Annotated in this window: 55 protein-coding genes and 1 tRNA gene (1 of these 56 running past the window's edge); 22 read left to right on the forward strand and 34 right to left on the reverse strand. The window is 40.5% G+C overall.

What is annotated here, in order from left to right:
* The first annotated feature begins 167 nt into the window (after positions 1 to 167).
* The 5 genes from CJD30_RS06445 to CJD30_RS06465 all read left to right on the forward strand — a co-directional run bounded on the left by CJD30_RS06445 (position 168) and on the right by CJD30_RS06465 (position 5,023).
* Positions 168 to 695 carry a transglycosylase SLT domain-containing protein gene (locus tag CJD30_RS06445; RefSeq protein WP_294917552.1) on the forward strand — a complete coding sequence of 176 codons (528 nt, stop codon included), beginning with the start codon at positions 168 to 170 and terminating at the stop codon, positions 693 to 695.
* Positions 696 to 736: 41 nt separating this feature from the next.
* Positions 737 to 958, forward strand: coding sequence for a hypothetical protein (locus tag CJD30_RS06450; protein ID WP_294917554.1), 222 nt, complete (start codon positions 737 to 739; stop codon positions 956 to 958).
* A 3-nt stretch (positions 959 to 961) separates the two neighbouring features.
* Positions 962 to 1,909, forward strand: a complete 948-nt coding sequence (locus CJD30_RS06455; RefSeq protein WP_294917556.1) for a DUF523 and DUF1722 domain-containing protein — start codon at positions 962 to 964, stop codon at positions 1,907 to 1,909.
* A 2-nt stretch (positions 1,910 to 1,911) separates the two neighbouring features.
* Entirely contained in the window at positions 1,912 to 3,279 is a 1,368-nt protein-coding gene (locus tag CJD30_RS06460) for a deoxyribodipyrimidine photo-lyase (RefSeq protein ID WP_294917558.1), read from the forward strand.
* A 139-nt stretch (positions 3,280 to 3,418) separates the two neighbouring features.
* Positions 3,419 to 5,023 (forward strand): methyl-accepting chemotaxis protein, encoded by a 1,605-nt coding sequence (locus CJD30_RS06465; protein WP_294917560.1) that lies wholly within the window; start codon positions 3,419 to 3,421, stop codon positions 5,021 to 5,023.
* Between the two features lie 25 nt (positions 5,024 to 5,048).
* Here the strand turns inward: CJD30_RS06465 and CJD30_RS06470 are convergent, their stop codons facing one another.
* The 6 genes from CJD30_RS06470 to CJD30_RS06495 form a co-directional block, all read right to left on the reverse strand.
* On the reverse strand, positions 5,049 to 7,280 hold the full coding sequence (locus CJD30_RS06470) for an HD domain-containing phosphohydrolase (protein WP_294917563.1): 2,232 nt from the start codon (positions 7,278 to 7,280) through the stop codon (positions 5,049 to 5,051).
* A gap of 19 nt (positions 7,281 to 7,299) precedes the next feature.
* Positions 7,300 to 9,567, reverse strand: a complete 2,268-nt coding sequence (locus CJD30_RS06475; RefSeq protein WP_294917565.1) for a diguanylate cyclase — start codon at positions 9,565 to 9,567, stop codon at positions 7,300 to 7,302.
* Between the two features lie 77 nt (positions 9,568 to 9,644).
* Positions 9,645 to 10,919 carry a DEAD/DEAH box helicase gene (locus tag CJD30_RS06480; protein ID WP_294917566.1) on the reverse strand — a complete coding sequence of 425 codons (1,275 nt, stop codon included), beginning with the start codon at positions 10,917 to 10,919 and terminating at the stop codon, positions 9,645 to 9,647.
* Positions 10,920 to 11,073: 154 nt separating this feature from the next.
* Positions 11,074 to 12,369: a diguanylate cyclase gene (locus CJD30_RS06485; protein ID WP_294917570.1), complete on the reverse strand. Its 1,296-nt coding sequence runs from the start codon at positions 12,367 to 12,369 to the stop codon at positions 11,074 to 11,076.
* Positions 12,366 to 15,287 carry an ATP-binding protein gene (locus CJD30_RS06490; RefSeq protein WP_294917572.1) on the reverse strand — a complete coding sequence of 974 codons (2,922 nt, stop codon included), beginning with the start codon at positions 15,285 to 15,287 and terminating at the stop codon, positions 12,366 to 12,368. Before CJD30_RS06490 ends, CJD30_RS06485 begins: the two co-directional genes overlap by 4 nt.
* Before the next feature lie 9 nt (positions 15,288 to 15,296).
* Positions 15,297 to 16,106, reverse strand: coding sequence for a phosphate/phosphite/phosphonate ABC transporter substrate-binding protein (locus CJD30_RS06495; RefSeq protein ID WP_294917574.1), 810 nt, complete (start codon positions 16,104 to 16,106; stop codon positions 15,297 to 15,299).
* A gap of 92 nt (positions 16,107 to 16,198) precedes the next feature.
* On the opposite strand from CJD30_RS06495, the gene CJD30_RS06500 reads away from it, so the two are divergent.
* Together CJD30_RS06500 and CJD30_RS06505 are read left to right on the forward strand one after the other, a co-directional pair.
* Positions 16,199 to 17,662, forward strand: coding sequence for a flagellar hook-length control protein FliK (locus CJD30_RS06500; protein ID WP_294917577.1), 1,464 nt, complete (start codon positions 16,199 to 16,201; stop codon positions 17,660 to 17,662).
* Positions 17,659 to 17,907, forward strand: a complete 249-nt coding sequence (locus tag CJD30_RS06505; protein WP_294917580.1) for an EscU/YscU/HrcU family type III secretion system export apparatus switch protein — start codon at positions 17,659 to 17,661, stop codon at positions 17,905 to 17,907. Before CJD30_RS06500 ends, CJD30_RS06505 begins: the two co-directional genes overlap by 4 nt.
* A gap of 4 nt (positions 17,908 to 17,911) precedes the next feature.
* On the opposite strand, the gene CJD30_RS06510 is transcribed toward CJD30_RS06505, so the two are convergent.
* The 8 genes from CJD30_RS06510 to CJD30_RS06545 are packed head-to-tail and all read right to left on the reverse strand — an operon-like array spanning position 17,912 to position 25,362.
* Entirely contained in the window at positions 17,912 to 19,363 is a 1,452-nt protein-coding gene (locus CJD30_RS06510; RefSeq protein ID WP_294917583.1) for a radical SAM protein, read from the reverse strand.
* Positions 19,308 to 19,940, reverse strand: coding sequence for a hypothetical protein (locus CJD30_RS06515; protein WP_294917585.1), 633 nt, complete (start codon positions 19,938 to 19,940; stop codon positions 19,308 to 19,310). The genes CJD30_RS06510 and CJD30_RS06515 overlap by 56 nt, the downstream gene beginning before the upstream one ends.
* Positions 19,937 to 20,626 (reverse strand): prolipoprotein diacylglyceryl transferase family protein, encoded by a 690-nt coding sequence (locus tag CJD30_RS06520; protein WP_294917586.1) that lies wholly within the window; start codon positions 20,624 to 20,626, stop codon positions 19,937 to 19,939. Before CJD30_RS06520 ends, CJD30_RS06515 begins: the two co-directional genes overlap by 4 nt.
* A 6-nt stretch (positions 20,627 to 20,632) precedes the next feature.
* On the reverse strand, positions 20,633 to 20,920 hold the full coding sequence (locus tag CJD30_RS06525) for a hypothetical protein (RefSeq protein WP_294917588.1): 288 nt from the start codon (positions 20,918 to 20,920) through the stop codon (positions 20,633 to 20,635).
* Positions 20,921 to 20,940: 20 nt separating this feature from the next.
* Positions 20,941 to 21,246, reverse strand: a complete 306-nt coding sequence (locus CJD30_RS06530; protein WP_294917591.1) for a monooxygenase — start codon at positions 21,244 to 21,246, stop codon at positions 20,941 to 20,943.
* A gap of 23 nt (positions 21,247 to 21,269) precedes the next feature.
* Complete coding sequence (locus CJD30_RS06535) at positions 21,270 to 22,658, reverse strand: HD domain-containing phosphohydrolase (protein ID WP_294917593.1); 1,389 nt, start codon at positions 22,656 to 22,658, stop codon at positions 21,270 to 21,272.
* Complete coding sequence (locus CJD30_RS06540) at positions 22,643 to 24,808, reverse strand: ATP-binding protein (RefSeq protein ID WP_294917595.1); 2,166 nt, start codon at positions 24,806 to 24,808, stop codon at positions 22,643 to 22,645. Before CJD30_RS06540 ends, CJD30_RS06535 begins: the two co-directional genes overlap by 16 nt.
* Positions 24,808 to 25,362, reverse strand: a complete 555-nt coding sequence (locus CJD30_RS06545) for an SCO family protein (RefSeq protein WP_294917597.1) — start codon at positions 25,360 to 25,362, stop codon at positions 24,808 to 24,810. The genes CJD30_RS06540 and CJD30_RS06545 overlap by 1 nt, the downstream gene beginning before the upstream one ends.
* Before the next feature lie 130 nt (positions 25,363 to 25,492).
* Here CJD30_RS06545 and CJD30_RS06550 point away from each other — a divergent pair, with 130 nt between their 5' ends.
* The gene (locus tag CJD30_RS06550; protein ID WP_294917599.1) at positions 25,493 to 26,914 is read left to right on the forward strand and encodes an SDR family oxidoreductase; all 1,422 of its coding nucleotides are present in this window, start codon (positions 25,493 to 25,495) and stop codon (positions 26,912 to 26,914) included.
* A gap of 4 nt (positions 26,915 to 26,918) precedes the next feature.
* Here the strand turns inward: CJD30_RS06550 and CJD30_RS06555 are convergent, their stop codons facing one another.
* Positions 26,919 to 28,565 carry a methyl-accepting chemotaxis protein gene (locus CJD30_RS06555; RefSeq protein WP_294917600.1) on the reverse strand — a complete coding sequence of 549 codons (1,647 nt, stop codon included), beginning with the start codon at positions 28,563 to 28,565 and terminating at the stop codon, positions 26,919 to 26,921.
* Positions 28,566 to 28,648: 83 nt separating this feature from the next.
* Entirely contained in the window at positions 28,649 to 29,095 is a 447-nt protein-coding gene (locus CJD30_RS06560) for a YcgN family cysteine cluster protein (RefSeq protein WP_294917601.1), read from the reverse strand.
* Positions 29,096 to 29,180: 85 nt separating this feature from the next.
* Between CJD30_RS06560 and CJD30_RS06565 the strand changes: the two genes are divergently transcribed.
* A complete protein-coding gene (locus CJD30_RS06565) occupies positions 29,181 to 29,639 on the forward strand; it encodes a hypothetical protein (RefSeq protein WP_294917602.1) in 459 nt (152 codons plus the stop codon).
* Positions 29,640 to 29,669: 30 nt separating this feature from the next.
* Here the strand turns inward: CJD30_RS06565 and CJD30_RS06570 are convergent.
* Positions 29,670 to 29,746, reverse strand: a tRNA-Gly gene (locus CJD30_RS06570).
* 45 nt (positions 29,747 to 29,791) lie between these two features.
* Positions 29,792 to 30,250: a DsrE family protein gene (locus CJD30_RS06575; RefSeq protein ID WP_294917604.1), complete on the reverse strand. Its 459-nt coding sequence runs from the start codon at positions 30,248 to 30,250 to the stop codon at positions 29,792 to 29,794.
* Positions 30,251 to 30,402: 152 nt separating this feature from the next.
* Here CJD30_RS06575 and CJD30_RS06580 point away from each other — a divergent pair, with 152 nt between their 5' ends.
* On the forward strand, positions 30,403 to 30,975 hold the full coding sequence (locus CJD30_RS06580; protein WP_294917606.1) for an NUDIX hydrolase: 573 nt from the start codon (positions 30,403 to 30,405) through the stop codon (positions 30,973 to 30,975).
* Here the strand turns inward: CJD30_RS06580 and CJD30_RS06585 are convergent.
* On the reverse strand, positions 30,972 to 31,685 hold the full coding sequence (locus CJD30_RS06585) for a DUF3108 domain-containing protein (protein ID WP_294917609.1): 714 nt from the start codon (positions 31,683 to 31,685) through the stop codon (positions 30,972 to 30,974). The two genes, CJD30_RS06580 and CJD30_RS06585, sit on opposite strands and share 4 nt — an antisense overlap.
* 52 nt (positions 31,686 to 31,737) lie before the next feature.
* Positions 31,738 to 32,139 (reverse strand): hypothetical protein, encoded by a 402-nt coding sequence (locus CJD30_RS06590; protein ID WP_294917611.1) that lies wholly within the window; start codon positions 32,137 to 32,139, stop codon positions 31,738 to 31,740.
* 114 nt (positions 32,140 to 32,253) lie between these two features.
* On the opposite strand from CJD30_RS06590, the gene CJD30_RS06595 reads away from it, so the two are divergent.
* Together CJD30_RS06595 and CJD30_RS06600 are read left to right on the forward strand one after the other, a co-directional pair.
* Complete coding sequence (locus CJD30_RS06595) at positions 32,254 to 33,012, forward strand: DnaJ domain-containing protein (protein WP_294917614.1); 759 nt, start codon at positions 32,254 to 32,256, stop codon at positions 33,010 to 33,012.
* Between the two features lie 11 nt (positions 33,013 to 33,023).
* Positions 33,024 to 33,434 carry a rhodanese-like domain-containing protein gene (locus CJD30_RS06600; protein WP_294917616.1) on the forward strand — a complete coding sequence of 137 codons (411 nt, stop codon included), beginning with the start codon at positions 33,024 to 33,026 and terminating at the stop codon, positions 33,432 to 33,434.
* Positions 33,435 to 33,437: 3 nt separating this feature from the next.
* Here CJD30_RS06600 and CJD30_RS06605 read toward each other — a convergent pair whose 3' ends face one another.
* A complete protein-coding gene (locus tag CJD30_RS06605) occupies positions 33,438 to 34,676 on the reverse strand; it encodes a diguanylate cyclase (protein ID WP_294917619.1) in 1,239 nt (412 codons plus the stop codon).
* Positions 34,677 to 34,902: 226 nt separating this feature from the next.
* Here CJD30_RS06605 and CJD30_RS06610 point away from each other — a divergent pair, with 226 nt between their 5' ends.
* The 4 genes from CJD30_RS06610 (at position 34,903) to CJD30_RS06625 (ending at position 39,292) form a co-directional block, all read left to right on the forward strand.
* Complete coding sequence (locus CJD30_RS06610; RefSeq protein ID WP_294917621.1) at positions 34,903 to 37,026, forward strand: WD40 repeat domain-containing protein; 2,124 nt, start codon at positions 34,903 to 34,905, stop codon at positions 37,024 to 37,026.
* Entirely contained in the window at positions 37,016 to 38,035 is a 1,020-nt protein-coding gene (locus tag CJD30_RS06615; RefSeq protein WP_294917622.1) for a response regulator transcription factor, read from the forward strand. Before CJD30_RS06610 ends, CJD30_RS06615 begins: the two co-directional genes overlap by 11 nt.
* Position 38,036: 1 nt before the next feature.
* The gene (locus CJD30_RS06620; RefSeq protein WP_294917625.1) at positions 38,037 to 38,594 is read left to right on the forward strand and encodes a hypothetical protein; all 558 of its coding nucleotides are present in this window, start codon (positions 38,037 to 38,039) and stop codon (positions 38,592 to 38,594) included.
* Positions 38,595 to 38,674: 80 nt separating this feature from the next.
* Positions 38,675 to 39,292 carry a POTRA domain-containing protein gene (locus tag CJD30_RS06625; RefSeq protein WP_294917627.1) on the forward strand — a complete coding sequence of 206 codons (618 nt, stop codon included), beginning with the start codon at positions 38,675 to 38,677 and terminating at the stop codon, positions 39,290 to 39,292.
* A 48-nt stretch (positions 39,293 to 39,340) separates the two neighbouring features.
* Here the strand turns inward: CJD30_RS06625 and cheB are convergent, their stop codons facing one another.
* The 13 genes from cheB to CJD30_RS06690 form a co-directional block, all read right to left on the reverse strand.
* A complete protein-coding gene (cheB, locus tag CJD30_RS06630) occupies positions 39,341 to 40,408 on the reverse strand; it encodes a chemotaxis-specific protein-glutamate methyltransferase CheB (protein ID WP_294917629.1) in 1,068 nt (355 codons plus the stop codon).
* An 11-nt stretch (positions 40,409 to 40,419) separates the two neighbouring features.
* The gene (locus CJD30_RS06635; protein WP_294917631.1) at positions 40,420 to 41,046 is read right to left on the reverse strand and encodes a chemotaxis protein CheD; all 627 of its coding nucleotides are present in this window, start codon (positions 41,044 to 41,046) and stop codon (positions 40,420 to 40,422) included.
* Positions 41,043 to 41,879: a protein-glutamate O-methyltransferase CheR gene (locus CJD30_RS06640; protein WP_294917633.1), complete on the reverse strand. Its 837-nt coding sequence runs from the start codon at positions 41,877 to 41,879 to the stop codon at positions 41,043 to 41,045. Before CJD30_RS06640 ends, CJD30_RS06635 begins: the two co-directional genes overlap by 4 nt.
* Positions 41,857 to 42,357 (reverse strand): chemotaxis protein CheW, encoded by a 501-nt coding sequence (locus CJD30_RS06645; protein WP_294917636.1) that lies wholly within the window; start codon positions 42,355 to 42,357, stop codon positions 41,857 to 41,859. Before CJD30_RS06645 ends, CJD30_RS06640 begins: the two co-directional genes overlap by 23 nt.
* Before the next feature lie 9 nt (positions 42,358 to 42,366).
* Positions 42,367 to 44,442: a chemotaxis protein CheA gene (locus CJD30_RS06650; RefSeq protein WP_294917638.1), complete on the reverse strand. Its 2,076-nt coding sequence runs from the start codon at positions 44,440 to 44,442 to the stop codon at positions 42,367 to 42,369.
* A gap of 8 nt (positions 44,443 to 44,450) precedes the next feature.
* On the reverse strand, positions 44,451 to 44,819 hold the full coding sequence (locus CJD30_RS06655; protein WP_294917641.1) for a response regulator: 369 nt from the start codon (positions 44,817 to 44,819) through the stop codon (positions 44,451 to 44,453).
* A 19-nt stretch (positions 44,820 to 44,838) separates the two neighbouring features.
* A complete protein-coding gene (locus CJD30_RS06660; RefSeq protein ID WP_294917643.1) occupies positions 44,839 to 45,696 on the reverse strand; it encodes a hypothetical protein in 858 nt (285 codons plus the stop codon).
* A gap of 142 nt (positions 45,697 to 45,838) precedes the next feature.
* Positions 45,839 to 48,166: a methyl-accepting chemotaxis protein gene (locus CJD30_RS06665; RefSeq protein WP_294917644.1), complete on the reverse strand. Its 2,328-nt coding sequence runs from the start codon at positions 48,164 to 48,166 to the stop codon at positions 45,839 to 45,841.
* A 139-nt stretch (positions 48,167 to 48,305) separates the two neighbouring features.
* Entirely contained in the window at positions 48,306 to 49,559 is a 1,254-nt protein-coding gene (locus CJD30_RS06670) for a methyl-accepting chemotaxis protein (RefSeq protein WP_294917646.1), read from the reverse strand.
* A 9-nt stretch (positions 49,560 to 49,568) separates the two neighbouring features.
* A complete protein-coding gene (locus CJD30_RS06675) occupies positions 49,569 to 49,970 on the reverse strand; it encodes a PAS domain-containing protein (RefSeq protein WP_294917649.1) in 402 nt (133 codons plus the stop codon).
* A 116-nt stretch (positions 49,971 to 50,086) separates the two neighbouring features.
* The gene (locus CJD30_RS06680) at positions 50,087 to 50,935 is read right to left on the reverse strand and encodes a methyl-accepting chemotaxis protein (RefSeq protein ID WP_294917652.1); all 849 of its coding nucleotides are present in this window, start codon (positions 50,933 to 50,935) and stop codon (positions 50,087 to 50,089) included.
* Positions 50,901 to 51,356: a hypothetical protein gene (locus tag CJD30_RS06685; RefSeq protein ID WP_294917655.1), complete on the reverse strand. Its 456-nt coding sequence runs from the start codon at positions 51,354 to 51,356 to the stop codon at positions 50,901 to 50,903. The genes CJD30_RS06680 and CJD30_RS06685 overlap by 35 nt, the downstream gene beginning before the upstream one ends.
* 8 nt (positions 51,357 to 51,364) lie before the next feature.
* Complete coding sequence (locus tag CJD30_RS06690) at positions 51,365 to 51,745, reverse strand: PAS domain-containing protein (protein ID WP_294917656.1); 381 nt, start codon at positions 51,743 to 51,745, stop codon at positions 51,365 to 51,367.
* Between the two features lie 249 nt (positions 51,746 to 51,994).
* On the opposite strand from CJD30_RS06690, the gene CJD30_RS06695 reads away from it, so the two are divergent.
* The 6 genes in view from CJD30_RS06695 to CJD30_RS06720 are tightly spaced (at most 44 nt apart) and all read left to right on the forward strand, a layout consistent with a single transcriptional unit that may run on beyond the window.
* Positions 51,995 to 53,437 carry a response regulator gene (locus tag CJD30_RS06695; RefSeq protein ID WP_294917659.1) on the forward strand — a complete coding sequence of 481 codons (1,443 nt, stop codon included), beginning with the start codon at positions 51,995 to 51,997 and terminating at the stop codon, positions 53,435 to 53,437.
* Between the two features lie 44 nt (positions 53,438 to 53,481).
* On the forward strand, positions 53,482 to 53,913 hold the full coding sequence (locus CJD30_RS06700) for a hypothetical protein (RefSeq protein WP_294917661.1): 432 nt from the start codon (positions 53,482 to 53,484) through the stop codon (positions 53,911 to 53,913).
* Entirely contained in the window at positions 53,858 to 54,664 is an 807-nt protein-coding gene (locus CJD30_RS06705) for a HAMP domain-containing sensor histidine kinase (protein ID WP_294917663.1), read from the forward strand. Before CJD30_RS06700 ends, CJD30_RS06705 begins: the two co-directional genes overlap by 56 nt.
* Complete coding sequence (locus tag CJD30_RS06710) at positions 54,654 to 56,378, forward strand: EAL domain-containing protein (protein ID WP_294917665.1); 1,725 nt, start codon at positions 54,654 to 54,656, stop codon at positions 56,376 to 56,378. The genes CJD30_RS06705 and CJD30_RS06710 overlap by 11 nt, the downstream gene beginning before the upstream one ends.
* 42 nt (positions 56,379 to 56,420) lie before the next feature.
* On the forward strand, positions 56,421 to 57,608 hold the full coding sequence (locus tag CJD30_RS06715) for a hybrid sensor histidine kinase/response regulator (protein ID WP_294917667.1): 1,188 nt from the start codon (positions 56,421 to 56,423) through the stop codon (positions 57,606 to 57,608).
* Positions 57,605 to 57,671, forward strand: partial view of a response regulator transcription factor gene (locus CJD30_RS06720; protein ID WP_294917670.1) — the beginning only. It continues 614 nt past the right edge of the window; only the first 67 of its 681 coding nucleotides appear in the window; it begins with the start codon at positions 57,605 to 57,607; the stop codon falls past the right edge of the window. Before CJD30_RS06715 ends, CJD30_RS06720 begins: the two co-directional genes overlap by 4 nt.

Raw genomic sequence — 57,671 nt, forward strand, 5'->3', positions numbered from 1 at the left:
AAACAACCATATTTTAAGCCAATCTTAATCGTTACTTTCCCCCACTGCGGTGGCATTCTCCCTTTTTTTATTACTTTTTCTTAACTGATTCATTTAAAAAGTTCACACCATTGTTATATCTTCCGCAGTACCCTAAAATTTCACATTCTAATTCCGAGGTGTAAATTTTGAAAATTATTTCTCTAATATTACTATTCGCTTTGTCTCTTTTTGCTGATCCAATGACTAAAAAACAGCTTCATGTTTTACAAACAGTACGTGATGTAGCGAAGTCTATTCCGGATAAAAACGGTAAAACGTATGAAAATACTCTCAGTGCTATCTGTTTGACAGAAAGTGATGCCGGACAATATACAATCGGCGATTATAAAAATAAAAAATCATTCACCAAAGCTTCATTGGGTGCAATGCAAATTCAAGTTGCTACCGCACGCCATGTTTCACAGCATGTCAAAAAGCTTTCATGGCTCAATACGCTTAATGACACCCAACTCGCCGGGCGATTATTAGGTGATGTTAAACTATCAGCGCAAGTAGCTGCACATTACATCGTTTTGCTTCACAACCAACGTCTGGATCATTTTTATGCTGTCAGCGGATATAACGGTGGTACAACCAACTATACCTATTATAATCGTGTTATGAAAAATATGGACGTCGTCAATCACTTGATCTCAACAGGCAAGCTGTCATAATTTTTAAGCTATAATACTCTCAAATAAAAAGGGGGTTATATATGGATGATGAAAAATTAAAAGTCATTTTAGCGCTTTTAAGCGGAGTCATTTTTAGCTTGATATTTATCCTATTAGCCTTTATTCTTCCCCTTAATCCGCCGAAAATACCGCCAAAAACGATGGATTCAGAGCTAAAAAAACTTTCCAAAATGTATCAAGACAGCCAACTGAAACCGCCACCGGAACAACAACCTAAAACCGAAAAACCAAAAGAAGAATAAATCTTGAAAATAGCTGTTTCTGCCTGTTTATTGGGTGAAAAAATACGTTTTGACGGGGGTCATAAACATGATCGCTTTATTACCGATGAGCTCGGACAATATGCTGAATTCATCCCGTTTTGTCCCGAACATTTAGCATTCGGAACACCTCGCCCGTCAATACGTCTAATCCATAAAAACGATTCAATCCACGTTCAATCCAACAAAAACAATACCCGATTGACCGATCAACTCATTGCAGCAAGTCAAAATGAGCTTTCCAAAATTTCTAACGAAACCTTATGCGGTATTATTTTTAAATCAAAGTCTCCCAGCTGCGGACTAAAAAGTGCCAAATTCTATCTTGAAAACGGTTTTTGCGAAGGGAAAGAAGACGGTATTTTCGCTTCCATGTGCCGTGAACGCTATCCTCTGCTTCCAATGGAAGAGGAAGGTCGGCTCCAGGACCCGTGGCTCAAAGAAAATTTTATTATGCAGATCTTTGCTTATAGCGTATATGAGCAATTCAAACAATCCAATCCCTCAATCGGTGATCTGGTGCGATTTCATACGATCCATAAGTTTATGCTCCAAGCCAAAGACGAAAAACTCTACCGCGAGCTTGGAAACATCGTTGCCAATCGGGATAATATCTCTCTAGAGACTCGACTGGCGATGTATGAACTTGGATTTAAAACGGCCATTTCTCACAAAAGCACGATCAAAAAGACAAGAAACGTTTTAGAACACTTAGCCGGCTTTTTCAAAAATGAGCTTAGCAAAAGCGAAAAAACGATTTTACATACTCAAATCAGCGATTTTGCCGATAAAATCATCCCCTTGATTGTTCCCCTTTCTACGATTTCCCTCTATGCCCAAAAGTATGAAAATCACTATTTATTGGAACAAACGTTTCTCAATCCCTACCCTAAATCATTGGCTCTACGCTCACATTTAGACGCAGGAAAATAATCATGAGACGAATCTTATGGTTTCGTCGCGATCTTCGTACTGAGGATAATCCTCTCCTTTCATTGCAAGGAGAGGTTCTCCCCATTTTTATTTTCGATACGACAATCCTTTCGTCTCTAAAACCCGATGATAGACGTGTAACATTTATCTTTCAAACCCTCATCGCCATAAAAAAATCGTTACAGGACAAAGGGCTTAATCTGGCCCTTTTTTATGGAAAACCGGTGGATATATTTGATTATCTGCTGCGTGTCGAAAAGTTTGATGAAGTATGCGCCTCAAGAGATTACGATGCCTATGCCATCGAACGCGATCGAACCGTCTCTCATCGCATAATGTTTCATTATCTCCATGACAACTATATTTTTAGACATGATGAAGTACTTAAAGATAATGGAACGCCTTATCTGGTATTTACCCCGTTTTATAACCGTGCAAAAAGCCTTTTTCGTCCTGAACATATGCGAGAGTACAAACCATCTCATCAACAGCTTATTAGCTTTAATTTTGATATTATCCATGCTATAGACGGTACAACTCATAAAACGCTTCCTATTTCTCTCTCCTCGATCGAATTCGAGCAACAAGATCTCCCCGACATACTTTGTCAAAGTCCAATCGATAAGCTCAACCGATTCACCGATAAAATTTCGGACTACCATCATAATAGAGATTTTATGGCATTATCGGCTACCTCACACATCAGCAGCGATCTTCGATTCGGAAGACTTTCTGTGCGTGCATTATTACGGTGGCTCAGTGAACAGAAAAAACAGGGAATCGATACCGAGCCCTTTTTTAGAGAGTTGATCTTTAGAGAATTTTATGCGATGCTCTTGGCCCATTTTCCTCATCTAAGCACCACCAATTTTCGCTATCCCTTCAAAGGAATTGAAAATGAGAGCTACTTCAATGCTTTTTGTAATGCACAAACAGGTGTGCCGATTGTCGATGCCGGCATTCGAGAACTTTTACATACCGGAGAAATGCACAATCGCGTCCGCATGATCGTAGCCTCTTTTTTCACCAAAAATCTCCTTTTACCGTGGCAATGGGGAGAAGCATTTTTTGCAAAACACCTTAACGATTACGATGCGAGCTCCAATATCCTCTCATGGCAATGGAGTGCCGGAACCGGTGTCGATCCGCAACCCTATTTTCGGATTTTCAACCCCTATACCCAAGCCTCGAAATTTGATTCCAACGGAGATTATATTCGACGATGGATCCCGGAACTGAACTCTGTTCCAACAAAAACTTTGTATACCGAATCACTATTGTTTAGTTTAAACCTGTCTAGCTATCCATCACCTATTGTAAATCATAGAGAAAGTTCGCAAAAAGCACTCAATTACTACAAATCACTCTAAATCCTATTCTCGCATTTCACAAGTCGTTACTACATTGCCCATATACTTAAAATAGCCAATACTGAATGATCATTCATTTATTTTTTAACATAGAAAGAGGTAAAATTGCAACATACTCGTAATAATAAGGAATATAACCGTGTTCAATCTGGCTACTATCAGGGGAAAATTGATTGCCTTTATGGCATTTAGCTTCATTTCATTCGTAAGCTTTGGATTTTTGACATCCTTCAATAATAATGATGCAATTAAAACCGCCGAACGAATGGTTTTGTTAGGTGATATCCGTGCTCATACTAATGGAATGCTGATGGAAGTACGCGGATACCAACTTTTCTTTCAACAAAAAAACCTTGATGCCTATACGGATCGGGTAAACAAACTGGCTGAAGCACTTGATAAACTTGCCTCTATGACCCGTTCACAGGAGAATAAAGATCGTCTGCAAAAATTAAAATCGGATGTTTTGGCTTGGGAAGAGCTCAATAAACCCCGTATAGATATTGTCGGAAGATATAAAGAAGAGACAAAAACAGAAAGTTTCCAAACGACAAAAGAGGGACAAGAACTTGCTGAGATTAATAAAAAAGCGGGTGAGTTACATGAGCAATTAGTCAAAGATCAACGTGCCTTAGTCAAATCGATGGAAGAGAAAAATATTGCTACCCTCAACACCAATTCTGATATCCTTCTTGGGCTTATTGCTCTTAGTACCATCTTTTATATGGGAGTTTTTTATTTTATCATTCGCACTATTTCTAGTTCTATCCACCGTTTGGAAGAAACCATTAAAGTTGTAGCAGAAAACCGAGATTTTACCCAAAGCGCTAAAATAGATGGTAATGATGAACTTGCACAAATGAGCCGCAGTGTCAATGGACTTGTCAATACACTCCGTCAAGCGTTTCAAGGGATTCGTTCCGCCTCGGCAGAAAATCTCTCCGTATCTGCAGAACTCTCAGCAACCACCCTATCTATCGGGAAAGCGGCGGAAGAAGAAGCAAAAATTGTTACCCAAACAACGGTTGAATCGGATAAGATGAAAGAAGCCATGAAAGAATCTGCCGCTGAAGCACAATTAGTGCGTGAAAAAGCACTCACGGCTCATGGAAACTTGCAAGAAGCTCAATCAGCCCTTCACAATACGATTGAACAGCTCTCTATTACCGTTCAAATGGAAGGGGAGATAAATGATCGCCTTAACTCTCTTTCCCAAGAAGCATCTCAAGTGAAACAGGTTCTCACTGTCATAGCGGATATTGCTGATCAAACCAATCTTCTTGCTCTGAATGCCGCTATTGAAGCAGCACGTGCGGGAGAACACGGACGCGGTTTTGCCGTCGTTGCGGATGAAGTTCGCAAACTCGCAGAACGTACCCAAAAAAGTCTTGTTGAAACCAATGCTACGGTTAATGTTATTGTTCAATCCATCAATGATATTACGGATCAAATGAACCATAATACCCAACGCATCGAAACATTGGTTCAAGCCTCCGCTGAAGTCGATGAGCATACAGAAACAGCCGTTCATGCGTTAGCACAAACCGTTACAGCAATTGAAAAGCTCTCCAATGAAACACAAAACAATGCAGCGACAACCGAATCGATTATCCATAAAATCGGGAAAATCAACGAACTTTCTACCAGCAATGTACGTAGTGTTGAAGAGATCGCTGCAGCTGCAGAACATTTACATCAAATGACAGAACAGCTCACCGCTCAAATCGCTGTTTTCAGAACATAATCTCTCTTTTTCCCGCGAGGGAAAATCACCCTTTCATGAATAAATCAAATTTATGAAGATCACCGTTTCCTGCAAAACTCATACTTTCTGATTTTAGAACAATAATCTCTTCCGGATCCAAATCACGGAGGTGAATCATTTCTGTATCCACATCAATCTGATTATGGGACAAGATAACAAAATCATCCCCCTCAAAACGGAAAACCTTGGCATCTTTATAGTGTTCTTTGAGCTGATTGGCAACCCGTATAAGTATCTCATTACCCTTGTTCCACGACATTGTTTTATTGTATGTCGTAAAGTTATGAAGACGCAGAACTGTCAAAATCATTTTTGACGTAATTTGGTGCAGCATCAATTCCAAATACGATTCATTATACAATCCGGTAAGATTGTCGTTAAAGAAATAAGAAAATCTCTGTCTTTCCAGATCACTTTGCGGCATTTGGGTTGTTTGCGAAATCACTATATCGATCAAAGCATGATTTGCCGCTTCAACAATTGCAGGATGAAATTGCTTGCCGCTTTGTGCGTTCAGCTCTTTTATGGCATCTTGAACGCTCAAACGCCCTTTATAAATACGATTTGTCGTCATCGCATCAAAAGCATCCGCAACAATCAAAATATGCGATTCGATAGGAATTGCATCTCCTATGAACCCATAGGGGTACCCTCTTCCGTCGTAATGTTCATGATGAAATTTCATGATCTCGGCCAATTCAGCATACATTTTGACTTTGGAGAGCATTTTATACCCTGCAGTGACATGATTTTTAATCAATTCGTACTCAAGAGCATTCAAGCGTCCCGGTTTAAGCAAAATCGTATCCGGAGTGGCAATTTTCCCAATATCGTGCAAAATAGCCGCTTTTTCGATTTTATGAATCAATGCTTCATCGATTTGCATGTACTTAGCCAATAAGCGTGAATATTTGGCAACGCGAAGCGTATGTCCCGCGGTATAAGCATCCCGTTGCTCAATCATATCAACAAACGCAAGAATGGTCTCCTCGTAATTGGTAATCTGCTCTTTTTGGAGTCTTTCATTCATTTTGCGCTGTTTATATGCACTAAGTGCCATTGCTATGTCGTGAACTACAGTATCTAGAATATTGATCTCTTCCCCATCAAATCCCTCTTCACGATCGGTCCAAAAAGCGAGGATATCAAAACCTTTCTGCTCTTCATGCTCAATCATCGGAAAAGCAATAGCAGCACTCAAATCATAATCTTCCTGACGGTGATGCTCTCGAAATGGCAATACTACCGAACATGGTGTTTCCAAAGACCAATGACGATTAATGATTGTGTTATATATTGCAGTGTAATTACTGTTCTTTTCTAACTCTGCAAGCGAACAGTGTTCTTGGGTAAAAATTTCATAAATATCCCCAGAAATATAGCGCTGATGAAAAACTTCTCCATCATAATGTCCAAATAAAATAAGTTTGTAGTTCGGATGATGTTTGAGAGTTTCTAAGCTTGTTTCAATGATGGAACCCAAAGAATAGGTACTGATCAACGACTCATTTAACTCGGTAATCGTTTCCAAAAGTCGTTTGAGGTAATGTTCTCGGCTATACAATACATGTACTTCGTGTGTTCGCTGAATTACTTTTTGTTCTAAAGAACTGTTCAATTCCTCAATATGTTCTTTGTTTTTAAAAATCTTATGTATAAAATAAAGGAGCAATCCAAGCCCCAATACATAACCACCTATCACCATGATATAAGATATACGAAACTGATTTTGAATCGTTTCCAAACTCGCTTGATAATGTTTCAGAGGAAGTGTGATTTCGATACCTCCACGCATTTCCCCAACAGTAAAATTCGTATGGCACTCCACACATCGAGGCTTGGTGTAGAGGACTCCGACAAAATCAAATCGCTTGTTATCCTCTGAAAAACGGTGATACAATGTCTCTTTAGGATGATCTTTCAAATACATTAAGGCATCTTTAGCAAACCCTTGCGCACGGTTATGTTCATTTTTCGGCTTTAAACTGTAAATATTAAAATGGTAATCGTCATTATCGACCCCCTCTTTAAACACTCCTCCGAATTTATTATGCCAAATCTGTAACTCTTTGATGGTTCTGTAATGCGCGGTAGCTTCTTGCACTAAAAGTTCTTGTGTCTGAGCAATTTGCACTTTTTTAGCATTTTTCAGAATTCCAAGTATCATGATCAGACCAATCATACTGATAAAAATGGTAAAAAATATGACTATTTTTCGCTCTTTCGTTTTAAACATTTTCTACCTCTTTATACTTTTATTCCGCATGACAAATCCGATTTCTACCGCTATTTTTAGCTTCATAGAGGGCACTATCGATATATTTTATCGTCTCATGGATACCTTGATCTCTGAAAAGCTTCCCAATACCGATACTAATGGTGATCGACTGATCCAATCCGAAGGGATAATGTTCAACACTATAACGCAAATGTTCGGCAACGCTATCAGCTTTTCCCATCGGTGTATGCGGAAGAATAATGATAAATTCTTCACCTCCCCATCGCCCGATTACATCAGTTTGACGTAAATTTTCTTGTAAAATTTGTGCTATCTGCCGTAAAACATGATCCCCGCTTTGATGGCCATATTGATCATTGATCGATTTAAAATAATCGACATCAATAAGTATCACACTGCATTCATACGTTGGATACCGATCCACTTTACGCTGCTCTTCCAAAAGTTTTTCATCGGTTTTTTGGCGATTGTAGAGTCCTGTCAATTTATCGGTAATTGAAAGTTCCAAAAGTTTTATATTGTATCGTCTGAGGATAAAATAACGCCATGTAAACGCAACAATCCCCACCATAATTAGTGCAAAAACTTTCCAAACCAAGGTATTGTCTATCCATGCCACCTGCTCAATTGCAGAAACCCATTCATTATAGATTTTCTGCTTAGTAGCTTCATCCAGCTGTACGATAAGCTTTTGAAAGATATTGAATAAGTGCGGCTCATCATTGCGTACAGCCACTCTCAACTCATCTTTTTCTTCGAGGCGCGATGAGACTTTTAAACTTCCGGTATACCCTTTTTGTATATACGAAGTCGTAACGACAAGGTTATCAATGTATCCATAGAGATGGTTGTTTTCAACTTGTTTCAAGCCATCGCTAATCGAATCGACTTCAACAATCGTAATATTTGGATAACGTTTTTTGAGCCGACTAATAATCTCATATCCTCTGACAACCCCTATCTTTTTCCCATGCAACTGATCAATACTCTCGATAAATGGTTTGTCCATTGAGGTGACCAAAACATAGGGTAACTCCAAATACGCTGTCGTAAAATCCATATATTTTAGGCGCTCAGGTGTTTTTGAAGCCATCGATAAAATATCGCATGTTCTGTTTTTGGCCAGAATCAAAGAGTCATTCCATGATGATGTCGGAATCAGCTCAATCGGGGTTGCCAGTTTGCTTTCAAAGTTTTGCATAATGTCCGAAGCGATACCGATATGTTTTCCATCACGGATCGCTTCGAGCGGATACCACTCAGGATCGACACACATCGTTATTTTTTTCTTAGCGGAGAGGAAATCTTTTTCGGCTTCGCTCAATTGAAATTTATTTTTTGAGCTTTCAATCACATCGCGAAATAAAAATTGCCCCAACTTTTGGTCTTCTCGTATTGCACCTGTACGAAGTAATTGTTTATACAAACGGGTTGTTGTCTCACTATTTGTTTCACCGATGGCATAAAAATCGGTCATCATGAGTTTTTTGATAACCTTTGACTCATACGCAAGTGCTTCATACGATTTTTTGACATGATATTTTTGAATCAGAATATCGATGATTTCTCCTGAATGCTCTTTTGCATATTTCCATCCAAGGTTTGTCGCTTCAATGAATTTTTGAGTACGTTCAGGATGCTTTATTGCCTCTTGTTGCGATGTAAAAAGATTTCCGGCATTCATGACAAAACCATACTCAACCGGATCAATAATTTCATACGGAAATCGCATTTGATCGAGTAAATATAATTGATTCGAACGGTATGCGCTCATCGCATCGACTTTGCCGTTCACCAATGGATCAATACTGAATGTTTGATCTACAAAACGGGAATTTTGAGAAGAAATGTCAAAATGAGAGAGCAAGAGAGAAAGGGTACTGTGTTTAAGCTCGTTTTTTGTCCCCATAATGGTTTTCCCTACCAAATCAGCGGGGCTATCGATCCCTTTTCGGGTAACGAGTACTAAAGGAGAGTGCTGCAAATAGGTTGCCATCACCACAATCGGTTTGATTTTTCCATTATCCACTACAATACTGCTGTTATAAACACCATAATTGGCTTTAGCGTTTAAAACTTCGGATACAACATCAGAGTTTTGTGTATATTCTCTTAATTCTACATCCAAACCTGCATTGCGGTAGAAGCCCTTTTCTTTAGCAGCTATATATCCAGCATATTCGAATTGATATTTCCAATCCAATTGAACGGAAACTTTTTCTAATGCAGCTGCGCCAAGAAAAGAGGTTATTAGGGTTAAAAACAAAAAAAACTTTAAAAACATACATCACTAACTTTATAAGATTGTGATATATTCTACAGCGTATAAGATAAAATATTTCCTTATTTTAAAAAAAATAATTAATGTTGTCGATTATTATTTTTACGATGCGATTCGGATCGAGGTCGGCTGCTTTTCTGAACCGGTTTGTTTCCCCCGTTTCCTCCACTACGATTGGCTCCACCACGACCTCTTTGAATCGGTTCCGGTTTGATCGACAGGTCCGGTTCATACCCTTCGATAATACGGCTATCGAGCTTTTTGTTGATCAATTTTTCAATCCCTTTTAGGTATTCGGCCTCATCAACACATACCAAAGAGAGAGCTTCTCCCTCACATCCGGCACGCCCAGTACGACCGATACGGTGTACGTAATCTTCAGCAATATTGGGAAGCTCAAAATTCACGACATGCGGCAATGCGTCGATATCGATACCGCGCGCCGCAATATCGGTTGCGACCAAAACACGTACAGAACTTTTTTTAAAATCATCAAGCGCTTTCATTCGGGCACTTTGGCTTTTATTTCCGTGAATCGCTGCCGCTGTGATTCCGATTTTTTGAAAATACTCGCTCAGTTTATTCGCTCCATGTTTGGTGCGGGTAAAAACAAGAACCTGTTCCCACTTATTTTTGTTGATCAATTCACCCAACAAAGCACTTTTCCGCTTGCAATCAACCAAAATGACACTTTGTTTCACCAATTCACTGGAAGTATTTCGGCGTGCTACTTCAACTTCGGCAGGATTTCGAAGCAAGGTATTTGCGAGGGTTTTGATATCGTCCGAATAGGTAGCCGAAAACATCAAGTTTTGACGTACTTTCGGCAAAATATTGATCACCCGACGAATATCGCGTATAAATCCCATATCAAGCATCCGATCGGCTTCATCCAAAACAAATATTTCAACACTGCTAAGATCAATCGTCCCCTGCCCCACATGGTCCAATAATCGTCCCGGAGTAGCAACCAAAATATCAACACCGGCTTTTAATGTCGTAATTTGAGGATTTATACCAACACCCCCGAAAATTACGGCACTTTTTAGAGGAAGATGTTTTCCGTAAATTTTTACACTCTCCCCCACTTGTGCCGCTAACTCACGCGTTGGAGTCAAAATAAGCGCTCTGATTTTACGGTGTGTTTTTGCATTTTTTTTGTGACTCAAAATATGCAATAAAGGGAGAGTAAAACCGGCTGTTTTACCGGTTCCGGTTTGTGCACCGGCGAGCATGTCACGTCCTTCCAAAATAAAAGGGATCGCTTGGGCTTGAACCGGTGTTGGGCTTGTATAGCCTTGATCTTTGATTGCTTTTAGCAATAACTCATTGAGGTTTAAATCGGAAAATGTCATAAAAGGAGATCCTTTGGTGGTTTAGCCCAACCAAAGTCTCAACTGTGGACGGTTTTAGGCAAGAGGAAACATAAAATAGAAAGTGCAGTTAAAGGCAAGTTCACGCTCACACCAACCGTAGGCATGAATCAATCTCACCATTGTAGCGTACTAACTAAAAATTTGATTGATGATAATTGATTACACAATTACGCCCGTTTTTCTTGGCACGGTATAACGCTTCATCAGAACGTTTCATAACCTCTTTGTAATCATCCTCTTGTAAATCAAACATTGCGATCCCGAAACTGCAGGTCTTTCGATCGACAATATGAAATGAATGAGCTTCGATGGTATCTCTTATTTTCTCTGCCACAATAGCGGCTTCCGCATCCGTTGTATGAGGACAAATGATTAAAAATTCTTCACCACCCCATCGTCCCAATATATCGGTTTCTCGAATATTAGCCGATAACGTCTTAGCAATCTCGATCAAAACACTATCTCCGATGTCATGTCCAAAGGTATCGTTGACCTCTTTGAAATGGTCAATATCCAACATAATGACCGTAAACGTATATCCGTAACGTTTGGAGCGTTTTATCTCTGCTCTAAAACTATTTTCCATAAACATACGATTATGCAATTGCGTCAACTGATCCGTTACGGAGAGCTCTTCAACCCGTTTTTTATTCGTTATGTTATGGCTAATAGCCGTATACCCTGTGCGATTTCCAAAATCATCCACGATCGGATAGATCATCGTATCAAGCCAATAGTACAACCCGTGTTTGCTTCTATTTTTTAGCTCTCCATGCCATGTATCGCCATGAGTGATGGTATCCCAGAGTTTTACGAACAAAGGAGGTTTCATATCGGGATGGCGAACGATACGGTGATTTTTCCCAATCAAATACTCTTTTTTATACCCTGAAATTTTGCAAAAGGCTTCTGAGACTTCGGTGATTTTTCCCTCTAAATCTGTACTGGACATAATAATATTTTTATCGATCAATGCCATTTGATTTTCAACCGTTTTTGCGTACTGCTGACTTTTTTCGAGGGCACGATTCAGTGCATTTTTTAAATTATAGATTTGCAGCGTATTTTTAATACGGGCAATCAACTCCTCTTTTTGAAAAGGTTTCGTAACAAAATCGACCGCTCCGAGTCCAAATCCCTGAACGATACTCTCATTATCATGTTTTGCCGTCAAAAATATAATCGGTATTTGGAGAGTTTCAGGAGCCTCTTTAAGCTGTTTGGCAACTTCAAAGCCATTCATACCAGGCATAACGATATCAAGTAAAATCAGATCAGGTTTGGGGTCCAATGAGACGATTTGCAAAACTTTTTCACCATTGGTAGCTACCAGAAGATCATATTCCGGACTTAAAATCTCAGCAACGATAGAGATATTTAAACGCTCGTCATCGACGATTAATATTTTGGGTCTGCTATTGTATTTCATGGTAAACCTATCATATTTTTTAGAAGTGGCAAGGCTTCATCGTATTCATACGCATACAAATACTCGATTGTCCGTTCGCGTACGTCATCATCCACACAATATTTCAACATTTTGTTGAGTAATTCTACTCTTGCGGGAGCTATTATTTTTGATTGAACCAAATCGTCGATAAGCTCTCTTATATACGTTTCTAACGCTTCTCTCGTATAGACTTCACTTTGAATTATTTCATCGTCTTCGCTGTAAAAATTCCGAATATTCTGAACCATTTCAACCGATGCTATAACGAGTTTATGGGTAATATCTTTGATCTGATCCGGATCATTGGATACTTCAAGCGCACTTGCCAATGGATAAATTTCTTTCATCGAGAGATTACCGCTGATTCCTTTAAGCGTATGAACCAGATTTTTAAATGTTTCATCCCCAATTTTTAAAGAGTCTATTTTGGATTCTATATTTTCATATTCACTGCAAAAATAGAGCATATAGCGCTTTATCTTTTCGGTGTCATTTCCGATACGGTCTATCAATTCTGCCATATCGATCCCCTCGATCTCACCTTCAAATTGACTCTTGGTAATTGGGTTTTCTACCGTTTTTGTTGGTAAACTATCCGTTTTAGGAGAAATCCATTGCACCAGCGCTTTGAACAACTCATTTTTATTGATCGGTTTGCTCAAATGGGCATTCATACCCACTTCTGAGGTAAGTTCTCTGTCTTTTTGCATCACAGCGGCACTCAAGGCTATAATCGGAGTATCAATATTATTGGCAAGCTTTCGTATCACTCGTGTCGCTTCAAATCCATCCAATAGAGGCATTTGTATATCCATCAAAATCAAACTGTAATCCTTTGATGAAGCATATTCAACAGCTTTTTGCCCATTCTCAGCGATCTCTACAACCATCCCCAATTCCTCTAATAACTCAACAACGACAAGCTGATTAATTTTATTATCTTCCGCCAATAAAATTCGGGAACCTTTGATAGCATTGAGCTTCTGAGGATCAACCGCAATTTCTTCGCTTTGCATTGCAGGTGTAAATGATTTCATTTTTCCAAATTCAGTAGTAAAGAAAAATCGGCTCCCTCGGTTCGGCTCACTTTCAACCCATATATCGCCGCCCATCATAGTGACCAACTGTTTGGATATCGCCAAACCTAACCCCGTTCCCCCAAATTGTCGTGTAATGGAGGTATCAGCTTGTGAAAATTCCTGAAATATTTTCATTTTGGCTTTTTCATTCATCCCTATGCCGGTATCTTCTATACAAAATTGCAAATAGACATTATTCTCATCTTCACTGGTCATCATGACATGGATAAAAATTGATCCTGTTTCTGTAAATTTGATTGCATTCCCCACAAGATTTGTCAATATTTGGGTCAATCGCAACGCATCCCCGATCATAATACTCTCTAATAAACTAACATCGAGCCGCAGTGTCAACCCTTTTTGTACGGCTTGAAATTCAAAAAGACTCATGATATTGTTCAAAACACTTTTGACGTCAAAAGGTTTGTTTTCCAAAACAAATTTGCCGGCTTCAATTTTCGAATAATCCAAAATATCGTTGATCACATCAAGTAATGCATGGGAGGATATATTCGATTTTTCGAGAAAATCCCGCTGTTTCGCTTCTAACTCTGTTTTCAATACCAATTCAGTGAGACCGATAATCCCATTGAGCGGTGTTCGTATTTCATGAGACATATTGGCCAAAAAGTCCGACTTGGCTTTTGCGGCGGCTTCTGCTTCCTCTTTTGCTTTTTCAAGGGCCAATTGATGCTCTTTTTGCTCGGTTATGTCGATCCCTATCGTAGTGACATACTGCATTTGCCCATTTTCATCGTTCACCAAGGCATTGGACCATTCAAACATCCTCTCAACACCCTCTTTGGAGATCCAGGCATTTTGAAAGCTTTCCGTGATATTTCCATCACGTGCATTGCTAATAATGCCCGTAACTTTGTCTTGCATATGCGGTTGCAAAAAACGTGACCAAAAATAGGGTTCTGAAGCAATCTTTTCTTGGGTATAGCCGCAAAAACGCTCTCCATAGGGATTGATATTAATCATCACCCCATCACGATCAATGACGGCAATAATCGCATTGGCACTTTCAATAAACGTCCGATTGATATTTTTTGCAAATCTCAATTTGTCTTCCAGTTCTTTGCGTTGCAAAATATCTTCTTGTAGCGTCTCAACCATCTCATGTAACTTTGCATTACGCTCTTCGATCTTCTGCTGCATGAGCGCGAACGTATCGGAGAGTATCGAAATCTCATCACCGCGAATAATGTTATCTTCAACCGTTGAATCATCCCCATTGGCAATCTGTTTTGCGTACTGCGTCAATTGATTCAGGGTATTGGTCAAGCGCTGACCGATAAAATACGCAAAAAAGGAACTAATCGTGATTTCAATCATGATCAACAAAAAAGTGAGTTTTCTATTATCCTCAACGATTTTTAAACTCTCTGTCAATTCAAATAAAATCTTTGCATACCCGATCTCTTCACCTTTGATGACAATCGGAACATTTTTTAGTCTAAACGTCCTCTCATCTTTCATCACATCATGAGAAAAGATCGTAAAATCATCAATATCCAATGTCGGATCTATACTGGCACGACTGACAAGACGTCCATCTTTGTCAAATACTTTGACTGCGGCAATATTTTTGAGCTGAACAAAACTTTTAGATTGATCGTCCAAAGTCGCTAAATCAAATACGATAAGGGGAGTTTTTACCATCTCGGTGAACAGTGTCGTTCCGGTCTCGATTTTCTCTTCGATAAGAGAATGGGATAATTTAGAAAGTGATGTAAAATTAAAAAAGACGATCAGTGAGATAAAAATAACTTCAATCGTTAAAAAAGAGAGAATAAAACGATAACGAAACGACAAACGGATTCCTTACTCTTTTATTGAAGGAAAAGCCGCTGCAATATCACGGACTCCATCATACTCGCTATCTTCGGTTGCTATAAGGTGCTTCATGCTCAAAGCTACCAGCAACGATTCCGGAGCAGCCAAAATCGCATTGGTCATTTTCTCTTTCAATGCTGATGAAAGTGCCGGATTGGCTGCAAAGGGATGACTTGGATACCCTTTGGTTTTATAAATGATCGAGAGAGCTTCTTTGGTTTCAATATCATCCAGACTTTTAAACGTTCGCTCGATGCCGCCGCCGACATCTCCGACACCTCGAGCGACCCCTTTATAAACCGAATCATGTGAATTGACATAACGGTAATTTTTGTCTTTATTAATATCAATCCCGTATTTTTTTAGCAACTCATATTTCGTCAGCAACGTCGCCGCAAAAGCATCAGGTGCAGGAAACAAAAATATTTTCCCTTTGAGCATAGAAGGGTCGGTAAGACCACTGTTTTTGGGGGTGACTAAAATACCGACCGTATTTTTTTCATCACGAACGATTGCACTATACCCTTGACGCTTATGTGCTACAACATAATGGTAGGGATTCATATAAGCGAAATCATACCCGCCGCTATAAAGCACTTTTTCAAATTCGGGAATAGAACGCTCAACTCTAAGGACGATTTTTTCACCCGTTGCTTTCTCAAGATACGAAATGATCGGTTGCCAATCTTTGATCAACTCCATAGGAGATTGTTGAGGAACGATCCCGAAGGTCAAAACCTTTGCATTCAGTGATCCGATAAAAAAAATAGTAATAAATAAAATCATAAAAAAACGCATTATGTTTCCTTATAAATAACCTTAATAATCATTATAGCACGACATATGCGTATGTCAACTAATAAAAATGAATTTGTGTTATGATTTTCACTATGATACAGTTATCTCCCGAAGCACGGCTCACTATTATTCTCCCGAACACCAATAAAGCCCTCTCGGAGGTGATCAAAAATGCTACCCCAGAGCAACTCGAAACGCTCAAAGAGGGAAAAGATATCAAATCGCTTCTCACCTCGGCATTTCAAGATAAAACGACCGCTTCCAAATCCGATCAAACGTTGCTTGACCTGCTCAAAAATTCTTCTTCTTTTAAAAATATAGGAAATTTCAGCGATTCACTTCAATCGCTTCTCAAAGAGATGAAAACTTCTCCGGAGATGGCTCCAAAAGTACCCGTTTTAGAGAATTTTTTGAAAAACATGATCTCTCTCGACCCTCAAAATCTCAAAAAGCAGATCGCTTCGAGCGGTGTGTTTATGGAATCTAAATTTGCCACTGCACTCAACAAAGTACCCGATCTGATTCAAAATCTCGAAACGCTCAAATCACTCCTCACGAAAATACCGACGAATGATGCCAAAGCTCTGCAAAACACTATCACCTCGTTGCTCACAAGCTCCATACTGCCATCCGCAAGCACGAATCCGCAAAGCGCACTCCAACTCACCGAGGGGGTCAAAAAAATTACCGAAATCCTCCAATCATTGATCACAAAAACTGATTCTCTGTATTCTAAAGAAGTGGCAGCACTAGCCATAAAACTCGATCAATCTTCTACTCTTTCGGAGATCAAAAACACGTTATCGGAACTGTATGGAACGCTTCTCTCAAGCAAAGCACCCGATGCGAATTCGCTTCTTGATTCGATCGAAAAACTGCTTAAAACGCTAACTTCTACATCAACAAATGAACTTTCTACTTTTAGCGATGAACTCAAAAGTGCGATTGAGAGCAACAGCACCAAAGAGATAATAACAATCAAAACAAAATTAAGTGAATTCACAAATCCCAAAGAACTGCACACAGAGACTTTTATCAAAGAGGCAATGGAGAGTGATCTCAAATCCCATCTCCTCTCTTTGCACGAAGAGTTAAGTCAATCAACTGATCCAAGTGGACCCAAACTTCTGGAACAGGCTGATAAACTCCTCACTCAAATTGACTATCATCAACTTCTTTCCCATTTAAGTTCATCCAACTCGATCTATTTTCCGTTTGTATGGGATCAGCTAGAGGGAGGATCTTTAGCGTTCAAAAAGGGCAAAGAGAAAAAATTTTATTGTGAAATCAATCTCAAACTCAAAGAGTACGGAGAACTCGATCTCATGATGGGATTGTATGATGAAACACAATTGGAGATCCAAGCCCATACTGAGAAAAGTGCTCTAAAAGCTCTGATTCAAGACAACATTGCCAATCTTCGATCTTTGCTTATTCAAGCGGGACTAACTCCACGATCTATTCGTGTTTTTGAGAGAAGCGAAGCCCATACACCGCTTCAAGAAAGCTATCACCCATCGGAAGGCTCAGATATGGGATTTGAGGTAAAAGTATGAAAAAAGCGGTCGCACTCGGATTTGATATTGAAAAAGACCGTGCTCCGCGTGTTGTAGCCAAAGGAAAAGGTGCAAGTGCGGAAAATATCATCAAAATCGCCCAACTCCACAATCTCCCTATCAAAGAAGATGAAGATCTGGTAGAGCTCCTCAGCAAAGTAGAGCTAGATCGGGAAGTGCCCGAAAAACTCTACGTTGCGGTCGCCGAAGTGTTTAGTTTCATTTACAAAATTACGAAGAAATAAATCTCTATTGTGAAAACTTGATCCCCATGTTGTAGGTTGAAAACGGTATCGCACGATCAGGCTCAATCATAAAATTACACTCGCGTTTAATATTCGTCGCATCAAAGTTATAGATATCCGAAAACTCCATGATAACAATGCGATAGACATTTTCATACCCCATGTCCGAGGGGGCTAAAAATGATGGCCAACAGCAAAAGAGCTTTTGTTTGATCTTGTCTTTGAGTATCCCCTCTCCCATCGCCGTATCGAGGCTCACCGTCTCGATAATCGTTTTGACAAATGCTCTATCTTGCTCAAACGCTACTGTTCCGACATGCGATGTGACGATCTCTTTGGGTATTTTTCCCGTGACGGGAAACAACTCGGCATATCCATCTTTCATCTGTTTCGCCGCATAGCCAACCCCTATTTTATGCGGATCGCACGGTAGAGGGATCATATCCTCTCCGGTGAACGGATTGCGCGCATCGTCGATGATACGGGAACGTATCTCCGAGAGGGTAATACGAAAATCATCGGCTGCATCAATCCGTCCCGCTTCCTGAACGGGTTGAAAGACCACACCGCGTACACATCGATAGCGACGTGAAAAATCAATAATATCAGGGATTTCGTGATCGTTGACCCCTTTTTTGATGACACACACCAATGTTGTCGAAATACTATATTTTTCAAGCAACTCCAACGCTTTGAGACGGATGGAGCGCATATCTCTGGCCCGAATATCGCGAAGTGCTGCCTCTTGCAACGAATCAAACTGCAAATAGACTTCAAACCCGCCGCCGAGCGATTTGAGTTCTTTGACAAACGCTTCCTCTTCGGAAATACGAATACCATTGGTGTTGAGCATCAAATGGCGAACGGGAGATTTCTTGAGAGTACGTAAAATCTCCATAATCTGCGGATGAGTTGTCGGCTCTCCCCCCGTCACCTGTATCAAATCAGGCTGGCTCTCGACTCTCAGCAGTGTGGCGAGCATCTGCTCGATCTGCTCCATAGAACGATGATTTCCCGCCCCAGGATAAGAGGAGAAATAGCAGATATTGCATTTCATATTGCACTCATCGGTGATGTTGAAAAGAGCGAGACACGGATGATTCTGATGCTGAGGACACACACCGCAATCGAACGGACAGCCGCGTAGTACCTGAGTATTCGATGTTTCGGGAAGATCGGGCGCTTTGAGGTAGCTATCACACGTTTTGAAATACTCATAGTCATCCGAGATTTTCACCATCGATTCACCGCATTTCGGACAAAATTTGCGTAAAAACACCTCATTGTCTTTCGCAACGATATGGGTATCGATAAGTTTGGTCAAATTGCTGCATTGATGGCAAAAACTCTGCGTAGCATTGAGATATAAATCGTAGGTTTTAGAGTAGTGAGCCATAAAATCAATGCCCGCTTGTTGCAATGACAACAGGGATAAAAATAGCCATTCCAACGACAAACATCACGCCATCTGCCGCTACTGCGATCGGTGTTCCCAAAATTTTTACCACTACCGGAGATCCCTCTTTTTTAACCTCATTTACGGTTATGTAAATCTCTTTTGAAAGCTGTTGAGCCTTCTCATTGACATAACGGTCTGAAAAATAGCGTTTGCCCTTGAGCGAGATAGGGATGGTATACACTTTTGTTTTTGGGTTCAACGATACATGATTATCATTAATCCACTCTTGCAGTTCTTGATCGATAGTTTTCGAATCAATTGTTACACTAAAGCGTGCATTGAGCGTATCATTTTCAGCTTGGAAACGGGCACCTTGCGATACGTTGAATGTTATAGAAGCGTTTTCTCTATGCTTTAAGAGATAACCGAATTGAGGATTGGCATCAAAAATGTAGTGATATTTTTTTCCTAAAAAAATGGTCTCATCATTTTTTGCATTTAATAAAAAAGCATCAATCGTTTCACTATAAGGCGTATACGTTACCTTATCTTCCCACAACTGACTTGTCATGCACCCCATTGACATAAAACTCACCATCGCAATCACCAATGTGACCCAAAATGTTTTTTTCATTCCCGTGTACTTTCTGATTTGAGATAGATAAGCGCATACATCATCAGTATGAGGCACAGTATTTGAAACAAAGTAAGACCGAAGAGGACTTTTTCATACGGTTTTAAAAACTCCCATACAAAGCGCTGTAGAGAATAATACCCTATAAATTGATAAAAAATAGTGTGTTCGAATGTTTTTTTACGGTAATAAAACATCCATACGGAATAGAGAAAAAACAACCCCAGTGCGACACTCTCATAGAGCTGTACGGGGTGTCTAAAAATGCCGTCTCCAAAATCGTGTCCGAGAATACTCGACGTCTCTATCCCATATGTATAATCGTCAATCCCTGATAGATAACATCCGATGCGACCGATAGCGATCCCAATAGCCAATGAAGGTACAAAATAGGCTCCCGTTGAGCCTTTGATATTTGCAGCTTTTTTGAAGAGTTCTGCGGCAATCACTCCCCCGAATAGAGAACCTAAGACCGATTTTCCGATCACTAGTGCACCGGTGGAGAGATAGGCATTCCATGTCCCGAAAGTAAATCCACCGAATACAAATCCAAAAAGCAATGAGGTGTAATAGCCGTATCGAAGAGTCTCATTTTCGATGTGCTGTGACTCAGAACGAATCCATTTCCATGAGATTAACAGTGCAACTGCATACGAGAGAAGATCAAAAAAAAGATGAATTTTCATCAAAAATTAATGAGTTGAAAAAGTGGTATTGGCACATTGCGCAAAAAGGATAAACGTCGAAAGCCATACGACAGCGTTGAGGATCATATAGGCTTTTAGCTTTTCATTTTTTTGCAATAATCCTTGTATTTTTCTGAGCGTATAGACGTATATTCCACCGGAAATTGCCACAGGTATGAATAACAAAGAATCGCCCATCATCCCCATCAGGAGCATCCCTCCCCCTGTACCGAATAAAGCCAATGATCCGATAATATAGGAGAGAACTAAAACCCCTTCTATTATTTTTTGCATGGATCCCCCTTTGGAGAGTTTTATACGATTGGCGCCCGATCTATCAGAGAAAGCGGTTCGTTAATATCAAATATTTTGGCATTGATCGGCGAAATACCAAAACTGTTCAAACGCTCCGTATGCATTTGCAAGTAGGCCATTGCTGATGCTTCATCCTCAAAAAGATAAATCCCTCCAGCTTCTTTGGTGGCAGCATTTTCAGTCCATATTTTCCAGATCAACCCTTTTTCTTGTGCAATGCTCTCCGCTAGCGGAGCAAATGCTTCACTCATCGCTTCACCAAAAGGACCGTCCATTATAAAATCGATTTGTAACAGTTTTTTCATTTTATTCCTTTATTATTCATCGTTTAATTATCACTGAACCGACGACGAATATCAAAAAATTCATCAGCATTGTCAATCATGATATCGACCAATGAAGGGTCAAATTGTACCCCTTTTTGCTCATGGAAATACTCTAATATTTGTTCCCTATTCCATGCTTTTTTATAGACACGTTCCGTTCCCAATGCATCAAATACATCGGCAATCGATGTAATGCGGCCGTAAATATGGATCTCTTCTCCCGCCAATGATCGTGGATACCCCGTTCCATCCCATTTTTCATGATGTTCATGCGCAACGATAGCAGCCGCTTGGATCAAAGGACGTTTTGAATTTTTCAAAATTTCCCATCCGATATGCGCATGATTTTTCATGATTTCATACTCTTCTTCAGTCAGTTTTCCGGCTTTATGCAAAATAGCATCCGGTATACCTACTTTGCCCACATCGTGCAACGGTGCGATGCTCCATATCTCTTCTTGTTCTGTGGCACTCAACCCTTTATATTTAGCCAGCAACTTCGCATATTCGGCTACACGGCGAACGTGCATTGCCGTCTCTTTGGAACGGCTTTCAACCGCAAAGCCCAAAATCAACAGCAATTCTTGTTGTGTCTCTTGTACCTCTTGCGTCAATGATACAATCGGGGTAATGTCTTGTCGAATACTGATATATTCAATGACGTTTCCATGTGCATCATAAATTGGAGAGATAAAGGAGCTAACAACGTACATATCCCCATTTTTTTTACGATTTTTTACAATCCCATTCCACATTTTATGATGGGTGATCGTCCCCCAAAGATCTTTGAAAACATCGCTTTGTACATCAGGATGACGTACAATATTATGAGGTTGCCCGATCAGCTCTTCGCGTGTATATCCGCTAATTTCACAGAATTTGTCATTTACATAGGTTATTTTTCCGAATAGATTTGTCTTGGAAACGATAGAACTGGCATCAACAATATCTTTATATTGCCGAAGAAGTTCTTTGTTTTCACTCAAATCCGCTTGAAGCGCTTTTTGACTCATTGCTAGTTTTAATTGCGTTTTGACGCGAGACTGAAGTTCCCGTCCTAAAAACGGTTTGGTAATATAATCGCTGGCACCGGCATCAAATGCTTCAATGATCGTGTTTTCATCCGTTTTTGCCGTTAGAAAAATAATCGGTATCTCATGGAGACGAGCGTCCGTTTTCATTTCTTGACACACTTCCAAACCGCTCATATCAGGCATCATCATATCCAGAAGTACCAAACTCACATCATTGTCTCGCAACCTCTCCAGTGCTTGAATCCCACCTGTAGCATACAAGATATGGATATTCTCTAACTCTTTTAGGACATTAGAAGCAACCTGAATATTGCGGGGTTCATCATCGGCAATCAAAACTATCATTTTGTTTTCCATAGATTCCTCCATGCTTCAATGAGTGTTGCAAAATTTCTTAACTGTGTCTCAACCTGATCGATTTCAAATCCCTCTGCTCCTATCCGCAATCGCTCACCCCACTCGATCAGCGGTGCGAATTGATAATTTTTTCCATTATCTATTACTGCCACGGCGAACGATCCGATCGCCATCATATCCCCTTGTTTTAAAAGCTCTTGGGACTCGCTCAAAAGTTCATCGAACAATTTTCCTAAAACCTCTACCGTTGCATCGTCGATGATTGTTTCGGTAGATATTTTCGGGGCAGGTGTTACTGAGCTAAAAGGCAAATGTTTTTTCAATGTTGCAATGAGGATAGAGCGGTTTAACGGTTTTTCTAACACACCGTTAAACTGTTGTTCAAGCTTATGCAAATCATGTTTCATAACCGAAGCAGTCACAGCAATGAGAGGAAGATCAGACATATTCAAATCGTTTCGGATAGCATGAAGTGCTTCGAAGCCATTCATAACAGGCATACGAATATCCATCAAAACCAAATCAATTCCTCCTTTGGCAACTTCATCCACAGCAATTTTTCCATTCTCTGCTTCGATAAAGGTAAATGGGTATCCTTTGAGGGTTTCAATCATTAAGAAGCGGTTTTCTTTGATATCATCAACAACCAATATCGTGGCAGGTTCAAAAAGGGTATTCTCTTCTACCAACAGATCTTCAGAGACAAAAATAGGCTGACTGACCTCAATATTGTCGATCATCAGAGTAAATGTAGAGCCTTTTTCAGGGATACTCTCAACGCTCAATTCTCCACCCATTAAATGGGCTAATTTACGACATATTGCCAGACCCAGACCCGTTCCTCCGTATTGACGGGTATCTTGTCCCTCTTGTTGAATAAACGACTCAAAAATTTTAGCTTGATCTTTGAGCGGAATGCCTATCCCTGTATCTTTTACAATACACACAAGAGTGATATCCCCGCTATCATGAATAGATCCTTGTTCAATCTTTATGCTTACTTGCCCGTTTTGAGTGAATTTTAATGCGTTTGAAATCAAATTAAATAAAATTTGACGGATGTGTATTTCATCTATTATCACATAATTCGGAACGTCTTTGGCTATTTCTGAAACCAAAACAATCCCTTTTTTGTTGGCTATTTGGGTAAACATCGATGTGATGTCTCGGATAAATACATCAAGAGATACAGGATGATATTCCAGTTTCATATGCCCTGCTTCAATTTTTGAGAGATCCAAAATATCATTGATCAGCAGCAGCAAATTTTTTCCGCCATTTTTTATCGCTTCCAAATAGCCTCGATGTTTAGGATTCTCCACCTCATTTTCCAAGAGATCCGAAAACCCGATTACGGCATTAAGCGGTGTACGGATTTCATGAGACATATTGGCCAAAAATTCCGATTTTAGCCGATTTGCCGACTCTGCTTCAATTTTTGCATGTTCGAGTTGAGACGTCAATACTTTTTGTTCATCCAACGCACTAACTATCTGTGCGGTACGCTGTTGTACCATATCATCGAGACGTTCATTAATAGTGATCAATTCTTCATTGGAACTGCTCGTCTCTTTTTGCAAATTGATCATTGTCACAAATTGACGGCGGAGATTTCGTATGATGAAGTAGAGCACTATCGTCTCTGCCGCGACCATAACCCCATGCAAAATAACATACTCAATTCCACACCCATAACTAAAAATCATAATCGGATCACCAAAAAATATATAGTGAGAAAACTGAAGGTAGTTAAACAAAAAATGGTGTGCTACAACGGCGAATGCTGCTGTAAGCAAGGGAAGGATATCTTTATACACCGTCAATATGGCCAAACCGATAAATACATGAAAATGCATCTCGATACGCCCGAGATGCTGCTGAATGTACAATGCACTGAAAATAACAATCGCCAATGCGGCAATCATTCGAAAGTAAATGGTCCCCTTCAAATATCGATAGCCGATGAATACATTCAGCATGACTGCACTACCAATAAAAAGCCCCAGTCCAAACGTCCCGTAATACAATGACGTAATGAAAATCCCTATCAGTGCATGTCCGATCAATATCCAAAGCATATAACGATCAGCGTTTAAAAAATCCTCATTTAATGCGGCATTCATATCGTTTATTTTCGCAAGTTGTTTCATTACTGAACCTTTTGTAAATCAATCATAATTTGCTTGATAGGATAAGGGTGTGTGGCATAAATATTTTTTAAAACATATCCCGAAGGTCTCTTTACGAACATAAACAAACTTGAGGTATGCCCCATTTCATTCTCTCTGCCCGTAATCGCGAGATTGTAGGCTCGAGAGAGCTCCTCAATCTGTTGTTGTGTTGCATAAACTCCCTGAAATTCCTCATTAAAAGCTTTTGCGAAGATATCAGGCCCATCGCTGGACTGGGTGGGATCCAAATTGACAAAATACAATTTTAATCTTGGTTCAACATCCTTCAAATTTCGATATGCACTCGAAATTTCTTCCAATGATGGGGTACAAATTTTTGCACACCCGACGTATCCGAAATAGACAAAAACGATATGAGAATTTTCATTTTGCAAAAAGAAAGGGGAAATCGTATTATTTTCAAACGCCGTTCCTCGGGAGTTTCCTGAGAAAAACGTCCCTAAAAAAGGAAACACAAAGAGAAGTGAAAGCATAAAAGTAATCAAAGAAATACCAACGATCTGCTTTTTCACCATACATTCCTCTTCAAATCAAAAAATTCACACATATTCAAATCTTTCTATTTTATACCATAAAACATATAGGGTTATGCTAAGATGATATTTCAGTCATTTTGACACTCCATTCACTCAGGGAAAAAGGATGAAACGTATTTTACTCACCGGAGCTAATGGGTACATCGGTCGACGGCTCAAGCATGTTTTGATGCAACAAGAAGATATCGAGCTTCGTCTTATGGTTCGGAACATTGGAAGTTTATCTCCGCAAGCCATTGAAAATACTCATGTGGTCAGCGGTGATGTACTTCGTCCAGAGACACTTGATAATGCACTCAAAGATATCGATGTAGCCTATTATTTGATTCATGGCCTTACCCATGGAAATTTTCGAGAGCTCGATCGCCAAAGTGCACAGAATTTTGTCGATGCATGTGCACGTCAAAATGTCAAAACGATAATTTATTTGGGTGGGTTAGGAGATAAAAAAACCGGTAGCGAACATCTGCTCAGTCGGATTGAAACAGGTGAAATCCTCAGTTCCAATCCCAATGTCCAATGCATCTGGTTTAGAGCGGGAATTATTATCGGGTCAGGAAGTGCCAGTTTTGAAATCATCCGTAACTTGGTGCAAAAGCTGCCTATCATGATCACCCCAAAATGTGTCTCTACACCAGTTACTGTCATAGGGGTAGATGACATTATCACCTATCTCACTTCGGCTCTCCACATTACGAACCACTCAAATCTCATGATTGATTTAGGTGAAGAGACCATGAGTTACGGAGACCTGATACTTCGCGTTGCAAAAACAATGGGATTGAATCGGCATATCATTCCGATCAATGTCCTAACTCCCCATTTTTCGTCTTATTGGCTCACACTCTTTACCCCTGTACCCTATAATGTTGCCCGTTCATTGATCGAAGGGCTTCATAGCGAAGTAACCGTTACCAATAATCTACGTCATGAGTATTTCACGATTAAACCCAAATCATTGGAAGAGACTGTCAAACGCTCTATCAGCGAAATTGAATCCAACCAGGTTCTCAGCAGGTGGAGCGACAGCGGCTCTGGAGCCTGGGAAATCGATCATACTCACGATATTGCCGATGCACTTTTTATCGATCGGAGGATGATTGATTTAAAAGATATCCCTCCTCAAAATGTTTATCGAAGCTTTTGTTCTATCGGAGGAGATAACGGCTGGTTTGGATACGACTGGCTTTGGAATATACGGGGATTTATCGATAAATTGTTCAAAGGAGCAGGGATCAACCGCGGACGGAGAGATCCTTCGAATCTTCGGATCGGAGATAGCGTTGATTTCTGGAAAGTAGTCGATTTAGTCGAAAATGAGCGGCTTTTACTGTTCGCACAAATGAAATTACCGGGGAAAGCGTGGCTAGAGTTTAAAATCCACGAAGGAAAATTGATCCAAAGTGCCTATTTCTATCCTTATGGGATTATGGGACGTCTTTACTGGTACAGTCTCGTCCCTTTGCATTATCTCATTTTTACGAAGATGGCAAATGCCATCCTCAAACGCTCAATGCCGCTAGAATAAAGACTTAGGCGTGAAAACGCCCAAGATTTTGATTCAATCCCTCTGCAATGTTGTAGAGATTTTCTGCGGTAGCAGCGATATCTTTCACTCCTCGTGCATTCTCTCGGGCAAGATTGTTCATAGCTGCTATACGCTGGGATATCTCTTCAACCTCTTTTGTATTGCTATCAGCATCTTGAACCAATTTTTTAATCGCTTCACTCGTATGCTGAACCACATCAGCAGTATGCGCGATTTTATCTCCGACAAGCTTGGATTTTTCTCCCAACGATTCGATACTCTTCGCATTACGTTCCATTTGTTCTGAAGCTTCTTCGATCGATGATACGATAACCGAAATGGTAGCGTCGGTTTGGGTCAAACTCCCCTGTGTACGTTCGGCAAGTTTTCGAACCTCATCCGCAACAACGGCAAACCCTCTTCCATGTTCACCCGCGCGCGCTGCTTCGATAGCGGCGTTTAGTGCCAAGAGATTGGTTTGATCGGCTATTTCACCGATAACAGAGAGTACTTCACGTATTTGTCGGGCATTATTGGTCAATTCACGAATTCTTACGGCAAATTCTGCTTCTACCTCTACACTGTGATGAATCATATCGATCATGGTGTTCAACTCATTCTGAGATAGTTTTAATGTTTGGGTTGCAGAAACAACCTCTTTGCAGGTTGCTTCATTTTCTATTTTCGAAAGACTCAAATCGCGTATGATCTGTTCTGTTGTATGATGGATAGCATCCATTTGCACCGATTCATCTTCCATTCGACGACCGATTGCTAGGGAAGTTTTTGAGAGTTCCGTCGCAACGGATGTATTTTCATCCGAAGAACGCTTCGCATGTTGTACCATCGTTTGAATTACACTGATAAATGCATTGATGGAGTTTGCCGTACGGGCAGGTTCATCCGATCCCAAAACTTTCAATCGCTTGGTCAGATCACCATTCCCACTTGCAAGTTCTTCAGCGACACTTTGCATCATAGCGAGTTTATTAGCGATCGAACGTTCAATGAAAAATAATAACCCGGCAACAAATATCACCAAAATGACGATGCCGATAATTTTCATTATCACCATATCCATAAATTCACTGTCAACATCATCGATATACACACCCGTTCCGACAATCCATCCCCATGCAGGAAAAGATCGTACAAACGTCAATTTTGGAAGCGGTGTTTCCGTATTAGGTTTTGGCCACATATAGGAGACGAATCCCTCTTTTTGCTCTTTGGCTACCTTGGCGAATTCGACAAATAAAAACTTCCCATTCGGATCTTTAACACTGGTGAGATCGGTATTGTCCAATGCCGGTTTGATCGGATGCATCACTCCGCGTACCTGATCGTCCAAAATAAAAAAATACTCTTTCTCTTTGTATCGAAGCGTTTTGATATGTTCTTTAGCCGCTTCCTGAGCGCTTTCCAGACTCATACGCCCCTCTTTGACCTCATTTTCATAATGAGACAACAAAGATGTTACCGTATCTATTTGCGATGTCAACATGGTCTTTTTTGAATCCATCAATCCATGTTTTGCAGAAATAAGAGACTCAATAGCTATAACAATAAGAGACAGGGAAACCAAAACGGAAACCAATGCCAATTTTGCTTTTATCGTCAATCGATCCATATCATCACCTCTTTGTTCCATTTAAAATAGAACATTATAATCACAAAATGTTGCAAGAGTATAGCAACAATGGTTAAAATAAATAAAAATTCGTCATTGCGTCGTTATTTTAATGCTTCCAAAATGACATGATCTTCCAAATCGATCTCATCGTTTTCCAAAATCGGATCTAACGCATGCATCCCATACGGATAAGAAGATCTTGGATCACCTGTAATCAAAGGATGCCACGATGGCAACGGCTCACCTCGATAACGGAGGCGATAAGCACACGTTTGCGGAAGCCATTCAAACTCTTTTACCCTCTCCAATGTGAGTTTCATACACCCTTCAACCTTCTGGTGACGATTGGCATAATCACTGCATAAACGACCTTCAATGTTATAACAGCGACATGCAACACGAGTAAGATAGATTTCATCATCCTCTTCGTCCTGCAGTCGATGCAAACAACATAATCCGCATCCATCACATAATAATTCCCATTCCTGAGTTGTTAATTCTTCGAGTTTTTTTGTTTCCCAAAACGGGGCAGTAGTAGTATTTTCCATAACCGAAAAATAGCATATTTAGGGTTAAAACCGAGTATTTAGCCTATTATTTGGGTATGATGAGGATACTAAAAAAGGATATCGCATGACAACTGAACAACCATTGGATGAACTTCTGCGCGAATGTGCAAACTCGGTAGGAGGAAAAAACTTTTTCCTCACCCTCGCCGAAACGATCCGATCTACCCGCGAGGGGATTCTCGTCGGTGAGAAAAAACAGATTAACTACTCCAGCGGAACAATGACATGGAACAAAACGCTTCATGCCGACAACTGGAGATTATTGATCGAATCAGCCAAAGTGCGCACTAAAGACGGCAATATTTTGCTCCCGGTAGAAGACAAACGACACAAAAACATCCTCAACATGATCCGAACCCTTAAACCGCTAACCTTTACCGTAAAACCAAACAACAGCGAGGATGGAGAGGGATTTAGTTTTGCCGCGCTTGAAGTGATCGATGAGAAAACAACACGGGTTTCTCCGCTGTTCAAAGCGATGTTTACGATGCCGATCGAGGTATTAAAAAAGAATATGGGATAAAAAAAGGGATTGTTTTTAAGACGAAAGAGGTGGAGCGGGAAACGAGACTCGAACTCGCGACATTCAGCTTGGAAGGCTGACGCTCTAGCCAACTGAGCTACTCCCGCATCACAAGTCGAATTTTATCACTCATACCCTTAAAAGTTCATTTATTAGTGTAGTGGAACATACGCATACCCCTCGTTTTGCCACTTGACCAATCCGACCATTGCCGATTTAATCGGTGTGACAAAAGGGTATAAATCTTGACTCAATATCCCCCTTTTATGCATCCCCGACATACACACTTCCAAATGAATTCGATATTTTTTTACCATCTCTTCGAGACGTTGTTGAATCACTTCTTGATGTTTGACGAGTGATTCATCGAGTCCGTACGATGTATTATTCAAATTTTGAACAAAAAACTTGTATGCATCGCCATGTATCACAACAGCTACATCAACCATGTCTCCTTGGGAACTGAAATAATCAATCGTTCCGGGAAGACCGTTCAAAAATGCTTTATCGAAAGATTCAAAATCACCGGTTTTTAAATCTATCATCATTTTTTTCGTCTCTGCAAAAGAGAAACTCACCATACATAAAAACAAAACAATTAAAATACGCATCTACAATTTATCCTTATCTGAATATCTACCTATCTATTTTATCGTGACGCATTATTGTAAAAATAGTGTAAATTATTCGTCACTTACCAAGCTTTATCTGTATAATTCGGAAATTATTTGAAACTATTTTGATACACATCGGATACCCTTTTATGAGAACTCAACGCTTACCCTTCGGCAAACAAAATCCTGATAAGAAAAATGCCGTTTTTTTAGCCATCTATGTGGATGCAATTTCCCCATGGCGCTACTTTAAAGATGATATGCAGCACATCAAATGCCCTGCTTTAATAATGATTGATAGATGGGATGGACGCATGGGATTTCCGGGAGGAACAGTCAATGACGGGGAAAATCTCACAGAAGCACTGATACGGGAGATCAAAGAAGAAATAGGTATCACGATCAAACCTGAAAAAGTCCATCCGATCGTAACACACGAGACTCGTATTGTTACTCACCTCTATGGATTAAAGGTCTTAGAAGTCGAATTTTTGCACATCTATTACCATATACTCAACAACTTCTCCCGCTCAATCCTTTTGCACGCGTATGAAGAAGGGGACGATTCTCATTTTATGTCGGAGATTACAGGGATCAAAATCGTCCCACTGTTACAGCACGACAACAAAGGGATCAACCGTTTTCTCGAAAACTCTTTTGCCGGTTCATCACGAGATGATTTAGACGTATTGCTCAAAGAAGTTTTTAACCTCAAAGTTTAATGGATTCGTTTACCGACAATATCACCAAAAAACAATACATCTTCTAAAATGGCTCTCTCAGATAGGCCATCTCTGCCGAGATTAATCAACAGTTCTCCTTGAGCACTGGAGAAAATACGGTCATTCAAAACAACTTTCAAAAATTCCCCATCATCCGTCTCAAGCTTTTGTTTCATCTCGGAAAGAGCCTCGCTTTGGGGAAATGAGACATTGATCCGACCATCTTTGCGGTTTCCGCCAATAACATAAAAATCCCGATCATGCCGCTCTTTGAGATAGTGTTTAAAATTAAAAAAGAGTGTTAGAATGTCTTCGGAAGCGTAAAAATCATTTTTGACTTTATCCCATTCATCGCTTTGAATATTTTCACACCATACCGTTTTATTGGGATGGTCAAACGTATAAATTTTGGTCGTTTTTTTCGAATCGGTACGACGGATTTTGATGTATTTTTGAGGAAGCAATATCCCATTAACGATCCGTCCATGACTCTCATACGTTTCAACGCGATTATTCGTCAATACTTTTGCGATACCTGTCGTTCTCGCTTCGATACGGATCGAATAGGTATCGTCATCACGGGTTTCAAAACGGGCATCTGCCACCCCGAGGGCTTGAAAAATTCCATACGATACTTCATACGTTGCAGTCACTACTTTGGCATACGAGATCTGAATCAGTACTATCACCAAAAAAACGATCTTTTTCATTCTCTCATCCTTTGGTGATAGAATAGTCTCTTATTGTGAATCTTTTGCGAAATTACAACTTCAGCAATAATGAGCCCGCCCCTTTGGAGACTATCCCCAAAGGTACTTTGATCCCCTCTTGCATATGATCAGCAAAGATTCGATTGAGCCATACGCGATTGGTCTGTACTTTTTGGAGAATCAAATATTCCTCTTTATCTTCTGTAAGGGTAGTGTATGAACCGATATCCACATTCAAAGGCTGTTTTTCCCCTTCCGGAAACAAATTGAAGCGGAGCGTTTTTTTGCTTGTATCGACGATCACATTCTCCACTTTTCCGTATCCACGAGTATTGAAATACATCGAAACGGCAGATGTAAGAATTTTGGAGCGAATCGAATCGATTGTAGAAAGATCGGCAGAGTACAAAGGAGCCAAGCCTAAAAAGAGTATTACTATCAAACGTGTCAGCATAATTACCTCGTTATATAAAAGTGCAATTATAGCTCCAAGGGGTTAAAAGAGTACTTCCCATCATTACTTTTTAAAGGTACACTGTCACTTATTTTTACTCTACAGGATAGATAAATGACTCAAATTCTTGTTTTTGCCGTTGTGGCACTCCTTTTTTACTGGCTCTCCCGAAGCTTTTCTCAAAATCAGCATACCTATACCCGCAACCAGTTTGCCGGATTCAAACTCACCAAAGAGAACCTCGCGTACAGTGAGTTGGGCCTCTTTGTCGCTTTGAGTGCAAAAATCGCCAAAGCCGACGGTCGGGTTGATGAACTCGAAGCCGAGCTTATCGGAAATATGTTCAATGACATCAGTGCCCTCTTCCCAGATCCCGAAGCGACCAAAAAACTTCTCAAAGAGATTTTTGATGAAGAAAAAAATGCGCCTCACAATATCGATCCCGTAGCACAGGCTTTGTATCAAGCGCTCCAAAACGATGCGCATAAGCGTCAAAAGATGATGGAGTTTTTAGTCCATCTCACCTACATCGACGGAACTCTCAGCCATGCGGAAGAAGAGATGCTGCGTGTTATAGCCAATCATATGCAATTTCATGCAGATGAACTTGCCGCAATGTTGGAGCGCTTTGGATCGTACCATCGCAACAGTGTCAAAGAGAGTTCGATTGATCAGGCCTATTCCATGTTGAATCTCACCTCCAGTGCGACCAATGATGAGATCAAAAAAGCATACCGTGCACTGGTACGGGAATACCATCCCGATATCATTAAGTCACAAGGTGCATCCGATGAGTATCTTAAAGAGGCAACTGAAAAAGTCCAAGAGATCAATGCAGCCTATGAAATGATCAAAAAAACACGCGGGATGTAAAAGGAGAGACTATGGATAAAAAACGTCTGTTAAATGGTGCGTTTTGGATTATCTTTATTGGATTATTGGGGGTATTTGCCTATACGAAAGGGTGGATTTTAACCAATTTTGAATCCATATCCTCGACACAAGCGTATAATTTACTACAATCAAATGAAAACGTAGCCATACTGGACGTCCGTACTCCGCAGGAGTATTCAGAAGGGCATATTGAAGGTGCAATTTTAGCCCCCGTACAAACATTACAAAATGATCTTGCTCAAATTGCCAAAGTGAAAAATCAAAAAATTATTGTTTATTGCCATAGCGGCAATCGCAGCGTTGCCGCCTCTCGAATACTGGTGCAAAACGGTTTTACACCGTTCAATCTCAAAGGGGGTATTACCGACTGGAAAGCGAACGGGTTTGCTACGGTTCAATAATCTTTACTGAACGTAAAGGTTATTCCCCCCTGCAGCTTTTGCCTGCGCCAATGCACTGTCCGCTTCATCGATTGTATCGTTTAGGGTATCTTCGGGATGAAATACGGCTCCGATTGAAATACTCAAAAGAATCTCTTCTTCAGCGAGATGAAGAGGGACAAAAGCAACTTTTTGCCGTATCAGATCTAAAAGTTCCATTGCACTATCACGCGTATGGTTTTTCAAAACAAGACAAAATTCATCTCCCTCAAAACGGGCTAAAATATCCTGATAATCAATGCTCGATCGGATAATGTCCGCTATCTGTATGACGATTTTATCCCCTGTTTCCTCTCCATGAAGGGCGTAGAGATGCCGATAATTATCAATACTAATCATTGCCGTTACAAACTCTTCCTCTTCAGAAAAACAAGATTCCATCATCGTATAAAAGTGGCGGCGATTATAAAGTCCCGTCAAAAAATCACGTTTGCTGTAGTGGGTAATCATATCAATGTTTTCTAATGCTTCAATCGCATTATTGAGCCGGCAGGAAAATTCCTCTTTGCTAAAAGGTTTATTGATAAAATCGTTCGCTCCGTGTTTAAGCAACATGGCTGATACGTCCGAATCCTCGGTTGAGGAGAGTACAAAAACACAAAGCTGATCTTTTGTGTATTTTTTACGTACTGCTTTTGTAAGTTCCAATCCGTCCATTACCGGCATATTATAATCGGTAATAATCATTTTGATATCCGGATTTTCTTCCAAAATGAGCATAGCTTCTTCTCCGTGAGCCAATGCGTACACTTGGAAAAAGAGGTTCTCTACCATCTTTTTCATCTGATTTCGGAAAATCGACGAATCATCGACAACCATCACTTTATGGGCACGGTTTTTGAGGAGCCTTCTGATCGTATCGATCACATAATCGATATCATCGATCCCCCCTTTGTGAACATAATCGATAATATCTTTTTTCAGTATCGCTTTTCGAAACTCTTTGTCCACGCTCCCGGTCAAAACGATGGAAGGGATACGTTTTTTGAGCATGGCATCCACAATTTCACCATTGGGTGCATCAGGGAGATTGAGATCGATAATGGCAAGAGTATACGTATACTTGTGGCTAAAAAGTTCTGCTTCCGCAAGAGAATAAGCCATATCGACTTCTAATCCAAGTTCATTTTTTACTTTTAACATTACCAGTTTTGATAAGGTTTTGTTGTCATCAACTAATAAAACTCTTTCTTCTTTGACCATGGTCCATTTCTTTGTATGTTAGTTCAATGTAATATAAACGGCATTCTAACATAGTAACGCTGTTGTCACTGAATATTCGGTTTTCTCTCTTTCGATTTGAACGCTTTATCATAAAAATATTATATTTGTCTCACAAAAATATGGGATTTTGTTATTTTGCAACACACTTGCGACACAAAAGGGAAATAATTAGTATACGTAACAGTATTAGAGAAGGAGGTTTTTCGTGGCATTATCCTACTCATCATTGCATGCACTCAGAAGCATTGTGGCATCAACGATCAACGACTCAGATATTATCGTCATCGACTCAACACCTACCCTTTATCGCTACTCTGTTCAAGGTCACTATCAAAAACATGCCAATATGAAAGGGATACAATCGTATCCAAACCGTTATGGGAGTTCCGTCTCTATCACTAACAATGCCCAATTCGGGTTGGTGTGTGATGCAGCCAATGAACGGGTCCTCGTTTTATCACTGGAACCCGTCAAACTACTCTCTATGATTACAATGATCAAACCCGATGTTGTCCTCTTTAGCGATGATAACCATTACTTTGCGATTGGGAGCAATACGGGGCGATTAAAAGTATATGAACTGCTTGCATGCAAAGAGCTCTGCGAAATTCACCTACCTGATGGGATAGTCTGTGCCGCTTTTTCAAAAGACGGGAAAAAATTAGCGATTTCTACGATGGATAAAAAAGTTCATATTCTCTCACTTGCTACCAAAAAAATTACAAACGTTTTCAAAGTAGAAGATATCGTCGAATCGCTCACCTTCTCATCCGACAACAATAAAATCGTCGGATTCACCCGTCTGGGATCAACATTTGTTTTTAATATTTTGCACAAGCAGCAATTTTTGGGCGATTCATCCTTGGAGTGGCCTACCCATATAGCATCCGGTTTTAACGATCATGTCATTTTGCTAGGGACACGAAGCAATCAACTGTTGATCTACAATAATTCCGATGGGGCAAAACTCGGACGCGTTAGTTTGGATTACTGGGGAATAACCTCTATCTGTGCTTCATCTGAAAAAGTTTTTGTCGGTTTTTCCGATGGAAACGGTGTCATCATAGATTTGCACGATCCGATCGAAGAGGCATCACAAGCCATAGAAAGCAACAATATCAGTAAACTCATTTTGCTTGCAGCCGAAAATCCGTTAATCTTTGTCAATAATGAACTCTGTAAAAAAATCGAAAAACTTTATGAAACAGTTTTTCATTTTCACCCTACCAACCCACAAGAGCGTAAGGGATACGAAACCATTGTAGCGTTGATGATTGCGGATAGCGCTATTCGACGAGAATTGATGCAAACCCTTTATGCTTCCGAAGAGATCGCCCCTTTTATGGAAAATATCTCGACCGGAAACTCGCAGCAAGCCTGCTCAACCGCTTTTGATGCACCTCTGCTGCGTCAGCTTAGAGAGTTTCATGAAGTACGCACCAATTGTCTCAAAGAGCTGATGCTCGAGATAAAAGTTTTGGACAACGATCCTGAAAAATTTAAAGAATATATCGAATCTGTCCCATCGAGCTGCTCGGCGTGTGTACACAGTATCATCCCAAGTCCGGACATTCTCGAAGAAAACTACAAGAAACTTGTTTCCAGTGCTTCGGCAAATAACTACTCCGCATTGCTCGAAATCACGGAACAATTCGGTGCTCTTCGACAAACAAAAGTCTACCGCAGACTCATGAATTACGGGGAAGCGCTCATCGATAAAACACTGATGATGATAGCCTCAGGCAAAATGAATGAAGCCGATATTTATGCTACGAAATTATCCCGGATCAAACCATTTGCCCTTACGGGCAATGATTTCAAAAATCAGATCAAATCGTTCGATGCATTTTCTAATGCGGCAAAATCCAATGATCTGATCAAACTCTTTGCTTTGGCATCGGAATATCCGGCCCTGCGAACAACGGAAATTTTCAGAGTACAACTTGAAAACTACAAAAAAAACATCTTGATCCCTGCAAGTCCTCTTATCAAAAAAGGGGAAGTTTCCAAAGTTTTAACACTGCTATCGCCTTATGCATCCATCGAGTATTTTGAAGAAAAAAACTTTATTCTTTTGAAAAAAGCTCTCATCCACGAAATCGGTTTATATGCCCCTTTTGGTGAAGAACAAGCCCTTTTGGATCGCTATCACAACTGCTATGGATGGGATGCGGAGTATGCACAGGTCTGTCTGAGTCTAAAAATCGCTCCAAATCTCAGTAAAAAACTCGACGAAGTATCGCAAGAATGCAAAAAACTAACTACATTTTTAACAGGAGAAAGAAATTTGAGAATTGTCCCCAATCAGGAGAGTGTGAATGAGGAATGATCCATTCAACACCCAAAATAACGCAAAACTTTTAAAAGAGATCGCTTTTGACATGAAAGTTTTGTTTGTCGAAGATGAAATTGAAATCCAAGAACAACTAAAACATTTTTTGTCCCGTTTTTTTAGTCGAGTTGACACGGCTGATAACGGGGTAGAAGCACTGGAACTCTATAATCTTCATACCTACGATCTTGTCATTACCGACCTGACGATGCCGTTTATGGATGGAATAGAACTCTCGGCAAATATTCGCAGTATCAAAGATAAACAGCACATCATCGTCGTCTCCGCACACTCTGAGAGTGAAAAGCTTATTGAACTCATCAATATCGGTGTTGATGGGTTTATCCTCAAACCGATAGATATTCAAAATAGCCTCAAAATGTTGCTAAAATCATGTCAAGCCATATACGATCATAAAATGCTTCACTATTTTAATACTTTGTTGGAACAAACCAATAATGAATTGCGACAGAGTAACATAGAACTAGAGTGTACGCTAAATCAGCTCGGACGACTGCGAGATGAATATAACCTGCCGAAAGAAGAGGATTATGTTCCATTTTCAAGTGATTCGTTCACTGATGTGCCTTTAGAGGATTTTTATGCTCAAAACGATCCCGAAGAATTAGAAAGGCTCAATGAAGATTTAGAACAGATCGAAGATGATTTCAATCTCCTTTTAGTCAGTTTAGATCGAAATACAACCACCAATACGCTCATGCTGTTCAACCAACTGCTGCGCTCATACGCAAACCAAATTCATCTCATTCCTCAATGTCATACGCTGGGATACGCACTCATACAGATATCACGACGTATTGATACGGTTGAGATAGAAGAAATTGAGTCTATATCGCCTATAATTCCTATGATCACCTCATTATTCGATCATTTAGAGCAGTGGAGACGCGGTATATTTGTTTATCAAAATGTAGATAGCATCCATTTTATGGATGAGTATCTCTTGAAAAAAATTGATGAAATCGAAAGATTACTAGCGAATTAAAATGAAACACAAAGAGCAATTATTAACTCTCATTATTGAAGATGCTGTAAAAAAAGGGGCTCCAATCATCAGATGGGAGTACTCGGCAAACGGCAGAGTGGTGATTTTTCGACATAATCGTATTCCTCAATATTGCATTAATCTCTTTCAAGCTGCTGATATGCTGATCCATCAATACAATTTGACCAAAGAATACAGTTTTATTTACGCGAAACACGGGATAAATACATCTCAAAAATCATGCGAACTTCCTCAAATTTCAAACAGTGGTGACATGGATTATGAAAGCAAATGTATAGAGATGTGTAACGATCTGCTTTTCAGTTCATCTCAACAGTTTAATGTTGATACCCAAAATAAAATCTACAGTATCATTCACAAAGCATATGATGGTAATGAGATCAGTAAAGATGGTTTTTTACGTCTTCGAAGCAAACTCTCCGCATTTTATAGAGACAAAAACTCTTATGCTCAAACGGCCGAAGAGAGAAATAAATTACGCCCGATTATCCGATTTTTTGAAAATATGCGATACGAAGATTTTTTAGAACTATTTTAAACAATCTTGTGAGATTGCAACATACTTGCCACACTAACACCCTACACTTTCACATAATTAATTCTTCGTGAAGGAAATAAATGATCCAAAAAATCGCACTCGCATCTCTTTTTTGTGCCGTTTCAGTCGCTGCAGCACCGATCCAAACCATAAATTTTGACGGAAATCTCAAAATTCCTACCAAAGTTTTACAAAAAAACGTTCAAAGCCATATCGGTAAGAATGGTGATCAAGATCAGATCAAAGCGATCCTAGAAGAGACGGAAGCATACTATCGTAACCATAACTATACGCTCGCATTTGCACAAGCTGAACCGATGGACGAAAAAAATGGGGTAGTCACCGTAAAAATTGGAAAATATGCCGATTTCAATGAGTTTTCTATCGGAGAAATGAAACGCCGTGCAATTCAAGAAGGTGCTATCAATCAAATTTTCTTTGAAGGAAATGAGAAAATTTCAACTTATCGTCTGATGAAACTGGTTCAACCATCCCTTGGCAAAAAAAATACTACTGCCAATCTGGATGAAATCACACTTAATGTCCAAAAATATTATCGAGAACATAACTATGAGTTGGCCTATGCAGAAGTAAAAAATGTGAATGAGAAAGGGATTGTGACGATTGAAATCAAAAAATATCCTAATTTCAAAGCTCTTTACGCTCGCGAAAACAAAAAACAACCCACTGCACTCTAAATCAATAACCTGTTCATGAACAGGTTATTTCAAATCACACTATTTTTTCTATCGTTTTGATCGATGATTGATAAACTGCTGAATCGTTGCAGGGATATTATTGAGATCTACAATCTCCTGAACTGCTCCGCATTCGACCGCTTTTGCCGGCATGCCGTATACGACACAACGTTTTTGGCTCTGCGCAATCGTATACGCACCGGCGTCAAACATCTCTTTCATCCCGATCGATCCATCATCTCCCATACCGGTGAGCATCACACCCATTGCATTGGCTCCTGCGGTATTGTGCACACTCCGAAACAAAATATCAACACTAGGTTTATGACGACTGATTCGCGGTCCATCAAGCAATTTTATATAATATTTTCCTTGACGGTTATCCAAAAGCATATGACGATTCCCCGGTGCAATATAAACCGAAGATTCTTCGACCACTTGACCATCTTGAGCTTCATAGACATTCAGCGGACTGATACGATTCAACCGCTCCGCAAAACTCCCTGAGAATCCAAAAGGAATATGCAAGGTAATCAATATAGGAGGCAAAGGGGGAACAAGTGTGGAAAAAATTTCCATCAAGGTCTCTACACCTCCGGTTGAAGCGCCGATCGCGATTACTTTCGGTCCGGGTATCAACACTTTTTTAACCGGTAAAAGCTCATTCGGATGATTTTTTACCGTTTCGATTTCAATCACATTTTTTCGATTCGGTTTTCGTTTGGCCTGATACCGATCAATCAAAAAGGTCAGACGCAGAAGCGTATCTTCAACCCGTTTGAAGAACAGTTCATCACTCTCCCCTATCCCTTTTTTCGCGATAAAACCGACAGCGCCATCATCAAATACATCCTGATGTCGAGAAGCATCCGTAGAGATAACAACCGCCGGCATCGGATGAAGCCGCATTAGATTACGTAAAAACGACACCCCATCCATTTTTGGCATATTGATATCGATGGTGACCAAATCAGGCTCATGCTGTTTGATCAGATCACGCGCTTCAAATGCATCAGAAGCGGTCGCAACCACTTTAAAATCCTCCAAACGCGAAATCGTATCGGAGAGGATACGCTGCATCAACGGAGAATCATCTATTACTATCACTGTATACATAACTTCAGCCTCTAAAATAATGTAACGCCACTATCATCAGCAGGCAATTTTTCTGTTTTTTCGACTTTTTTGGCCAATGCACGATCGCTTTGTGCGAGGCGCTCTTCCATAGAACGATTGGCAACCGTTTTTGCAATCGTTTTGAATCCGTTGTCCAGCATCACAACCCGGCCGTTTATCCCGAGGACGTTTTCAGCCGTAATACGGATCCCTTCTGAGCGGCAAAAACTTCGTGCAAAAAGGACATTTCTCTCACCGATATTATCGCTAAGATCGTGTAGGATATTGGCCCCTCCAGCGATTTTTGCCGTGATATTCTCTTTACGGCACCCTAATTTGTACATTTCATTGAGCATCGTTTCCATGGCATAAAGACCAAAACGGCACGATTGCCCCTGTGCACAAGAGGTAGGGAGTAGAAAATGGTTCATCCCTTTGATCCGAGATACGCTGTCATAGAGCATTACGGCAACACATGAACCCAACAACGTTGTAATCGGCATATCGTCTTCATCATACGTAATGGCAAATTCACCACCGATAATTCCGAGTGTAGGTCGGTTTTGAATATATTTGACCGCGTCAGGACGTGACAATGTCACGACCTTCGAGTCAACCGTTCCTTTGATTATTTTCATGGTAATTCTTTTACTTTTACAAAAATATTTTGGCCATAGCGTTCAACATACGGACTAAGTTCAAGCGGACTTTCCGAATGTCCTAAATAGAGTGTACCGCCCATTCTGAGGGTACGAAAAAGCTTCTTTAAAATTGCATTTTGATCTGCTTGACTAAAATAGATAAGAACATTTCGACAAAACACAACGTCAAACCCTTCATTTTTAAACGGATAGCTCTCCGCCATCAGATTGTGCTGATTGAAGCGCACTCTTCGAGAAAGTGTCTCTTTTACTTTGATCAAATAATCTCCATCTCGACTCGGATGGGGACGGCGCTTGAAATAATTTGCCGGTTTGATCCAATCGGGAAAATCCTCAGCATTTTTATTCCACTCATAGACACCGTTTGAGGCGTGTTTTAGAACATCCAGATCAATATCCGTTGCTAAGAGCGAATAGTTTAGCATCGGACGGCTATATTCCTCTTTGGCCTGTTCCATCGTCATCAAAATCGAATACGGTTCTTCTCCTGTTGATGAAGCCGAGCAATAAATTTTAAATTCACCGCCTTTTTCAATCGCCTCATGAAATACACGGTTTTTCAAATCGTCAAAATGAAACTCTTCACGGAAAAAATTGGTTTTATTCGTTGTAAATGAGCTGATAAACGTCTCAATATGTCTTCCATGTTCAATCGCTGAAAGCACCGCATCAATATCATCATGTCCGACATCGCGTTTGAGTTTATCCAAACGGTTTGCAATCATGACGTCTTTGTTAGCCCCCAGCGTAATCCCGCTGTGTTTATAGGCTAGTGTTCGAGCCCGTTCAAGCTGTTGCGCTGTGTACATGAGAAGACCCAGAACTTTGACGTGAAAGACGCTGCATTTCGTCTTTGTCCAAAATACGGTCAATATCAAGAATAACGATCATTTTATCCTCTTTCTTGAATAACCCTTTGAGATATTCGGGAGCGATAGAGGTCCCCATATCCGGCGCTGGATAGAGACGATCAAGTTCAACATTTTCCATATCTGAGACTTCATCCACGACTAAACCGATCATTCGCATATCTTGCGTTTTTACCGCGATAACAATCGTACGATTGGTATAAATCGGATCATCATTCGTATTAAAACGGACGCGCAGATCGATAATAGGAGCAACTTCACCACGCAAGTTGATGACTCCTTTGACCCAGCGGCTAGCATCCGGAATCGGAGTTACAACAGGATAAGTCAGAATCTCTCTTACCTTGCTGATCTGAATACCGTAGGTTTCATCGCCGAGTTTAAACGTAAGCATTTGGTTACTTTCCATAACTGACATAAGGTGCTCCTAATAATTTTTATCTAAGATGTTCATTGTATCGATAATCAACCCGATGGTTCCATCCCCTCGGACAGTCGCTCCGCCAATTCCCTGTGCATTACGGAAATTTTTATCGAGCGGTTTGATAACGAATTGCTGCTGATTCATAAACTCATCTACAAACACAGCAATTTTTTGCGCTGCTGATCGAACCACGATCAATAACCCATCTGAGAGTTTTTCATGTTCAGGCTCAACATTGAAAATAGAATGAAGTCGGACAATAGGGATAAACTCATTGCGCAACATCAACATTTCGGACTCTTTATCACCGATATGTTTAATCATATCTTCACTCGGGTTAAGCGATTCGATGATCGCTGAGAGAGGAAGAATGAATTGCTCTTTCCCTACTCGGATATTGAGCCCATCCAAAATAGCCAACGTCAATGGCAACGCGATTGTAAACGTCGTACCATATCCCTCTTCCGTATCTACTTTGATGACACCGCCAAGCTTTTTGATATTGGACATAACAACATCCATCCCAACTCCGCGACCGGAAATATCGGTAACCGCTTCAGCCGTAGACAATCCCGGAGCAAAAATCAGCATTGCTTTCTCTTCGGTTGTCATCGACGCAGCTTGCGACTCATCGATAACACCGTTCTCAATCGCTTTTGCCGTTACTTTCGCAACATTGATCCCGCCGCCGTCATCTTGGATTTTGATAATCATCTGACCGTTTGCCTGCTCAGCGATCATCATCAGCGTTCCCGATTCCGGTTTTCCGATCGCACGACGACGTTCCGGAGATTCAATCCCATGATCAAGGCCGTTACGAACAATGTGCATCAACGGATCGGTCAATCCCTCAATCATCGCCTTATCAATCTCAACCGTCTCTCCCGAATAACGGAAATCGATTTTTTTGTTAAGTTTCTTAGCCGTGTCGCGGATAACTTTTGGAAATTTCGAGAAAACGGTTTCCATCGGAACCATTCGGACGCTCATAACCGATTCTTGCAACTCACGGATATGACGATCGATCAAATCCAAGCGCTCAGAGAGATCCGCTTTGATCTTTTGATCTTCCATCATAGATGTATACTGCGTCAACATAGAGTGAGCGATGACGAGTTCACCGATGTTGTTCATCAATCCATCGATTTTTGATAGATCGACACGAATCGAGTTAGAACTGCTATCGGCTTTAAACTTTTTCGATTCTGTGGTCGAAGAAGCTTTTACTTCACTCTTCACATCTTCTTTAGCTACAACCGGTGCAACTTTTTCTACTACCGGTGTTGCAATCGGTTTTGGTAATTCAGGCTCATCAAAAAATCCGAAATCGTCATCATCTGCGACAGATGCAACCGGTGCTGCAACCGCTGCAATCGGCTCATCATCAAAGAATCCGAACTCATCATCCGCAGAAGTGCTTGATACAGGTGTTGCTGCGACAATCGGTGCGTCATCGAAGAAACCAAATACCTCTTCGAATGAAGGAACATCATGGGTTAGAGAAGTTTCTTCTTCGTCAAACATTCCGAATTGTTCCTCTTCCATAAAACCGAAGCCATCTGATTCTGCTGTTATACCGCCGATCGGTCCAAAACAGTTTTCATCATCACTCGGCAGCAACAATCCGAACTCATCTGCTGGACCTTCGACTTCAACCATTAGTTCAAGCTCTTCTACTTCTTCACTAAATGCATTGATTTTCGCCAACAAATTTTCTTTGGTTTGTTGAAAATAATCGGCGCTTAATTCTTCACTTAGCTCAAGATCCAAGATCTCTTTGAGCGCATCAATCCCTTCAATCAGGATTTCGGCCATACTCTCTTCAAAAGTGAGCTCTCCATTACGGAGACGATCCATAAAAAACTCCAATTCATGCGCAAGCGCGGCGAACTGAGAAAGCTCTACCGAAGCGGAGTTACCTTTGAGTGTATGGACGGAACGAAACAGCGAATTGACCATTTCATTATCCATATCACCCGATTCTTCAGCCTCGAGCAATAACGTATCAATGGTTTCAAAAAGCTCTTCAGCCTCTTCCAGAAACATTTGACGATATTTATTGATATCAAAAACTGCCATAAATATCCTTATCGGCTTAGGACGATTCCCACCGCCTTAAGAAGCTGCTCCGGTACGAATGGTTTAACAATCCAACCGGTTGCTCCAACTGCTTTACCTTTTGCTTTCATCTCATCATTTTTCTCTGTAGTTAGAGTCAAAATAGGAGTTTTAGCGTATGTTGGCAATTTGCGAAGCTCTGTAATAAGTTCAAAACCGTTCATGTTCGGCATATTGATATCGGTAACAACCAAATCAAATACTGCAGATTTTGCTTTTACAAGTCCATCAGAACCGTCTACCGCTTCAACAACATCCGGATAACCACCTTCGTTTAAAGCGTATTTAACCATATCACGCAACATATTTGAATCGTCTACAATTAGAATTTTTGCCATTTTTTTTCTCCGTTAAATATTAAAATAGTGTAAAGTCGTCGATATCCGCTTGCTCAGGTTTGCACCCTTGCATTGCATTATCTTCGCCCATAGCATAGTCACGTTGCTCTTGAATCGTATAGAAAGGAACCAATCGAGCTTTGTACTCTGCTTCTTGCGCCAATGGAACGTCGTATCCGTTCTCATTCATAGATGCGATATCACTGTCCATGATCGCACCGATACCATCGATCATTTGAGTGATACGGTCTTCACATTGAAGTACCATGATAAATCCGAACATCGCTTTGATCACTTCGTCTGTACGTGTCAAAATCGAACTGGTCATATTCCATGATTCTTCAAGCTCGTCAAACACTTCAGGAACAACTCTCTCTTTAAAAAGAGTCAATTGCTCAAGCGCTACTGCCGCATCTTTGTGAATTGCACGCATCTCTTCGACACGCTCTTCAAAAATCGTTTCGATCTCTTTGGTACTTTCGCGCATGCTTTGTTTGATCCACCCCAAATTGGCATGATGAACCGCCGTATCAACACTGAATCGATACATCAAATCTTTCAATACACGCGTTCGATTACGTTGATCAATATGGCTTTGATATGCATCAAGCATTTCAGGCAAGCGTTCCAAACGCTTACGATTAATCCAAGCACTAAAAGTGTTTGGAACAAGATGGCGCTCATGTTCAGGATCATTTAGCGCAACGATAAAAAAAGTATCTTGCGGATTTACGAGTGCTCCGGCATACTCAACATGCTCGAGGCCACAGATGATCACATCACATCCGTTCTCTTCAGCACTGATCAGGGTAAAACCTGAATTTTCCAATGATGGAAAACCGGGTTCGTCTTCTAACAAATTCCAGAGGGTTCTCATTCATATTCCTTTTAAAATTCGAGTATAAGTATCGCCTAATAGTGTTGCAAGTTTGTGGCAATTTATGAGTTTTTTTGCAATTTACGATAAAGTGAGAGTATTATTAGATTGAGCCGCTGTAAAGCGGCTCTTTAGAAGAAAATTAGAAGCTTTCCCAAATGTCATCTTCGCTTTTAGCGGTTGGGACGAATGTAGATGCTTTTGGAGCAGAAAACGATGGTTTTTTGACCGGAGGTGTAACTGCTCTTCTTGCAGGCTTAGCCTGTTGAACTGAAGCGACATTTCTCTCATCTCCAATACATGCTGCCACACGAACGCGGTTAAGCGATGCGAATACTTTGGTCGTATCCTGCTCAATCTCTTTAGCGATACGCTCAAGCTCTTCCGGACGCGCTCCGCCTTTTTCACGATTGATAAACTCTTGTACTTTTTGGTGTACATGCGCATGGTGAGTGAGAAGATCATTCCACTCCGGCCCTTTTGCATAGCTCTCGTTACTGTGAGACTGAATCCACTTACCGAGGTCACATTGCGTTTCATTGGTAACCGTCCAAGCACTGACGTTATCTTTGAGTTTTCCGAAGTTGTTGTTTTTGAAGTTGACATGGTCAAATTTGAGCTTATTGGTCTCAAACATCATATCGATTTTACAGACACGTCCTTCAGACTCTTGTCGATATTTTGTTTTCGCCGCAGTATCGCTCAACGATTGTGCCATACCGAGAATATCTGAACTGAGGTTACTGACTTCATTCGCCAAAGAGGCATTTTGCTGTGTCATTTGATCGAGTTGTGCAACAGCAGAGTTGATTTGGTTGATCCCTGCCATCTGTTCACGGCTTCCATTGGCAACGTCTTGAACCAAATGGGTAGTTTGAGTAATTTTTTGGTTAATTACGTCAAACCCTTTCATCATGTTTTGGCTGACACTCAAACCGTCTCGTGATTTGTTATTGGCAAGCTCTGCCAACTCTTTGATCTGTGATGCAGCGTCCGCAGAGCGATTTGCCAAGTTACGAACCTCTTGAGCAACAACCGCAAACCCTTTACCCGCTTCTCCGGCAGTCGCCGCTTCAACAGCTGCGTTGAGTGAGAGGATATTGGTTTGGAATGCGATATTTTCGATGATATTCACCGCTTCATTGATCGCTTGAGTTGCTTTGCTGATTTCATTCATCGATGCCACAGTCGTATCAGCAAGTGTTTTACCCTCACTTGCCGCTTGCTCTGCTTCACGTGCAAGCGTTGCCATTTCAGATGCTTTTTGGCTGTTAGCCGAAATATTGCTGGTTAACTCTTCGATCGCAGCAGCCGTCTCTTCGAGACTTGAAGCTTGTGTATTGCTCGAGCTTGACAAATCGTTACTTGCATTCGTGAGTGTTGATGCTCCATGATTCAACGCAATACCGTTTTTAGAAAGAAGTGCCATAAAGTCTCCGACACTCTCACTCAACCCTTGCAAACTTGTCATCATACCACCCAGTTCACCGGAGTATCGACCACTTTCAAACTCGACAGCGAAATTACTCGTTCCAAGTGCAGACATTACACGGGAAATCTCCGTTGTCGCTTTTTCCATCTCAGCAAGAGCCGTGTTCACTCCGTTAATAGCTTGCTGAACACCTTGACTTCCTGCTTGTGTAGTGATACGGCACGATACAAAACCAACCGCCATCATTTTTGAAATACGTGCGATATCTTCAATCGCTACTTTATCTTGTTGAGCCACAGTATCAAGTTTATTCATATAATTATTGAATAGTTTAGATACCTCAGTAATCTCATCATTTCCTTTTGTCTCCAAACGATGTTCCGTATCGCTTGAGTTATTAATGACTTCAAAACCTTTACGGAGTGCTTCGATTGAAGTTAATACTGCTGATGCAATAACTTGCGCTAGTGTAACAACCAGTACTGTCATAATAATTATCAATACGATCAACGATGTATTCAAACTACTCTCTGCATCTACTTTCAATTTTGAAGACACCTCATTGATCTTTACAATCTTTTCTTCAATTTTTGTACCGATTGCAGCCATTGAAGAAATGTTGGCTTTCAGCTCAGGAGATTCTACTATTCCATTTGCTTGTTCATACATTTTTTGTTTTGAAACTTTTTCAAAACCTTCCATGTAGTGTTTAATAAGCTCTTTAGAATCTGTAATCCGTTGACGATTCTCTTCAACTTCCAGTAATGTATTGAGTTCACTCAAACTTTTATCAAGAGCACTAAAATCATCACGAACTTTTTGTGATTTTTCATCTTTAGGATCACGTAAGAATTGATACACAGAAATACGTGCTTTCAATAGATTTTCAACGGCAACCTGACTTTTGCTGCTAATTGCATTTTTTTCATCAACCGTATTTGAAAAAGAGATATATACGGCGGATGCGATAATGATTAGAAAAATTGTGATAATTGGAAATAATCGCAACCTTTCTTTGATCGTAAGTTTTGATAACATTGTAAGACTCCTTTTGTAGTTACATGAACAGCTTTAATGACGAAAGGATATGTTTTTTGCGTTGCATTTGTGTTGCAGAATAAAAAATAGTTATGATTTACTGAACATACGTTCAATAAACCATAGTAGATAGGGTAGATTAGTGGCGAAGAATTTCGCTTTTACCGACAAATTGTTTTGTTTCGATTTCACGATAAATTTCATCCGAAAGTTCTTGAATCTCACGTGATGTTTCAGAAACATTCGCAGCGATTTTCGCATTCTCTTGGGTCATTTGATCGAGTTGGGTAACAGCGGTATTAATCTGACCGATACCTTGCATCTGTTCGCGGGAGGCATTACTCACATCTTGAACGAGCATGGTTGTTTGCTCGATCTTTTCAGCGATCACTTCAAACCCGCGTGTGAGTTCGTTTGCAATTGACATCCCTTCATTCGACTTGCTAGCCGCTTGTTCTGCAAGAGCTTTAATCTCTTTAGCTGCATCAGCTGAACGGTTTGCAAGGTTACGTACCTCTTGGGCAACAACGGCAAATCCTTTTCCTGCTTCTCCCGCAGTTGCCGCTTCAACGGCAGCATTGAGAGAGAGGATGTTGGTTTGGAACGCAATATTCTCAATAATCGCAACCGCATTGTTGATCGACTGCGTAGCTTCTTGGATCTCTGTCATCGCAGAAGAAGTACGATTTGCCAATCGTGCTCCCTGTTTCGCACTCTCATCCGTTTGAGACGCCATACGTGCCATATCGTTTGCTTTTTGAGCGTTTTGTTGAACGTTGCTTGTCATCTCTTCCATAGCTGCTGCTGTCTCTTCGAGATTTGCCGCTTGCTCATTACTCGCATTGGAGAGCTGATCCATCGCAAGACGCAACGAAGAAGCTTCGTTTTGAAGATTAAGCCCGTTTTGAAGAGATGTAGAGAGCATATGGGTAATTTCTGTTGCCAATTTATTGACACCATCAATCAATGATGCCATCTCGCCATGAAGATTCCCACGATCGATACGCCCAGTAAAATCGTTTGCCGAATATGCGCTGAGAATTTTGACAATTTCATCAAAACGTTGAGAAAGCAAAAGACTGAATGCACTGAAAGAAGATGCGATAACGCTTACTTCACTCCCATATCCCTCTATACTCGTAGGTTTAAATACCCCTGATTTCATTTGGTCAAGCGCCAAGATCAGCTCACCCATCGCCAACATATCTTTTTGCTTTGCTTCGGTCATTGCGCTTAAACGCTGATTGATCAAAAGTGCAATTTTGTCCATTTTGGAATCATTAAACGTTGATTTAGCGTAACGATAACGATTTCGTCTCCCTTCAGCAATATCGAAAAGATCATTGATCATCGCTTCGAGTAGATGTAAGTCTGTAGATTTGATACCGAACATAAATGGTCCTTAGAGTGTTTTGTATAACGCGATAGCGCTTTCGATTTCATCGGCTGTCGGTTTTCGGCGACAAGAGATGTAGTGTCGGCGACCTTCACGCATGATCGGATAAACGGTAGCGTATACCCAGTAGTATTGGTTTCCGCTGCTGGTTTTGTTTTTAACAAAACCGGTCCATGTTTTTCCGGTTTTTACCGTATCCCAAAGATCTTTAAACGCGGCACGCGGCATATCAGGATGACGAACGATGTTATGCGGTTTTCCGATCAACTCTTCGACTCGATAATCGGCGATGCTACAGAAATCATCATTCGCGAAAACGATAATCCCTTTTTCATCGGTTTCTGAGACCAAAAAAGCTTTATCGCTTAAAATACGCTCAGCTCCATTTGTAGTGAAAATATTCGACATGATGTGTCCTACTCATAAAAATATACTTAGAATAATAGAGAAACAGTGTTGCATATGTGTTGCATTTGAGAGAAAAGAAGTTTTAGAGCTAGAGTATCTAGCTCCTTTTTTTAGTATTAACGTGCAGATGCGAGAATTTGGTCTTTTCCGATAAATTCTTTTGCCGATATTTCGTTATACATCGTATCCGAAAGTTCTTGCACGAACCCCGAGAGAGAAGCAACATTCGTCGCTGTTTTAGCATTTTGCTGCGTGATTTGGTCAAGCTGATGAATCGCATCATTGATTTGGTTGATACCCGACATTTGCTCATGACTGGCGCCAGAAACATCTCGTACCAATTCATCGGTCAATGCGATTTTCTCCGCAATCGTCGCAAAACTCTCCATCATCTTTTCAGCCGTTCCAACGCCGCCGAGAGATTTTTCACGTGCCGTTTGGGCAACGTTTTGTATCTGTCTTGCTGCATCCGCAGAACGGTTTGCCAAATTTCGTACCTCTTGAGCAACTACCGCAAACCCTCGCCCAGCTTCCCCTGCCGTTGCCGCTTCAACTGCAGCATTGAGGCTGAGAATATTGGTCTGAAATGCAATATTATTGATAATATCGACGGCTTGATTGATCGCTTCGGTTGCCGCTTGAATCTCACTCATCGCGATAAAACTCTGTTGTGCAATCTGATTTCCGTATTCTGAAGCTTCTTTGGCTTCTTTTGCTACCTGCAGCATGCTGTTTGCTTTAGAAGCGTTTGAAGCGACATTGGAGGTTAGCTCTTCGATCGCAGCTGCCGTTTGTTCCAGACTTGCAGCCTGTTCGTTTGCACTGGAGCTAAGTTCATCGGAATATTGTGACAATTCAATCGTATCACGCTGTAATGCAAGAGCATTGGTGAGTTGGTGACGATATTGTTCGGCAATAATTTCTTGGAGTTCATTGATTATGTTCATTGAGAGCACGGATATCATGATGCCATCCGTCTGCTTTAAACGGAATACGCAAATCATTATGACTGATACGGCTAAACCCGTTCTCGATTTCGCTAAAAAGTTCTTTGAGCCGTGTCATAAGTCCATTATAAAAATTCGTCGTTTCTTTGAGAACTCCGCTCCCGTTTTGAGTACAGTTTGCCATACTGACATTACTCAACTCTCCCGTTTTCGCACGAAAAACCGACATCGCCAACATACCCGCTTGGATATAGTTTGCATCGCGGACATTTTTATATTCTCCCGCAAACTGATTCAAATCATGCAGCAGATCATTCACCCGCGCACTTCGTGCATCGGGCGAAATAGCCGTTTCGTTGACTTTTTCCAAAACAAAATTGCGGCACTCTTGAATCGCCTGTTTTAAAACGAGATAATCGGATTTACTGATATCAAACATTATTTTCCTTAGTGCATTGTTTTGTAAAGTGCATCGTATTTTTTAATTTCTGCACGTGTGGGTTTACGTCGCAACGATAGATATCGTGTTTCGCCGTTTTCAAACGTAATCGGAGATACCGTCGCATACACCCAATAAAACGCACCGCTTTTGGCTCGGTTTTTTACAAATCCGTTCCATGTATTTCCCACCTTGATCGTATCCCAAAGATCTTTGAACGCCACACGCGGCATATCGGCATGGCGTAAAATATTGTGCGGTTTACCCAATAACTCATCCCAACTGTAACCGCTATAGCGGATAAAATCATCATTTGCGAAGGTGATGATCCCGCGAGAATCGGTTTCTGAAATAATCAAAGAGGATTCATCCATTTCGATTTCATGCATTTTGTATACTTCCTTAATCCAAAGATGTACTTTTTAAAAAAAGTTATATGTAATTTTTAGCAGGGAGCATCCTAACGCTTTTGTGTTGCAAATACGTTGCAAAAAGAGAACAAATTGTGATATTAATATGATATATGTCGCTTAAAAATTTAAATTGTGAAAAATCGAAATTTGCAACACAGTTGAAACACTGCACCGCTAAAATTCTCTCACTATAAAAAAATTATTTTAACTATAAGGTGTAGTCATATGAAAACGGTATTGCTAGTAGATAAAAACACGGAAAGTCGCTCTTATCTTCGAACCATGATCGAAGAGTATGTTCATGACAAACACAAAAAAATCGCTATTCATGAAACGCAAAGCGGTAGTGAAGCCGTGATGCTTTGCGAAGAGGAACAATTTGATTTGGTTTTTATAGATACCGAAGTCTCCGAAATGGATAGCGCAAGAACAACAGAACTGATCCGTGAAAAAAATCCAAAAGCAGTCATTATCGTAACATCCGACTCAGAAAATTCGGAACTTCGAAGCCGTCTTTTACAGTGTGGTGCAGAGGATTACATCAGAAAATCGATTGACAGCGATCTTTTTTACTCCCGATTGGATAACTATATCGACCTTATCAAATCACGACGTTTACATCTCTCCATCCATGAGGGGCATAATCTCTATAACCATGAAACCTATGGAAGAACCATCTCCTATTTTATTAAAGAACATGATGTATTAGCCGAATTTTGGGAGTATTATCTCCTTGAAACCCAAGAGACACGAACGTTGACCGATGCATGCCGACGCTGTAACGTGGGAAAAAGCATTCTCAATATTCATCAAGCTTCCACGCGCCTTTCTGATACCGTACGTGCTATATATGATATTGCGCTTCTTGCATTGAACCTCAACCTAACACCACACATATGGATCGAAGAATCAGATAGAAACATCTACTTTACGATTGAGGGGCTAAGTCTTGTAAACCCTGATTTGATTTTGGCTATTTTGAATAAAATTCCAGAATTTGATGCCTATAAATTCGACCACTACAAAGTCACCGTTTTCGCACCTCGTGAGAAAAAAGAGGTATGCAAAAATGAACCGACATACAATGAGAACATCATTCACACCCCAATTCAAACTCCAGAGATTATTCATGTCTCAACAACCGAGTCTCCAGTAGAAGAAACGATAGTAGTCTCCTCAACAACCGATTTTACCCCTGTTGAGAGTATCGTTGAATTGCAAACATTTAACTACATGGATGAAGAAGATTTAGACGATATCAAAGATAATCTTTCGCGTTTGAACACACTATTGCTCATCGTTGGAAGCGGAGACATCCGCCCCGATGAAGTCGATGAAATAGCATTTTATCTTGAACGCATCGGGAAATCCGCATCTATCTATTCTGAGAGCTACGATATTGCCAGAGCACTCAATATGTTCTCGTATGCGATCACAGGAAACCGACAAACCTTTATCGATAAATCATCTCTCTTGGGAACGTTTTGTAAAACATTCGGGTTAGATCTAACCAACTGGCTCCAAGCAATCTTTTATGAGGGTGCACCGAGTGTCAATTTTATGGACGATACCATCATCAGTAATGCGCAAATGCTCAGTGAAATGTTGACTGCAACCGATGAACCTGCACAAGACTCGATGGACATGGACGATATTTTCGATTTCTGACATTTGCAACATACTTGCCACATTAAAAGATTATAGTGTTGTTTATGGAAACGAAATTTGATCATATCAGCGCATACAAATGTCTAAATGCTATAGGAAATTCCTTAGATTTACATACCATGCTCATAGAAGTGATTAGTACGTTCGTGCACTATTCCGATGCCCTTGGAGGGCACTACTACGAGAGTTCCTCACACACACCCATCGTCTCCGTTGGAGAAATGATCACAATCACCGATATTCCCCCTATACAAGATGGACCGTATCGTATTCACACCTACGATCAAAAAAACGTTCTTCAACTTCCTACGCATCAGGGTCATTTTCTCTTTCTTTATGAAAATCACGAGTTAGAAGAGACCGCATTCCTGCTGTCAAGTTTCGGACTAAAACTCTCCAATGCAATCGAAGCGTGTAAAAATGTTGAAAAACTTCGCAATACAAAATCAGAGTTTAACCCATCAAGTCGATGTTGAAAAACATAAAAATGAGCGGGCGGAACGTCTTATGATCGAGCAATCCCGACTCGCTATCATGGGTGAAATGATCGGAATGATCGCCCATCAATGGCGTCAGCCCATCACCGTCATAGGGATGTTAACCAATAACGCCCTTTTGGATATCGAATTGGGTGAACTCAAAATGGATCAACTGGTTGAGGATTTGGAATCTATCGATAAACAGGTCCATTTTCTCTCCCGAACGATCGATGATTTTCGTAATTTTTTCCGTCCCAATAAACTTCCTCAGAGTATCACACTCGGTGAAATCGAAAACGAGCTTATGACGATCGTTGGAAAAAGTTTTGAAAACAACCGGATATCCCTCATTTTCGAAGGGGATAAAAACACCCATCTCGTTACCTATAAAAATGAACTTTTGCAAGTTTTTTTAAATATTTTGAACAATTCAAAAGATGCTTTTTTAGAAAACAGAACTATCAGCCCCACCGTCTGTATCTATTTGAACGAAGCAGAAGATAAATTGCACTTTTTAATCACCGATAACGGCGGCGGGATCAATGCAGACGTTTTGACCCATATTTTTGAACCGTATTTCAGTACAAAAAGTGAAAAAAACGGGACAGGATTGGGTCTGTATATGTCAGCCATGATCGTAGAAAAACATTTACACGGTTCGATTGGTGTCTGCAGTGAAAACAGCACCTCGACATTCACGATTATCGTACCCAAAACAATCGATGAAAAGGGACATGATGTCTACTAATGCCAGAACTTTAACCCCATCATTCAACGAGCTTAGCACTCTAGGAAAAAACATTACCGTCCTCTATGTCGAAGACAATGAAATGATTCGAGAAGAGTTCACCCTCTTTTTAAAACGTTTTTTTCCAAATGTCGATACGGCAACTGATGGTGAAGAAGGGCTTAAAGCTGCATTGAAACAGCACTATGATCTTATTATCAGTGATATTCAAATGCCTCGCCTCAATGGTCTTGAAATGATTGAAGAGATCAAAAAATACATTCCGAATCAAGCCGCTTTACTCATTTCCGCACACCAAGAGGTCTCGATGCTTCATCGAAGCGTAGAGCTTGGAATTGACGGTTATCTTTTTAAACCGATTCAACCTCAACAAACCATCAAACTCCTCCATAAGGTCGTATCTCACATTCAACACGAGAAAGAGAATACCCAATACAAACTCCATCTTGAAGAGTTAGTCAAAAGCAAAAACAACGAACTGCTTCAGATGTATACCATCGATCGTATTACAGGGCTTTTCACGATCGGTCAATTCGAAAACGATATTAGCGCTGACTCAAACAATTCGCTTGTATTATTCAAAATCAACGATTTTAAAAGTTTGAACGATTTTTACGGCTATGAAATCGGGAATTCCATTCTTGTACAATGTGCCGATTTTTTGAAAGATATGACCTCCAGTCTTCCAAACCCAAAACTTTATCGCATCAGCGGAACCCATTTCGCCATGTTGGTTCCAATGGACAGTTATGATCTTGAGCGTTTCGCACGCTTGTGTATCCATATGTTTGAAGAGCGTGAAATACAAGTCGATAACGAACATATGTATTTGGATATGACGATCGGGATCGTTGATCACAAAGACGGAATCTCTCTCTCCAATGCGGACAAAGCTCTTCGAGAGGCGCAGCGTTCAGGAAAAGTGATCGTTTATACGCACGATGAAGACAAAGTTCTTCTCCATTCTGCGAAATTAAAATGCAAAGAAGATATCAAGCGTGGCTTAAAAGAGGGACGATTTTGCCCTTATTATCAACCTATTATCGATAACTCAACCCGTAAGATTATCAAGTACGAAGCACTTGCCCGTTTGATCCTTCCTGATGGCGAAGTGGTCTCCCCGGCAGTATTTTTGCCGATCGCAAAAGATACCAAAACGTATCATAAAATCAGCCAGATGATTATCGATAAAGCGATGAAAGATTTTGAGGATTCAGAGTGTACCATCAGTATCAACCTCTCGATCGAAGATATCAAACATCTTCCAACCCGCCATTTTATTTTTAAAAGGATCGAATCCTTTCCTCAGCCCGAGCGGCTCGTCTTTGAACTTTTAGAATCTGAGGGGATCGATTCCTACGATGAGTTGGGCGATTTTTTTGCCCGTCTCAAATCCTATGGATGCAAAATCGCTATTGATGATTTTGGCTCCGGATATTCGAATTTCGAGCACTTAGCCAAACTCAACATCGACTATATCAAAATCGACGGTTCACTGATTGTTGATATCGATAATGCCTTTTTATCGCAAACGATTGTCGAAATGGTCACCGCATTTGCAGAAAAAATCAACGTCAAAACAGTGGCCGAATTCGTCGGAAACAAATCGATAGAATCGATGATTGTCTCCATGGGGGTACACGAATCGCAAGGATATCTCTTTGGAGCGGCAGTTCCCTACAACCCATCGATGCGTTTTATCCAATCTCTCTAAGAGTTGAGTTATAATAGCCTCACCTCAAACAAAGAGATGAGCATGACGAACATAATAATCGCATTAAAAGAGCTTGCAGCCGCAAAAAATCTCCTTATTGTTGAAGATGATGAGCATGTCGTAGAGAGCCTAGAGCGTCTTCTCTCTCATTTTTTTAATACCATTTACTCAGCATCGACTCTCCAAAACGCACTCGATTCGTGTAAACAACTCAGCGAACGTCCTGAACCTTTTATCATTATCAGCGATATTCATTTGGGAAATGAGAGCGGTATCGATCTGATCCGTCAAATCAAGCAAGAAAATCCAAACCAAAAAGTCATTGCGATCTCAGGAACCGAAGATAGAGAAATCTTTATCGAATCTATCCGTTATGGAGTTGATCGCTTTATTATAAAACCGATCGATCAAAATGATCTTTTTAATGCACTCACCACATTATTAACCCGAATCAATTACGACTGTGAGCTTGAAGCTTCTCGACAATTACTCGAAGATTCAAAAGAGTATGCCCTCAAACTTCTCGAAGAACAAGATCAGTTTTTAAAAAATGCCATTCATGAGATTCATACCCCGCTTTCTGTTATTATCACCAATATTGACCTCCTGCGGATGGATGGAATCGACAATGAATATCTGAGTGCCATCGAAGCGGGATCGAGAATTATCCAAAACAGCTACGAAGATATGACCTATCTGATGAAACGAGACCGTGTCCCGGATTACCATACCTCGATTGATCTGGTTGAGTTCATCCGAGAGCGGGTACGCTATTTCACCTGTATTGCCGAAGTAAATGAGCTCTCCTTGTCTATTCGAACCGGACAGCCCAATTTTCCGCTGATACAGTTCAATGAGCTCAAGTTATCGCGTTTGGTGGACAATACCCTTTCCAATGCGATTAAATACTCATACCGTCCGAGCGAAATCAATGTAACGGTGGGGATTCGAAAAGACAATTTATTTTTCGAAGTACGAAACCATGGACCGATCATCCAAGATAAAAAGAAAATTTTTCAGCGCTTCCACCGTGAGTCGGAGCATAAAGGGGGGTATGGGCTAGGACTGAGCATCGTTGCCCAAATTTGTGAAGAGGAAAATATCGATATCGAACTCACGTCTACAGCTGTAAGAGGGACCGCATTTCGCTATATTTTCAAAAATGCGACGCTCTTGCAACACAATTCTTCTACAATCACACTATTAAAACAAAATGGAGCGATCGGGTGAAAATTCTCCTTCTCGAAGATGAATTTATGTTGGCACGTTCAATAAGAACCTATCTTCTTGCTC

The organism is Sulfuricurvum sp. PD_MW2, from assembly GCF_002633015.1.
Classification (GTDB): domain Bacteria; phylum Campylobacterota; class Campylobacteria; order Campylobacterales; family Sulfurimonadaceae; genus Sulfuricurvum.

Coding starts and splice junctions, on each gene's coding strand:
- CJD30_RS06450 (WP_294917554.1), top strand. CDS start 737: ATGGATGATGAAAAATTAAAAGTCATTTTAGCGCTTTTAAGCGGAGTC.
- CJD30_RS06460 (WP_294917558.1), top strand. CDS start 1,912: ATGAGACGAATCTTATGGTTTCGTCGCGATCTTCGTACTGAGGATAAT.
- CJD30_RS06470 (WP_294917563.1), bottom strand. CDS start 7,280: ATGTTTAAAACGAAAGAGCGAAAAATAGTCATATTTTTTACCATTTTT.
- CJD30_RS06475 (WP_294917565.1), bottom strand. CDS start 9,567: ATGTTTTTAAAGTTTTTTTTGTTTTTAACCCTAATAACCTCTTTTCTT.
- CJD30_RS06480 (WP_294917566.1), bottom strand. CDS start 10,919: ATGACATTTTCCGATTTAAACCTCAATGAGTTATTGCTAAAAGCAATC.
- CJD30_RS06485 (WP_294917570.1), bottom strand. CDS start 12,369: ATGAAATACAATAGCAGACCCAAAATATTAATCGTCGATGACGAGCGT.
- CJD30_RS06495 (WP_294917574.1), bottom strand. CDS start 16,106: ATGCGTTTTTTTATGATTTTATTTATTACTATTTTTTTTATCGGATCA.
- CJD30_RS06500 (WP_294917577.1), top strand. CDS start 16,199: ATGATACAGTTATCTCCCGAAGCACGGCTCACTATTATTCTCCCGAAC.
- CJD30_RS06505 (WP_294917580.1), top strand. CDS start 17,659: ATGAAAAAAGCGGTCGCACTCGGATTTGATATTGAAAAAGACCGTGCT.
- CJD30_RS06515 (WP_294917585.1), bottom strand. CDS start 19,940: ATGAAAAAAACATTTTGGGTCACATTGGTGATTGCGATGGTGAGTTTT.
- CJD30_RS06520 (WP_294917586.1), bottom strand. CDS start 20,626: ATGAAAATTCATCTTTTTTTTGATCTTCTCTCGTATGCAGTTGCACTG.
- CJD30_RS06525 (WP_294917588.1), bottom strand. CDS start 20,920: ATGCAAAAAATAATAGAAGGGGTTTTAGTTCTCTCCTATATTATCGGA.
- CJD30_RS06530 (WP_294917591.1), bottom strand. CDS start 21,246: ATGAAAAAACTGTTACAAATCGATTTTATAATGGACGGTCCTTTTGGT.
- CJD30_RS06535 (WP_294917593.1), bottom strand. CDS start 22,658: ATGGAAAACAAAATGATAGTTTTGATTGCCGATGATGAACCCCGCAAT.
- CJD30_RS06540 (WP_294917595.1), bottom strand. CDS start 24,808: ATGAAACAACTTGCGAAAATAAACGATATGAATGCCGCATTAAATGAG.
- CJD30_RS06550 (WP_294917599.1), top strand. CDS start 25,493: ATGAAACGTATTTTACTCACCGGAGCTAATGGGTACATCGGTCGACGG.
- CJD30_RS06555 (WP_294917600.1), bottom strand. CDS start 28,565: ATGGAACAAAGAGGTGATGATATGGATCGATTGACGATAAAAGCAAAA.
- CJD30_RS06560 (WP_294917601.1), bottom strand. CDS start 29,095: ATGGAAAATACTACTACTGCCCCGTTTTGGGAAACAAAAAAACTCGAA.
- CJD30_RS06565 (WP_294917602.1), top strand. CDS start 29,181: ATGACAACTGAACAACCATTGGATGAACTTCTGCGCGAATGTGCAAAC.
- CJD30_RS06575 (WP_294917604.1), bottom strand. CDS start 30,250: ATGCGTATTTTAATTGTTTTGTTTTTATGTATGGTGAGTTTCTCTTTT.
- CJD30_RS06580 (WP_294917606.1), top strand. CDS start 30,403: ATGAGAACTCAACGCTTACCCTTCGGCAAACAAAATCCTGATAAGAAA.
- CJD30_RS06585 (WP_294917609.1), bottom strand. CDS start 31,685: ATGAAAAAGATCGTTTTTTTGGTGATAGTACTGATTCAGATCTCGTAT.
- CJD30_RS06590 (WP_294917611.1), bottom strand. CDS start 32,139: ATGCTGACACGTTTGATAGTAATACTCTTTTTAGGCTTGGCTCCTTTG.
- CJD30_RS06595 (WP_294917614.1), top strand. CDS start 32,254: ATGACTCAAATTCTTGTTTTTGCCGTTGTGGCACTCCTTTTTTACTGG.
- CJD30_RS06600 (WP_294917616.1), top strand. CDS start 33,024: ATGGATAAAAAACGTCTGTTAAATGGTGCGTTTTGGATTATCTTTATT.
- CJD30_RS06605 (WP_294917619.1), bottom strand. CDS start 34,676: ATGGTCAAAGAAGAAAGAGTTTTATTAGTTGATGACAACAAAACCTTA.
- CJD30_RS06615 (WP_294917622.1), top strand. CDS start 37,016: ATGAGGAATGATCCATTCAACACCCAAAATAACGCAAAACTTTTAAAA.
- CJD30_RS06620 (WP_294917625.1), top strand. CDS start 38,037: ATGAAACACAAAGAGCAATTATTAACTCTCATTATTGAAGATGCTGTA.
- CJD30_RS06625 (WP_294917627.1), top strand. CDS start 38,675: ATGATCCAAAAAATCGCACTCGCATCTCTTTTTTGTGCCGTTTCAGTC.
- cheB (WP_294917629.1), bottom strand. CDS start 40,408: ATGTATACAGTGATAGTAATAGATGATTCTCCGTTGATGCAGCGTATC.
- CJD30_RS06635 (WP_294917631.1), bottom strand. CDS start 41,046: ATGAAAATAATCAAAGGAACGGTTGACTCGAAGGTCGTGACATTGTCA.
- CJD30_RS06640 (WP_294917633.1), bottom strand. CDS start 41,879: ATGTACACAGCGCAACAGCTTGAACGGGCTCGAACACTAGCCTATAAA.
- CJD30_RS06645 (WP_294917636.1), bottom strand. CDS start 42,357: ATGTCAGTTATGGAAAGTAACCAAATGCTTACGTTTAAACTCGGCGAT.
- CJD30_RS06650 (WP_294917638.1), bottom strand. CDS start 44,442: ATGGCAGTTTTTGATATCAATAAATATCGTCAAATGTTTCTGGAAGAG.
- CJD30_RS06655 (WP_294917641.1), bottom strand. CDS start 44,819: ATGGCAAAAATTCTAATTGTAGACGATTCAAATATGTTGCGTGATATG.
- CJD30_RS06660 (WP_294917643.1), bottom strand. CDS start 45,696: ATGAGAACCCTCTGGAATTTGTTAGAAGACGAACCCGGTTTTCCATCA.
- CJD30_RS06665 (WP_294917644.1), bottom strand. CDS start 48,166: ATGTTATCAAAACTTACGATCAAAGAAAGGTTGCGATTATTTCCAATT.
- CJD30_RS06670 (WP_294917646.1), bottom strand. CDS start 49,559: ATGTTCGGTATCAAATCTACAGACTTACATCTACTCGAAGCGATGATC.
- CJD30_RS06675 (WP_294917649.1), bottom strand. CDS start 49,970: ATGTCGAATATTTTCACTACAAATGGAGCTGAGCGTATTTTAAGCGAT.
- CJD30_RS06680 (WP_294917652.1), bottom strand. CDS start 50,935: ATGATATCCGTGCTCTCAATGAACATAATCAATGAACTCCAAGAAATT.
- CJD30_RS06685 (WP_294917655.1), bottom strand. CDS start 51,356: ATGTTTGATATCAGTAAATCCGATTATCTCGTTTTAAAACAGGCGATT.
- CJD30_RS06690 (WP_294917656.1), bottom strand. CDS start 51,745: ATGCATGAAATCGAAATGGATGAATCCTCTTTGATTATTTCAGAAACC.
- CJD30_RS06695 (WP_294917659.1), top strand. CDS start 51,995: ATGAAAACGGTATTGCTAGTAGATAAAAACACGGAAAGTCGCTCTTAT.
- CJD30_RS06700 (WP_294917661.1), top strand. CDS start 53,482: ATGGAAACGAAATTTGATCATATCAGCGCATACAAATGTCTAAATGCT.
- CJD30_RS06705 (WP_294917663.1), top strand. CDS start 53,858: ATGTTGAAAAACTTCGCAATACAAAATCAGAGTTTAACCCATCAAGTC.
- CJD30_RS06710 (WP_294917665.1), top strand. CDS start 54,654: ATGTCTACTAATGCCAGAACTTTAACCCCATCATTCAACGAGCTTAGC.
- CJD30_RS06715 (WP_294917667.1), top strand. CDS start 56,421: ATGACGAACATAATAATCGCATTAAAAGAGCTTGCAGCCGCAAAAAAT.